The organism is Photobacterium alginatilyticum, from assembly GCF_009910675.1.
GTDB classification, from domain to species: domain Bacteria; phylum Pseudomonadota; class Gammaproteobacteria; order Enterobacterales; family Vibrionaceae; genus Photobacterium; species Photobacterium alginatilyticum.
Map to the genome: position 1 here is coordinate 1 of NZ_RSEJ01000034.1, position 57,000 is coordinate 57,000.

Below are 57,000 nucleotides of genomic sequence, written 5' to 3' on the forward strand. Positions count from 1 at the left end.
CAATCAGAGTTACATCAGCTCGTCATGGCTGAATAAATGCGGAAGTGGCGGAATTGGTAGACGCACCAGATTTAGGTTCTGGCGCCGCAAGGTGTGAGAGTTCAAGTCTCTCCTTCCGCACCATTCTCTGATTAACTCTCTTCGAGAGCGCTCTAACGAGCAAGCTGAAGGGCTATCGCCAAGCGGTAAGGCAACGGGTTTTGATCCCGTCATCCCCTGGTTCGAATCCAGGTAGCCCTGCCATCTTTTACTTAGCGTGTTGATACTTGATGCTATGATCAAGATAAGACGATAAGTATTGCGGAAGTGGCGGAATTGGTAGACGCACCAGATTTAGGTTCTGGCGCCGCAAGGTGTGAGAGTTCAAGTCTCTCCTTCCGCACCATATTGAAAAACCCACCTTTTGGTGGGTTTTCTTATGTCTGCAGTAAAGCTAACTGCTGATAGTACTGTTTTTACAACCTACAAAATGATCGTATCTCTCTGGTTGTTAAGCCGAATGTATTGATAACATTCGGCTTTTTCTTTATCTGCAGGACTCGCTAAGCTTCCTACATTCCCATTGCGTATTTCAATACCTGCTTTTTAACCGGACCGGTATGCTCGGCCAGCTTCAACCCCGCGTTACGCAGCAGCTTGATCGGCAGCAGAGAATTGCTGAAGGTAGTATAGAAAAAATCCATACCGCTCTGCATCAGCAGGTTGTCCGGCCGGCGACGGAACTCGTAGGCTTTCAGTACCGTCGGCTCTGCCCACGCCTTTCCTGCCTTCTCGATCTCGTGCAGCAATACATCGACATCCTTGAAGCCGAGATTGACACCCTGACCGGCGAGCGGATTAATGGTATGGGCCGCATCGCCGAGCAATACCACTCCTGGCTGGTAATAGTGCTGCGCATGACGGCGGGTCAGCGGGAAACTGCCATGGTTGAGCACCTTGAACTCCCCGAGCTCTGCCGGGAAATGTGCGGCAATCTGCTCATGAAGCTGCTCTGCCGTCATCGCACTGAGCTGCTTGATCCGCTTGGGGCTGTCGTACCACACTAATGAGCCCTGATGGCCCGGCAACGGAAGAAACGAGCGCGGACCACGGGGCGTAAACATCTGCCAGGTAATATCTTGCTGCGGCAGCGCCGTCTCGACATTGATCAGCATGCAGTGCTGACGATAGTCCCAGGCCGTGATCCCGATCCCGGCCTGCTGACGCACCTGCGAGTTGGCGCCATCGGCCCCGACCAGCAATTTGGCTTGCAGCTGACGTCCGTTATCAAGCTCGATGCAATAGCCTTCGCCAGCCTGTGTTGCCGTTGTCATACGGGCAGGACAAAGCAGCGATAAATTGGGATAGTCGTCAAACTGCTGCCACAGGCTTAGCTGAATAATACGGTTTTCCACGATATAGCCCAGGCGATCCAGGTTCATTTCATCGGCGCTGAACCGGGTACGGCACTCCGGGTGCTCCCAGGTTTCCAGACGCTTGAAGGGACAGAGCCGCATCTGCAAAATGCTATCCCAGGCACCCAGGCGCATCAGCAGGGCTACCGAGTTGGGGGAAATTGCAGACACCCGCAGATCCATTGGCTGCTCCGGGTGATAAGGCTGTGGCGCCATACCTTCAATCACGGCGACAGTCAGCCCTTGCTGTGCCAGCCCCAGTGCCGTCGCGGCACCAACCATCCCGCCACCTGCAACGACTACATCATATTGTTCCATATCTGGTCTCATCTCAGTGCTATACCAAACGGTGTAAACAGATTAACTATCTGGATCTGACATTCCGTAACGGAGTCAAATAATTACCCCCATGTTACCTGATTCCCCTTTCGCCATCAGCGATAATCCTTCGGAAATTCCTCTGAACTCTGCCCCTTCGCATATTTCTTTACTATGATAGGACACCAAACTTAGCTAGAAGGTGACATCACCGGTGATCGCTCGACTCAAACGCTGGTTATTCCGACTTGTACTGTTAGCGCTTGGCCTGCCAGTCGTGCTGGTCGCAACGTTAAAATACATTGACCCACCCATCTGGGGCTGGAAGATCCACCGCAGTCTGTTTCCGCCGGCAGGCTATCCGGAACAGACGACACACCTCTGGACCGAGCTTCGGGATATCTCGCCCAATGCCCAGCTGGCCGTCATCGCCTCCGAGGATCAGCGTTTTCCCAGTCATCACGGCATCGATGTCAATGCTGTACTTGGCATACTCAAAAAGACCGGTGCCGATGGGCCCAACCGAGGAGGCAGCACCATCACCCAGCAAACGGCGAAAAACCTCTTTCTCTTCCCCGCCCGCTCGTTTCTCCGAAAAGGAGTTGAGCTGTACTTTGCCCTGCTGATGGAGCTCATCTGGGACAAACAGCGCATTCTCGAGGTCTACCTCAATATCATCGAGTTTGGTCCGGGTCTCTATGGGATAGAAGCTGCCAGCCAGAACTATTTTGCGATCCCGTCAAGTCGGCTGTCGGCCCAGCAGGCCGCCCAGCTCGCCGCCGTATTGCCCAACCCCTATAAGATCAAGGCCAACCCAATGAGTGCCTACGTCAGCAAGCGCAGCCGGTGGATCACCCGGCAAATGCGCCAGTTGGGCAAGGGGGCGCTGAACCAGCTATAGCGCCGTGCCCGCACTTTCGCCCGCTATCCGCGACCCGGCAAACGGCAGTAAATACAATAAGTAGTCCCTAATTCCAAAAACCATACTTTAATCGGGGTGGTGATGTTCTGGTCAGGCCGGGTTTAAAGCAGTACAATACGCGGCTTGCTACAGCGAACAGCTCGTTTAACGTACTGTTGGCCGAATGAAGCAATGTTGAATGCAATGAATAAACACTACGAGTGAAGAGTTAGACATGGCTAAGAAACTGCTTATTAAAACCTGGGGCTGCCAGATGAACGAATACGATTCATCAAAAATGGCCGATCTTCTAAATGCAGCCAATGGCTTCGAGTTAACGGAAGAACCAGAAGAAGCAGACGTTCTGCTACTGAACACCTGCTCAATCCGTGAAAAGGCACAAGAAAAAGTTTTCCACCAGCTAGGCCGCTGGAAGACACTGAAAGACAAGAAGCCGAACCTAGTGATTGGTGTGGGCGGTTGTGTAGCAACTCAAGAAGGCGACTCAATTCGTCAGCGCGCCCCTTACGTGGATGTTATCTTTGGCCCGCAGACCCTGCACCGCCTGCCAGAGATGATCAAACAGTCGCAGTCTGATCATGCGCCAGTGATGGACATCTCTTTCCCTGAAATCGAAAAATTCGACAGCCTGCCGGAGCCTCGCGCAGATGGCGCGACAGCATTCGTATCCATCATGGAAGGCTGTTCTAAATACTGTACTTACTGCGTGGTGCCTTACACCCGCGGTGAGGAAGTCAGCCGCCCGCTGGATGATGTCCTGTTCGAGGTGGCCCAGCTTGCCGAGCAAGGCGTACGTGAAGTCAACCTGCTAGGCCAGAACGTTAACGCCTACCGCGGTGCGACTCACGACGATGATATCGCCACCTTTGCCGAGCTGTTGCGCCTGGTTGCGGCTATCGATGGTATCGACCGTATCCGCTATACCACCAGCCATCCAATCGAGTTTACCGACGACATCATTGCCGTATACGAAGACACGCCGGAGCTGGTGAGCTTCCTGCATCTTCCGGTACAGAGCGGCTCGGATCGCATCCTGACCATGATGAAGCGTCCGCACACGGCACTGGAGTACAAGTCTAAGATCCGCAAGCTACGTAAGGCTCGCCCGGATATCACTATCAGCTCAGACTTCATTGTCGCCTTCCCGGGCGAGAGTGATCAGGACTTCCAGGACACCATGAAGCTGATCCGCGATATCGATTTCGACATGAGCTTCAGCTTTATCTTCTCGGCCCGCCCGGGCACACCGGCAGCGGACTATCCTTGTGATCTGCCAGAGAATGTTAAAAAAGAGCGCTTGTACGAGCTGCAGCAACAGATCAATACTCAGGCGATGCGCTACTCTCGCCAGATGCTGGACACCGAACAGCGTATTCTGGTTGAAGGCCCGTCGAAGAAGAACATCATGGAGCTGCGTGGCCGTACCGAAAATAACCGAGTGGTCAACTTCGAAGGCTCTGCCGAGCTGATCGGCCAGTTTGTAGACGTGAAGATCACTGACGTATTCACCAACTCACTGCGTGGCGATCTGGTTCGTACCGAGGCCGAAATGGACCTGCGTGTGGCGATGTCACCAACCGAGGTGATGGAGAAAACACGTAAAGAAGATGAATTGGGTGTAGGCGTATATACTCCATAGTATAACGCCTGTCTGAATACCAGTAGGACGCGCCCTGAACAAATGGTCGCCTGGCTCTCCGGGCGACCGCAATGAGAGGCAAATCTTGAGCAAAATTAACACTGTAGAATTCAATCTGGAACCCGCCAACAACCAGCGCCTTTCCAGCCTTTGCGGCCCTTTCGACGACAATATCAAACAACTTGAACGCCGTTTGGGTGTAGAAATCAACCACCGTGGCAACAGCTTCAGCGTTGTCGGCCAGCCCCATACAGCCCAGGCTGCTGCCCATATCATCAAAACTCTGTATGTCGATACGGCACCGGTTCGCAATACGATCCCCGATATCGAACCCGAGCAGATTCATCTGGCAATCAAAGAATGCGGCGTACTTGAGCAAACCACCGAGAGCACCATCCCTTACGGCAAAGAAGCCACCATCAAGACCAAAAAAGGGGTGATCAAACCGCGTACGCCAAATCAGGCCCAGTACATCACCAACATGGTTACCCATGACATTACCTTTGGTGTAGGCCCTGCCGGTACCGGTAAAACCTACCTGGCCGTGGCAGCCGCCGTCGATGCTCTCGAGCGCCAGGAAATTCGCCGTATTCTGCTGACCCGCCCTGCGGTTGAAGCCGGTGAAAAACTGGGCTTCCTGCCAGGTGATCTGAGCCAGAAAGTCGACCCGTACCTGCGTCCGCTCTACGATGCCCTGTTCGAAATGCTGGGCTTCGAGCGTGTCGAGAAGCTCATCGAGCGCAACGTGATTGAAGTTGCCCCGCTGGCTTACATGCGTGGCCGTACCCTGAATGACGCCTTTATCATTCTTGACGAAAGCCAGAACACCACGGTCGAGCAGATGAAAATGTTCCTGACCCGTATCGGTTTCAATTCCCGGGCCGTGATCACCGGTGACGTTACCCAGATCGACCTGCCGCGCGGTGCCCGCTCCGGTCTGCGTCATGCGATCGAGGTCCTGGCGGATGTCGACGAGATCAGCTTTAACTTCTTCCAGGCCGACGATGTTGTTCGCCACCCTGTGGTCGCGCGAATCGTACAAGCCTATGAAGTATGGGAAACCGAAGACCAGAAACAACGCAAGCAGGCCGAACAGCGCCGCCGCGAAGAGCAGCAGGCCCTGCAACAAGCCGCTGCCTCCCTTACCGAACCGGAAAAAAGTAACTAATGGCGATTTATCTCGATCTGCAATATGCCACTGAAAGCCAGGAAGGCATGCCAAACGAAGCTGACTTTCAGCAATGGCTCAATGCGGCCATCTCCCCGTTCCAGGCTGATGCCGAAGTCACGGTCCGTCTTGTCGACGGCGCCGAGAGCCATGCCCTGAACCACGAGTACCGCGGTAAGGACAAACCGACCAACGTATTGTCATTCCCATTTGAAGCGCCACCGGGGGTAGAGTTAGATCTGCTGGGTGACCTGATCATCTGTCGTCAAGTTGTCGAAAAAGAGGCAAAAGAGCAGGATAAACCCCTGAATGCCCACTGGGCACATATGGTTGTACACGGCAGTCTCCATCTGCTAGGTTATGATCATATCGATGATGATGAAGCCGAAGAAATGGAATCTTTGGAAACGGAAATTATGGAAAACATGGGTTTCACCGATCCGTACGCCGAAGAAAAACGGTAACATTATCGGAAAACCGTTGTCGTATAGATACCTCGGCCGGATACACCCGGTGAGGTATCAGATAGCACCCCGTGGCACAGCCACTTAACTGAGAGAATTTTTTCTTAAAGCAATGAACGAAGATAACTCACAAAATTCTGAAGGTCCGAGTAGAAAGTCCTTCTTTGAACGTATCGGCCAACTGTTCCAAGGTGAACCTCAAAACCGCGAGGAACTGGTCGAGGTCTTCCGAGATTCGGAAGTCAACGATTTGATTGACCACGACACCCGCGACATGCTCGAAGGTGTGATGGAAATATCTGAAATGCGTGTTCGTGACATCATGATCCCGCGCTCGCAGATGGTCACCATCGAACGTTCTCAGAAGTTAGAGGACCTGATTGATTTAATTGTAGATACCCAACACTCCCGCTACCCGGTGATCAGTGATGACAAAGATCATGTCGAAGGCATATTGCTGGCCAAAGATCTGCTGCGTTACCTGCTCCCAAATAGCGAGCCATTCGATATGGACAAAGTGCTTCGTCCGGCCGTTGTCGTACCGGAAAGCAAGCGCGTAGACCGCCTGCTGAAGGAGTTCCGCGAGGAGCGCTATCACATGGCGATCGTCGTCGACGAGTTTGGCGGGGTATCAGGTGTTATCACCATCGAGGACATCCTGGAACAGATTGTCGGCGAAATCGAAGACGAATTCGACGATGAGGAAGAAGAGGATATCCGTCAGTTAAGTAAGCACACTTTCGCGGTCAAGGCACTGACGACCATCGAAGACTTCAATGACATGTTCCAGACCCACTTCAGCGATGAAGAGGTCGACACCGTCGGCGGCCTGATCATGACCAGTTTCGGTCATCTGCCGAACCGGGGCGAAGTTGTTGAGCTTGATGGCTACTCATTCAAGGTAACATCTGCCGACAGCCGACGGGTTATTCAGTTGCAAGTGACCGTGCCTCACGAAGCACACCAACCGACAACTACATCATAGATAATGAAAAAAAATTCATTCATTACGTTGGGACAGCTCGCAGCCGCTGTCCCGGCGGGTGCGCTTGCCACCCTTTCGTTTGCTCCCTATAACTACTGGTTTCTCGCACCGGTTTCCCTTTTCTGCTTTTTCTACCTGCTCCAGCACCAGAGTATCAAACGCTCAGCTTTGATCGGCTTCCTGTGGGGGCTAGGCCTGTTTGGCACCGGCATTAGCTGGGTGCATGTCAGTATCGATACCTTTGGCGGCATGCCCAAACTGGCCAGTCTGTTTCTCATGAGCATGCTGATCAGCTACCTGTCGCTGTTTACGGCAGCATTCGGTGCCCTGTTCAACCGCTTCAACCGGGGCCGGCCATTCCACCAGCTGCTGCTGAGCGGTCCGGTGATCTGGCTGTTGCTAGACTGGTTCCGGGGCTGGTTCCTGACTGGCTTTCCGTGGCTGTGGATGGGCTATAGCCAGATTGACAGCCCGCTGTCCGGTATTGCGCCTATTCTCGGGGTCGAAGGGATCACCCTTGCCTTAGTCTTAATCAGCGGCTCCCTGGTTGCCGCCTGGTGTGACCGCAACTGGAAACCTCTGCTAATCCCGCTTCTGATCCTTAGCTTCAGCAGCCTGGCCAACAGCATCCAGTGGGTTGTTCCGGCCCCGGAGAAAAGTGTCGATGTGGCACTGATCCAGGGCAATGTGCCCCAGGAGCTCAAGTGGCTACCGAGCCAGCGCTGGCCGACCCTGATGAAATACACCGATCTGACCCGCGAAAACTGGGATGCCGATCTGATCATCTGGCCTGAGGCCGCCATCCCGGCACTGGAGACACAGGTACCCACCTTCCTGCAGAATCTTGACAGTGCCGCCCGCAACAATGGCAGTACTGTTATAACCGGCGTGCTGGATCAAAAAGACAACGGTGAGTATTTCAATAATATCCTGACGCTGGGCATGAATACCGACGGTCCTTACCAGTATGAAAATGCCACCCGCTACAGCAAGCATCACCTGTTGCCGTTTGGCGAATTTGTGCCGTTTGGTGATTTGCTCCGCCCGTTAGCCCCGCTGTTCAACCTGCCGATGTCTTCGTTTAGCCGCGGCGGCTTTATCCAGCCCAACCTGGAAGCCAGCGGTTACTCGCTGGCACCGGCACTCTGTTACGAAATTGCCTTCAGCGAGCAGGTTCGCCAAAACGTCGGCATCGATACCGAGCTTCTCCTGACCCTCTCCAACGATGCCTGGTTCGGTACCTCTATCGGCCCGTTCCAGCATATGGAGATTGCGCAGATGCGCTCGCTGGAGCTCGGCAAGCCCCTGCTTCGGGCAACCAACAATGGCGTCACCGGTGTTGTCGATCATCGTGGCCAAATTACCAAGCAGCTGCCGCAGTTTGAAACCGCCGTCCTGCGAGCAACGGTTGTGCCGACCGAAGGGCTAACGCCTTATACTTCCCTGGGTAGCTGGCCGCTCTATATCTATATCCTCTGGTCGCTCACTCTCTCGATGATCCTCATCAAGCGCCGGGCGGGACACTTTCGTGATCACCGACCGCAAGAGATTGAATAAGGTAACCTGAACAAAGACTTGCTCGGATAGCGATACTCGCAGGTAAGCTGAATAGGAACTGACAAGGCGAAGGTAAACCCTTCGCCTTTTTATTGATATTGCTACTATGAAAGTAGTTATAAATACCGCCCAGTTCCAACAAGGAAGCAGCCTATGAAAGCCGTCAACCGACTGTTCGCTATGTTGGGTTCACTTGCCCTGCTCTGCATTGCCTCCGGTTCCGTCGCCGAGGAAAATATTGATACCCAGGCCACCTTGAGCCATTTTCAGTCAGCCAGCCAAACCCAACCGTTTTTTGATTCAGCCTATGGCTATGCGGTGTTTCCTTCGGTAGGCAAAGGCGGTTTTTGGATCGGCGGGGCTTACGGTAGCGGCACCGTCTATAAAGCCGGAGCGGTTACTGGCTCGGCCAAACTCTATCAGGTTTCCTTTGGCTTGCAGTTCGGTGGCCAGTCGTACAGTGAAATCATTTTCTTCCAAGACAAACGGGCTTACGAACGCTTTACCAGCGGCAATTTTGAACTCGACGCCCAGGCATCTGCCGTCGCGCTGACCGAGGGGGCGCAGGCCAAGGCCGGAACCGCCGGCCTCAGTGCCAGCTCGGGCCAGCAGTTTATCGATGCCAGCTATACCAACGGCATCGCTATCTTTACCTATGCCAAGGGCGGCATGATGATCGAAGCATCACTTGCCGGACAAACGTTCAGCTTTGAACCGCGAAACTAACCAGACAACATCGGTGGGGCATGAACAACATGTCTCACCGACACCTCTCCTCCAGCCAACTGCCTTCACAATTCTCCCTCACATGGCCACTGCCGCATAGCCACAGTTACATAGCCGCCCGTCCCCAGCGTGCAACACAGCATTTCACCCAGAGTCTGAACCTCAATACCAGAATCATTCACCAGCCAACTAACATCGACCGATATATTTTTCCAGCAAATATCACACCTGCAAACAAGACGGCTGCAATGGACATTTATTTCATTGATATGCATCTAGAGTCTTATTATTTCTTCTGATAATACCCCGAAAACATGAACACTAGAGAGCGAGCAACAAACTTACCCAATAAGAATAACGGAACAAGGAAGAATCATGAGAACATTACTCTCTGCGCTGGCGGTGATGATCGCCAGCAGCCCGGCTTTCGCGCAAAGCAATGAGCCTGTCACCGATCAAATCATCGTCAAATACCGTAGCAGCAGTGCCGCGATGCTTTCCGAGACCACACCGCAACACAGCATTAACCAGCTGCAGCAGGCATTCGGAGCTGATATTCAGTATGTAAGAGCCAGCGCCAATGACACCCATATACTGAAAGTCACCGAGCAGCAAAAGCTCGGGGCGGTTATCGAGCAGCTCAAGCAAGATCCCAATATTGAATATGCCGAGCCCGACCGGATCATGTGGCCGACAGCTATCCCGAATGATCCCGAATACACCAGGCAGTGGCACTACTCGTCATCCGTCAGCGGGCTCAACCTGCCCAAGGCCTGGGATCTCACTACCGGCGGAGCCGACGTGGTGGTGGCCGTTATCGATACCGGTATACTGCCCGACCATCCGGATTTGATGAACAATCTCCTGCCCGGCTACGACTTTATCAAAGATGCCGAAAAGGCCCGTGACGGCAACGGCCGGGATAGCGATGCGACCGACGAAGGTGACTGGCTGGTTGCCGGTCAGTGCGGTCCCAACTATCCGCCGCGAGACCGAACGTCTTCCTGGCATGGTACCCATGTCGCCGGTACCGTAGCGGCCGAAGGCAATAACGGCCAGGGTGTCACCGGGGTCGCCTGGTCAGCCAGTGTCCTGCCGGTTCGTGTGCTCGGAGCCTGCGGCGGCTATACCTCCGATATTACCGACGGCATGCGCTGGGCCGCAGGCCTGCCTGTCGCTGGTGTTCCGGCCAACCCCTACCCTGCCAAAGTACTGAATCTCAGCCTGGGTGGCAAAGGCGCGTGCGGACATACCTACCAGCAGGCCATCAATGATGTCAGGGCCAAAGGGGCGTCAGTGGTTGTTGCGGCGGGTAATAGCAACCAGGATGTCAGCGGGTTCACTCCCGGCAGTTGTCAGGGCGTCATCTCTGTCGCGTCCAACAACAAGGAAGGCAGCCGTGCCTTTTATTCCAACTTCGGCAGATTGATAGACGTGGCAGCACCGGGCGGCGGGCGTTCGGGCGGGATCCTGTCGACCTACAACACAGGCCAGCGGCAAGCCGCACAGCACAGCTATGACTATTCGATGGGAACCAGTATGGCAGCACCACATGTAGCCGGTATCGCCGCGCTGATGTATTCGCTCGATGCCAGCCTGACACCGGATCAAGTCGAGCAGTACATTACCGAGACCTCAAGAGCCTTCCCGGCCGGCAGCAGCTGTAATACCGCCAACTGCGGTACAGGTATTGCCGACACCTTTGCCGCCCTGCAGCGGGTGAAAGGGATCGAGCCAACCCCCAAGCCCAATCCTGGACCGGGTACCGTCGATTGCAGCAATATCCCGCAGTGGGCAGCCAGCCACATCTACCTGGCCGGCGAGCAAGCCCAGCAAAACGGCATTGCCTACCAGGCCAACTGGTGGACCCAGAGCCAGTCACCAGCCGATTTCAGCGCAGCCTGGAGCGTGTGGAACAAGCTAGGTCAGTGTAAATAGGGGTTATCGCGGGCTGTAAAGCCCGCGTTTTTACGGTTTAAAGGGTTAAGGGGACAACGGCCGACGGGTAAACTGGGTGTGGCCGCACTTCAAACAAGGTTCAATTTTCTTCACGTGTGTGATCAGCTCATGGTGCCCACACTTTTCACAGACCAGGTTGCCCAACCCGATGATTTCTCCGGCCTGATAGACACCCTGGTGGTGAAGGTCGTCCATCACCTCGTGCCATTCGATTTGGGTTTTGTCGGTAATTTCAGCCAATCCTTCCCAGATAGTTTCCGACACCACCCGGTAGAACGGGCTTTCCGAGAAAGGCTCGGGGCTTTCTTCGACATTTTTGCCGAATTCCTTGAGATCCCGTTTCAGGTAGGCTGAAATCAGGGCCCATTCATCCTTGGTCATGTCACTGGCTGCCTGGCGGTATTTCGCGGTGGTTTCAGCCCAGTGCTTAAGTTCTTCGGGGCTATGTTTCAGGGTTTCTGTTACCTGTTCGAGCAGCGCTTCATAATCCTTTTTTTGCTTAGGCATAAATCACCTCCCATCTCAGTGCGCTCGTTGCTCTATTAGAGCCAAAATCTCCAACTATCGAGACCAGAACTAACAATTACTCTCCGAATTGGCCTCAGCTATTGTTGACACCTCTACCTTTAGTTATTCTATGTCGATTATATTGAATGTGTTTGTACTCAACTCACAAAATCCTGGATGTCATCGATGCAAGAACAATATCGCCCACAGGACATTGAACAGAAAGTTCAAGAACACTGGGACAACAACAAGACCTTTGTTGTAAGTGAAGACCCAAATAAAGAAAAATTCTACTGTCTCTCCATGTTCCCGTACCCAAGCGGTCGACTGCACATGGGTCACGTTCGTAACTACACCATCGGTGATGTTGTTTCTCGTTACCAGCGTCTGCAAGGCAAAAACGTGATGCAACCAATTGGTTGGGACGCATTTGGCCTGCCGGCAGAAAACGCCGCTGTTAAAAACAACACCGCGCCAGCACCATGGACTTATGAAAACATTGAGTACATGAAAAACCAGCTGAAATCACTGGGCCTGGGCTACGACTGGAGCCGTGAATTCGCGACCTGTACTCCAGAGTACTACCGCTGGGAACAAGAGTTTTTCGCTAAGCTGTACAACAAGGGCTTGGTTTACAAGAAAACCTCGTCTGTAAACTGGTGTCCGAACGACCAGACGGTACTGGCTAACGAGCAGGTAGAAGACGGCTGCTGCTGGCGTTGTGATACCCCGGTAGAGCAAAAAGAGATCCCGCAGTGGTTCATCAAAATCACTGAATACGCCCAAGAGCTACTTGACGATCTGGACAACCTTGACGGTTGGCCTGACATGGTGAAAACCATGCAGCGAAACTGGATTGGCCGCTCTGAAGGTGTCGAGCTGTCTTTCGAGGTAGAAGGCCAGAACACACCGCTGGAAGTGTACACCACACGTCCTGATACCCTGATGGGTGTAACATACGTGGGTATCGCAGCCGGTCACCCACTGGCTGAGCTAGCCGCGAAATCAAACCCTGAACTTGCGGCATTCAACGAAGAATGCAAAAACACCAAAGTTGCCGAAGCAGAGCTGGCAACGATGGAGAAAAAAGGCATGGCAACAGGCCTTTACGCAATTCACCCGCTAAACGGCCGCCGTGTTCCTGTATTCGTCGCAAACTTCGTACTGATGGATTACGGCACAGGTGCGGTAATGGCAGTACCTGCGCACGATCAGCGTGACTTTGAATTCGCGACCAAGTACGGCCTGGATATCGTTCCTGTTATCAAACCAGAAGACGGTAGCGAACTAGACGTGTCAGAAGCGGCATACACCGAGAAAGGTGTCCTGTTTGATTCTGGCGAATTTGACGGCCTTAACTTCCAGGCTGCGTTCGATGCGATTGCTGCGAAGCTTGAAGCCGAAGGCAAAGGTAAGAAGACCGTTAACTTCCGTCTGCGTGACTGGGGTGTATCTCGCCAGCGTTACTGGGGCGCGCCTATCCCGATGGTCACCACTGAAGACGGTGAAGTACACCCGGTACCCGCTGACCAGCTACCGGTGATCCTACCGGAAGACGTGGTAATGGACGGCGTAACCAGCCCAATCAAAGCTGATAAAGAGTGGGCAAAGACCACCTTTAACGGTGAGCCGGCACTGCGCGAAACCGATACCTTTGATACCTTCATGGAGTCGTCTTGGTACTACGCACGTTACTGCTCGCCACAGGCTGACGATATTCTTGATCCGGAAAAAGCCAACTACTGGCTGCCGGTAGACCAGTACATTGGTGGTATCGAGCACGCTTGTATGCACCTGCTGTACTCGCGCTTCTTCCACAAACTGCTACGTGATGCCGGTTACGTAAAATCTGACGAGCCGTTCAAGCAGCTTCTATGTCAGGGTATGGTACTGGCTGATGCCTTCTACTACACCAGCGACAAAGGTGCCAAAGTATGGGTATCACCAAACGATGTCACTATTGAGCGTGACGAGAAGGGCCGTATCGTCAAGGCAACAGACAACGAGGGCAACGATGTCGTTCATACCGGCATGACCAAGATGTCCAAGTCGAAGAACAATGGTATCGATCCGCAGGAAATGATCAACAAGTACGGTGCCGATACCGTGCGTCTGTTCATGATGTTTGCTTCACCGGCGGACATGACCCTTGAGTGGCAGGAATCTGGTGTTGAAGGGGCGAACCGCTTCCTGAAACGTGTCTGGAAACTGGTTAACGAGCACGCCGCGAAAGGTGCCGCTGACGCCGTCGATGTTGCTGCCCTGTCTTCGGACCAGAAAGCACTTCGTCGCGATGTTCACAAGACCATTGCCAAAGTCGGCGATGATATTGGCCGTCGCCAGACGTTCAATACCGCGATTGCAGCCATCATGGAGCTGATGAACAAGCTGGCGAAAGCCTCTCAGGAATCGGCACAAGACCGTGCGCTGCTGGATGAAGCCCTAAAAGCTATCGTCCGCATGCTATACCCAATGACTCCGCACATCTGTTTCGAAATGTGGGAGCTGCTAGGTGAAAGCAACGTCGACCAGGCTGTATGGCCGGAAGCAGATGCCAAGGCATTGGTTGAAGACGAAAAGCTGATCATCGTTCAGGTTAACGGCAAACTACGCGCCAAGCTGACCGTAGCGGCTGACTCAACCAAAGAGCAGGTTGAAGAACTTGCCCTTAACGATGAGAACGTCACTAAGTTCACTGACGACAAGACCATTCGTAAAGTGATCTACGTACCTGGTAAATTGCTGAATATTGTTGCGAACTAAAAAGGTCGCGAACTAAAGCAATTTATTAGTGCCTAATCAGTGGCTCCCGCAAACCGGGAGCCACAAGTGGCACCCAACCGGTCCACCTACTCTCTTTGCCGGTTTACCAATGTTGACCGGTCAGTTTCCACCTATTATTCATGGAGCAGACTCGGTGAAAGCTTTCTTTTCTCTAAAAAGCACAATCCGAACCCTCTTTGTCGCAGTTATGGCTCTTGCCACTGCCTCTTGTGGTTTCCACCTTCGCGGTAACTACATGTTACCCGATGACATCGCCAAACTATCCCTGACCAGTTTCGACCAGTACGGCCAGCTAACCCGTCAGGTTGAATCCCAGTTCAAGCTGCATGGTATCGAATCCGTGCCGCCATCGAGCAAGGTCCCGAACCTGCACCTGATCAGCGAATCGCTCGGCGAGCGTACCCTGTCACTGTACCAAAACAGCCGGGCGGCGGAGTACGAACTGACCTATGTGGTCAGCTATAACATCGTCGTTCCAGAAAAAGGCAGCCAGAGCTATACCACCCGGGTCAACCGCACCTTCCTCGACAACCCGTTAACGGCGCTGGCAAAATCGGTCGAGCGCGACATGATTGAAGACGAGATGCGCCAGCAGGCCTCTCGCCAGATCATGCGCCAGCTAGCCCGCCTGACAGCCGTATTCAACAAGCTGGAAGAAGAAGAGCTGGAAGCGATGCTTGAGGACAATGGCAATGGGTCCTACGACAGCACAATAACCACGGAAGCACTGGAAGACACCCAGGCTGGCAATGCCCTCTTTGCCGACGAGACAAGCCCGAGCAACACAGTACAATGAGAATATATCCGGAACAACTGACGCAGCAGCTGAACAAGGGGCTGCGTCAAGCCTACCTACTGTTCGGCAACGAACCCTTGCTGAAACAAGAGTGCAGCCAGCAAATCCGACAAGCCGCGCAGCAGGCCGGCTTTGACGAACGCCACACCTTTACCATTGATGCCCAGCTAGACTGGAACCAGGTACTCGACTGTACCCAGGCGATGAGCCTGTTTTCTGCTCGCCAAATCATCGAGCTGGAAGTACCGGAAAGCGGCCTCAATGCCAACCAGGCCAAGTCACTGCAAGAAGTAACGGCGACCCTGCATAGCGATATTTTATTGCTGATGCATGGCCCGCGCCTGAACAAGAAGCAGGAAAATGCCAAGTGGTTCAAGGCCGTTGCCGAACAGGGACTGTATGTTCCATGTAATACCCCCGATGCCCGGCATCTGCCACGCTTTATCCAGGCCCGCTGCCAGCAACTGGGACTCAATCCGGATCATGAATCCGTTCTCATGCTGGCACAATGGCATGAGGGAAACCTGCTGGCACTGGCACAAAGCCTGCAAAAACTGACCTTGCTCTATCCGGACGGCGCACTGACTGTTCTCCGCCTGGAGGAAGCCCTGAGCCGCCATAACCATTACACCCCGTTCCAGCTTGTCGATGCCGTCCTGGCCGGACAGAGCAAGCGCAGCCAGCGGGTTCTGCGTCAGTTGGAAGGCGAAGGGATCGAAGCCGTCATTCTGCTACGTACCCTGCAGCGAGAACTGACCCAACTGTATAAAATGCAGGAACTGGGCAGCAAGGGCACCCCGCTGAACATTATTTTCGAGCAGTTCCGCATCTGGCAGAGCCGCCGGGAGGTGTATATCGGCGCGCTTCACCGGCTGCCGCTTAAAACACTGGTACAGCTGCTGCAGCAGCTTGCGGTCATCGAGGTTGAGGTCAAGACCAACTTTGACTATCAGCCATGGCCGGCACTCTCGGCCCTGTGTGCTGAAATGTGTGGCGTCAGAACGCATACCATGACCCAGTCGTTTTAGGAACAAGACCGGGCTGGCGGCTATCTTCCGGCAGCGGATAATTAATTATCCGCTATTTATGTAAAGTTACTGCCAACTTGTTTCGAACGGGGTTGTGCATGGTATACTGCGCCGCTAAATTGTGACTCAGATCGGTCTGAGGCCAACGAAATTACAACAATCACTCAAATGAGGGGATTCCTTTGCAGGTTCAAGAACTACACGATTTTATTGTTGATAAAGTTGACGATATTAAAGCCCAGGACATTGTGACACTTGACGTACGCGGCAAGTCGAGCATCACGGAGTTCATGGTAGTGTGTACGGGTACATCTAATCGCCATGTAGCCTCGATTGCGGATCACGTCAACAAAGAGTCAAAGCTGATCGATTTTCCTCCGTTTGGCATCAGCGGTGAAGACGATGGCGAATGGGTCGTGGTCGACATGGGCAGTGTGATGCTGCACATTATGCAGGAAGACGCACGTAACCTGTATCAACTGGAGAAGCTTTGGGGCTAACTGACAATGAAGCTTCAATTGATTGCTGTGGGCAACAAGATGCCCAAATGGATCGAGGAAGGCTATAAAGAATATAGCCGCCGCTTCCCGAAAGACATGCCGTTGGAACTGATCGAAATTCCGGCCGGCAAACGAGGCAAGAATGCCGATATCGCCCGTATTCTGCAAAAAGAAGGCGAGGCTATGCTGGCTGCGGTACCTAAGGGGAACCGCATTGTTACTCTGGATATTCCGGGCAAGCGCTGGGATACCGAACAGCTGGCAGGCCAGCTGGAAAGCTGGAAACTGGACGGTCGTGATGTCTCGATCCTGATCGGCGGGCCGGAAGGTCTGGCACCTGCGTGCAAAGCCGCGGCAGATCAAAGCTGGTCACTGTCGCCTCTGACGCTTCCCCACCCTCTGGTACGGGTGGTGATGGCTGAAAGCCTCTACCGCGCGTGGAGCATTACCGCTAACCACCCTTACCACAGAGAATAATTGCCAATGAGACAAAAGCGAACCCAGATCCGCGACCATCGGGCTGAGTCGGCGCTCTTTTTCCGCCGGGCTCTTGTCTCATTTATCGGCATTCTCATGCTGGTAGGTCTGCTGCTGACCAACCTGTATCACATCCAGGTCAGCCAACACGAAGACTACCAGACCCGCTCCAACGATAACCGCATTAAAATTGTCCCGGTTTCTCCTAACCGCGGGCTGATCTATGATCGCAACGGGATCCTTCTGGCAGAGAACCGCCCGGTCTATTCGCTGGAGATCACCACGGAAAAAGTCGCCGATCTTGAAGACACCTTTACCCGCCTCAGGGCGCTGATGGCAATCACCGACGAGAATATCGAGCGCTTTCGCAAAGAGCGCCGCCGAACCCGTCGCTTCAAGTCGGTCCCTATTCTAAACCAGCTGTCCGAACAGCAGGTTGCCCTGTTTTCAGTCAACCAGCATAAATTCCCGGGTGTCGAGGTCAAGGCCTACCTCAAGCGGCATTACCCGTATGGCGATGCACTGACCCATGTGCTGGGCTACGTGGCCAAAATCAACGACCGCGATCTCCAGCGCCTCGAGCGCGAGGAGAAGATCAGCAACTACAAGGCCACCCGTGATATGGGTAAGCTCGGGATCGAAAAATATTACGAGGATTTGCTGCACGGCACTTCCGGCTACCAGGAGGTTGAGGTCAACAGCCGCGGCCGGGTTATTCGTACCCTGAAATACGTCCCGCCTATTCCGGGCAAAGATATCCGCCTGAACCTTGATATCGAACTACAGCTGTATGTCAAAGAGCTGCTGACAGAACGCAACCAGGATCCGGATACCGGCGAGGAAATCATCAAATACAAACGAGGTTCGGTGGTGGTTCTCGATCCGCGGGATTCTTCTGTATTGGCCATGGTATCGAGCCCGAGCTACGATCCGAACCTGTTCGTCCACGGTATTTCCGGCAAGAAATACCGCGAGCTCCTGAACGACAAGAACCGCCCGCTGGTTAACCGGGTCACCCTGGGGATATATCCGCCGGCCTCGACCGTGAAACCTATGATTGCGGTTGCCGCGTTAAGCGAGGGGGTGATCACCACCCGTACCACCCGTAATGATCCGGGTTACTGGAAGATCCCGAACTCCAAAAGCCGCCCGTTCCGTGACTGGCTGCGCTGGGGGCACGGCAAGGTCAACATCAGCAAGGCCATCGAGGAGTCCGTCGATACCTTCTTTTATCAGGTTGCCTATGATCTCGGTATCGACCGCATTTCTGAATGGATGAGCCGCTTTGGCTACGGTGACTATACCGGCATCGATATTCACGAAGAGAGCAAGGCCAACATGCCGACCCGGGAATGGAAACAGGCGCGATTCCGCCAGCCTTGGTACCAGGGCGATACCATTCCGGTCGGGATCGGCCAGGGTTACTGGACGGCAACCCCGCTGCAGATTGCCAAGGCAACGACGGTACTGGTCAACAACGGTCTGGTCCATGCGCCGCACCTGCTCAAAGATGTGATCGACAGCGAGGTTAGCGTACCGGCCAAGTTTGACGACTATCCGCCGATTACCAATGTCGACCAGAAGTACTGGGACATCGCCAAAGACGGTATGTACCGGGTATTGTTCGGGACACGCGGTACGGCACGCCGCGCGTTTTACGGCTCCGAATACAAGGCCGGGGGCAAGTCCGGTTCAGCGCAGGTCTTTGGCCTCGCCGAGGATCAGGAATACAACGCCGAAGAGCTGGAAGAGCACCTGCGCGATCACGCTTTGTTTACCGCCTTCGCCCCGTATGAAAAACCCGAAGTTGTCGTGTCCATGGTACTTGAAAATGCGGGTGGCGGCTCGTCCAACGGCGGCCCGGTCGCCCGGAAGATCTTTGACCATATGCTGCTCAAACCCAAGCAGCCGGAACAATCACAACCAGCAACTGGTGCCAAACTAACTGAGGTAAGCCGATGAGTGTCATGGCCGCGACGGGAAACAAACGAACTCTCAGTGATCGCCTGCATCTCGATATGCCGCTGCTGCTGGGTATTCTGGCACTGATGGCTTTCGCCCTGATGGTAATGTACAGCGCCAGTGGTCAGAGCCTGCCGATGATGGAACGCCAGGCTGTGCGCATGTGCCTGTCACTGGGCGTGATGTTTATCCTCGCCCAGATTGCCCCGCGCCACTATGAAACCTGGGCCCCCTACCTGTTCGGGGTCGGATTGCTGTTGTTGCTCGGTGTCCTGTTCTTTGGCGAAGCATCTAAAGGGGCGCAGCGCTGGCTGAACTTCGGCTTCGTCCGCTTCCAGCCCTCGGAGCTGATCAAGCTGGCTGTGCCACTGATGGTCGCGCGGTTCATCGGTAACCAACCGCTGCCACCAAGTTTTCGTAATATCGTCATTGCCCTTGTCATGATATTCGTTCCGACCGTGCTGATCGCCAAGCAACCCGATCTGGGCACATCGATTCTGATTGCCGCCTCAGGGGTATTCGTCCTGTTCCTGTCCGGGATCAGCTGGCGGATCATCGGTGCTGCAGGAGTGCTGCTCGGGGCCTTTATCCCGGTGTTATGGCTGTTCCTGATGCGCGACTACCAGCGTACCCGGGTCCTGACCCTGTTTAACCCGGAATCCGACCCGCTCGGTGCCGGCTACCATATCATCCAGTCAAAAATAGCCATCGGCTCGGGCGGCATGACCGGCAAGGGGTGGATGCAGGGCACCCAGTCCCAGCTGGAGTTTCTGCCTGAACGTCATACCGACTTTATCTTCGCTGTGATTGCCGAGGAATGGGGTCTGATCGGGGTGATCTGCCTGCTCGCCATCTATCTGTTCATTATTGGCCGGGGGCTGATGCTAGCCAGCCGTGCCCAGACGGCATTTGGCCGCATGATGGCCGGCAGTATCGTACTGAGCTTCTTTGTCTATATTTTTGTTAACATCGGCATGGTCAGCGGACTATTGCCGGTGGTAGGGGTTCCCCTGCCTCTGGTCAGCTATGGCGGAACCTCCATGGTTACCCTGATGGCGGGCTTCGGGATCCTGATGTCGATTCACACCCACAGAAAAATGTTGTCTAAGGCGACCTAAATGCGCGCGTATCCAATTATATTATTACTCCTACTGGCAGGCTGTAGCTCGGCACCAAGCAATGAGCGCTACGATATTGCCGATGATGTCGCTCCTGAGTCGTCACCGACTCTGGATCATATCGAAGATGCCCAGCCACGCTATGAAGCAAGGAGTCTTGCAGGCAACAAGGACTACACGCTACGTGGCCAGGACTACCAAATCGTTGATACCAGTACACCGTTTAGCGAGGAAGGCTATGCCTCGTGGTACGGCAAGAAGTTCCATGGCCATAAAACCTCGAACGGCGAGATTTATGACATGTACTCGATGACAGCAGCGCACAAAACCCTGCCCCTGCCAAGTTATGTCAGGGTCACCAATACCGATAACGGCAAAACAGCGATTGTCCGGGTCAATGACCGCGGTCCTTTTCATGAAGGGAGAATCATCGATTTGAGTATGGCAGCGGCGGTAAAGCTCGATGTCGTCAAGCACGGCACCGCCCCGGTAAAGATTGAGCTGATCCAGATCTCCAAACCGGCATCTACCGACGAATGGCAAAGTGCCAACCCGCACTTTTATTTTGTCCAACTGGCTGCCGTCACCGACGAGGCCAAAGCCAAGCAGATGGCCACACAGCTAGAACAGGACTTTGCTACCCAGGTCGACCTGAAGAAAGCCGACTCGGCTGAAGTTTATCGCCTGCGCCTCGGTCCCTATCTGGATCGTGACGAGGCCGTACTTCAGCGAGACAAGGCCAAAACCAGCCAGTTCCCGCAGGCTTTTATCATAACGTCGCAACGCGAACTGGAACAAAAACAATAATCTCGACTCTATCTACAACGGTCTTACACCAACTAATGTCAGAGAACCGTAAGAATGCCAAACTTGCAGCCTTCGTAGGCGGCAAAACTGGTTCTAAGTTTTCAATCTGATATAGTGTGTAAAGTTTTTTTGCAATCGACAAATTAAGTTACAACTATCATGAAGAAATCTGCTGCACTTATTCGTTCTGTAGCTGTATCGGCGACTCTGCTAGCTTCAGCTTCTGTCGCAGCTGCACCAGCTGTAGTACCTGAAGCCCCTCAGATTGCGGCTAAGGGCTATGTCCTGATGGACTACCATTCCGGCAAGATTCTGGCCGGAAACAAGGAAAATGTTCAGATACCACCAGCCAGCCTGACCAAAATGATGACCAGCTACGTCATCGGCCAAGAAGTCAATCGAGGCAACATCTCGATGGACGATACCGTAGTGATCAGCAAAAACGCCTGGGCCAAAAACTTTCCGGGCTCGTCAAAGATGTTTATCGAAGTGGGCAGCGAAGTCAAAGTTGCCGACCTTAACCGCGGTATCATTATCCAGTCGGGCAATGATGCCTGTGTCGCAATGGCTGAACATGTGGCTGGCTCTGAAGAGTCGTTTGTCGATTTAATGAATGCCTGGGCCAAGACGCTGGGCATGGACAACACCAATTTTGCCAATGTTCACGGCCTGGACAACCCGAGACTCCTTACCACGCCGTACGATATGGCGCTGCTGGCACAAGGCCTGATCCGTGATGTACCGGAAGAGTTTGCGATCTATAAAGAAAAGTCATTCACTTATAACGGTATAACCCAGTACAACCGCAACAGCCTGCTGTGGGATAAAAGCCTCAATGTTGACGGCCTGAAGACCGGCCACACCAACAATGCCGGTTACAGCCTGGTCAGCACGGCAACCGAAGGTAAGATGCGCCTTATCTCGGTCGTGATGGGCACCAAGAGTCCGAACGCCCGTAAAGCTGAAAGCAAGAAACTGCTGAATTACGGTTTCCGTTTCTTCGAGACGGTTTCACCGCACAAAGCCAACGAAACCTTCGTCACCGAAAAAGTCTGGATGGGCGATACGGATGAAGTGTCTCTGGGTGTAAGCCAGGATACCTTTGTTACCCTGCCTCGCGGCCAGACCAAAGATCTGAAAGCCAGCTTCGTACTGGAAAAAGAGCTGAAGGCCCCGATTTCCAAGGGTGACGTTGTCGGCAAACTTTACTACCGCGTCGGCGAAGAAGATATTGCCGAGTACCCGCTGCTGGCGTTAAATGATGTTAACGAAGGTGGTCTGTTCAGTCGCCTAATTGATTATATTATGTTGCTGTTCAAAGGTTGGCTTAGCTAATCCAGCTTACTGAAAAGCAATAGAAAGAGGCAACGGATGTTGCCTCTTTTTGTATCTATCCCCCACCACCGCCACAGTCAGATGCTTGTTTTATAGCGGTTGAGCCATTAATATGCTCTGCTAAAACACAGTAATACCGAATGCAAAACCCTGGAGTTCAGAATGCAACAGCAAGAACAACCAAAACTAAAAGACCTACTCGAGTTTCCTTGTAAGTTTTCCTACAAGGTAATGGGTTACAACAAACCTGAACTACCGGATCTGGTTGTTGAAGTCATTCAGCGCCATGCACCTGGCGATTATAGCCCGACGGTAAAACCTAGCGGCAAGGGTACCTACAGCGCCGTTTCAGTTTCGATCACCGCAACATCGATCGAGCAGGTTGAGACGCTTTACAAAGAACTGGGCGAGATTGATATTGTCCGTGTGGTACTGTAATACCGCAGAAAGTCCCTACAATTTGGCGGCTGTATAACTGTCCGCCAAGTTTTATAATGCACCCATGTGGTGTCATTAACCCAGGTGTAACCTGGTGACAATATGGGTGTTAAATTGCAAAAAACTATTATTATTCGGAACCTTGGTCGCCGAGACTACGAAGCAACTTGGCAGGCCATGCACGAATTCACAGATCAACGCGGTTCGGATACAACAGACGAAGTCTGGCTGGTTGAACACAATCCGGTATTCACCCAGGGTCAGGCGGGAAAAGCCGAGCACTTGCTCGATACAGGCGATATCCCAGTCGTCCAAAGCGATCGTGGCGGCCAGGTAACCTATCACGGTCCGGGTCAGCAGGTCGCTTATATTCTGATTGATCTGCGACGTATTAAACTTGGCGTGCGCGACCTCGTCACTCACATCGAGAATACGGTAATAAACACTCTTTCCCGTTTTGGGGTTGAGTCCAATGCCCGCCCGGATGCCCCTGGTGTGTATGTCGACGGCAAGAAGATATGCTCACTTGGACTTCGTATCAGGCGAGGTTGCTCTTTTCATGGTCTGGCACTCAATATTAACATGGACCTGGCGCCATTTTTACGCATTAACCCGTGCGGCTATCAGGGGATGGAAATGACCCAGCTAGCAACAATGAATGGCCCATCTGAACTGGCAGAAGTTCAGCCTGTACTTATAGAAGAGCTAGTCAAACTGCTCGATTACCAGAGCGTTGAGTGGAAAACGGAAAGCAATTCATATGAGCAAACCAATTAAAATCGAACAAGGTGTCAAATACCGTGATGCCGATAAAATGGCGCTGATCCCTGTCCGCAGTATGACAGAGGAAGCACCGAAAGAAATGCTGCGCAAGCCGGAGTGGATGAAGATCAAACTTCCGTCTGACAGCCAGCGTATTCAGGACATCAAGTCAGCGATGCGCAAGAACAACCTTCACTCAGTGTGTGAAGAAGCCTCTTGCCCGAACCTGGCGGAATGTTTTAACCACGGTACTGCAACCTTTATGATTCTGGGTGCAATCTGTACCCGTCGTTGCCCATTCTGCGACGTTGCACACGGCCGTCCGCTACCGCCTAATGCAGAAGAGCCAACCCAGCTAGCACAGACAATTGCTGATATGAAGCTGCGTTATGTTGTTGTCACCTCGGTTGACCGTGATGACCTGCGTGACGGTGGTGCCCAGCACTTTGCTGACTGTACCCGTGAAATCCGTGCCAAGAGCCCGGAGATTAAGATTGAAACACTGGTACCGGACTTCCGTGGCCGCATGGATCGCGCTCTGGATATTCTGCGTGATAGTCCGCCTGATGTTTTCAACCACAACCTAGAGACGGCTCCTCGCCTGTACCGTAAGGCACGACCTGGCGCCAACTATCAGTGGTCATTGGATCTTCTGAAAAAATTCAAGGAAATGCACCCGGACGTACCGACCAAGTCGGGACTGATGATGGGATTGGGTGAAACCAAAGAAGAGATTGTCGAGGTACTGAAAGACCTGCGCGCCCACGGCGTGACTATGCTGACGCTGGGTCAGTACCTGGCACCTAGCCGCCATCACCTGCCTGTTGAGCGCTACGTACCACCGTCAGAGTTTGACGAGCTGAAAGAAATCGCCCTGGAGCTGGGCTTTACCCACGCAGCCTGTGGCCCGTTTGTTCGCTCTTCATACCATGCTGATATGCAGGCGAAAGGCGAAGAAGTGAAATAACAAACACCTCCAGTGTTTGATAAAAGTGATTGATAAAAAAAACCGCTACGGCATTGCCGAAGCGGTTTTTTTATCTTTAATCGTTGTCAAACAGCAGACTAGCTATTGTTGGCACGATCAATCGCAGCAGCGAAGACCGGGGCCAGACTCTTCAGGGCTTCCTCGGTAACAGGCTTACCGTCGCTGTCTGTCACATTCACCGATGTCCGGTTACCCAAATCACCTAGCTGGAGGTTGTAGGAACGGTCATCAAGCTGAATCGGCTTGGTTCCAAGTTCAGTCCAGAATGCATCGTCCGGGGAACGGAACTTCACTTCGACCACACCCTGAGAACGGTTACGCCCTTCAACAGTAAAACCAAGTTGTCCCAGTAGATCCGGCAGACGCTCCCAGAACACATTATATGGTGCGCGGGCAATAATGACCGGCAGACCGCTGCGGTCCTGACCCATCGAGATAGGGATCTGCTTGACCAGTTCCTGGGCACGCAGTCTGGCCAACTCACGTTCCTGCTGATCATAGCGAGACGTAACCAGGTTGGTCATCAGAATGCTATAGCGTTCTTTGTTAATCGCTGACACTGGTTTTTCAACACTGCCTTCACGCCAGTCAACCAAAGTGATCTTGTAGCTATTGTTTGCTGAACCGGAGGATTTCTCAATCCGGTATCGGCTGCCAACCGGGTTTTCCTCGTCCTCGTTAACCCAGTTCACCCAGTCTGTTTCCATCACATTGGCCGACTGGCTAAGTAGCTGGATATTCCGCTCGGCGATCAAACGCTGTGTCAGCGTCCATACCTTGGTCAGCTCTTCAGGCTTTGCCAACAGCAGTGTGACGCCGTCTGCATCCTTGACGGTGCGCGCACCGGGGATCAACGCAAGTACCTGCTGAGGCGGACGGATATCAACCGCGGAACCTAGCTCGCCGGGAAAGCGCTGGACCGGAATCGCATAATCATTCACCTGGGAGGCCTGAGCTCCGCTCGGCAACGTCCACGATTCCAGCGGCTTTGTCTCAAGATAGGTAAAATCTTGATTTGCCTGGCGACGACGTTCTGCTCCACCAGAGCATCCCGCCAATGTGGCAACCATTACAGCAGTTACCGCCAGCCTGTATTTATAATTCATTAAGCTTCTGCGCTCCTACGCTCTAGCAAATTACGGCAGCACTTTGGCGTCCTTAAGCGCCGCAGTGACAGCAGGTTGTGCTGATTCGCTCAACTCAGTAAGTGGCAAACGCAACTGCCCGTGCTTAATCAAACCAAGTTGGTGAGCTGCCCATTTAACCGGAATTGGGTTAGATTCGACAAACAATGTCTTGTGCAGTGGCATCAAGCGCTCGTTAATCTCTCGTGCGGCATCAATCTGACCAGAAAGCGCCAACTTAAACATGGTTGCCATATCGTCGGCAGCCACATTCGCCGTGACCGAAATCACCCCGTGACCACCCGCGGCAACAAAATCCAACCCGGTGGCATCATCGCCGCTTAGTTGGATGAAGTCTTCGCCACAAAGTTCCCGAGTTTTTTGCACTCGCGCTAAATCGCCGGTTGCATCTTTAATCCCGACAATATTATCGATCCTGGCGAGACGGGCGACCGTTTCAGGTAGCATATCAACGGCAGTACGTCCTGGCACATTATACAGGATCTGAGGCAATTCAGTGGCTTCTGCAATCGCTTTATAATGCTGGTACAGGCCTTCCTGGGTCGGCTTGTTGTAATAAGGCGTCACGCTCAGACAAGCGGCGACCCCAGTGCCCGAAAAGAGTTTACTGAAGGTGATGGCTTCGTGGGTTGCATTTGCACCGGTGCCGGCAATGACCGGAATGCGGCCATTCGCAAATTCTAATGTTTTCAAAACCACCTTTACATGCTCATCAACCGTTAATGTGGCTGATTCGCCCGTGGTCCCGACTGCCACAATTGCATCTGTCCCTGCTGCAATGTGGTATTCCACCAGTGAAGCCAGACCTGCGTAATCAACTTCGCCGGCTTCATCCAATGGTGTAACTAGCGCTACCATGCTTCCTGAAAACATGTCCATCTCCCCTTAAAAATGAATACCAAGCAGCATAACTATCTACACTGATAGCGATGCTGCCTGGTGTATCCATGGTACTTTTCAGTTACAGTAAACTCAAGACAGGAGTATGTAAATCAGTGAAGTAAAACCAATCAGAGAGTTAATATAAAAGTGCGCTGCTTTCCACTTTTTACAGAATATCACTCTAGGGAATGCGGCTATCGCCAATTTGCGACCGATCCCTCCCTGCCCTCAAATAGCTTGATTTACAATGACTGTGCTACCATGCATATGATAATCAAAACACGATGTGTATAAATATGGAACATTACCTAGTAATCACGGCTATTGGTACGGACCGCCCGGGCATCTCAGATGAAGTCACCCGACTGATCACCCACTGCGGCTGCAATATCGTCGATAGCCGACTTGCCATCTTCGGCAGTGAGTTTACCCTTATCATGCTCGTTGCCGGCAATGGCAACGCAATTTCCCGTGTCGAGTCGACCCTGCCTCTCAAAGCGCACGAACATGACCTGTTGACGGTGATGAAACGAACCACCAAACACGAGTGCCGCTTTTTTCCCTATACGGCTGACTTCCATATCGAAGCCGACGACTCCCCGGGAATCATCGAACAGTTCACCCATTTTTTTGCCACCCGGGAGATCGATATTGCCTCGTTAAGTGCCCATACCCATGAAGCCAGCGAGGGAGACAGCCCGAACCGTTTTCAGTTGCAGATCAGCACCAATTTGCCTGAAGGCTGTAACTTAATGTCTTTACAAGAAGAATATGAAGCGCTTTGCCAGGACTTGCTCGTCTCAGGCAACGTGACATTCATCGGCCACAATCAATAAGGAAAATATATATGAAGACTTTGACCGCCGGTACGCCTGCGCCAGCCTTCACACTGCTCAACCAAGATAACCAGCCTGTCAGCCTGGCAGACTTCAAAGGTAAGAAAGTACTTGCTTACTTTTATCCCAAGGCCATGACCCCGGGCTGTACGGTTCAGGCCTGCGGCTTGCGCGACAGCAAGGCGGAGCTGGACGCACTAAACGTTGTGGTACTGGGGATCAGTATTGACCCTGTCAAACGACTGCCGAAGTTTATCGAGCGCGATAACCTGAACTTCACCCTGCTATCTGACGAAGACCACGCTGTGGCAGATCAGTTTGGTGTCTGGGGCGAAAAGAAATTCATGGGGAAGGTGTATGACGGCCTGCACCGCATCAGCTTTCTGATCAACGAAGACGGTGTCATTGAACATGTCTTCAACAAGTTCAAGACCAAAGATCACCACGAAGTCGTGCTTAACTACTTTAGCGACAACGCGTAACTTTTTGATAGACAAATTATTAAACAAGCTCCCTCAGGGTAACCCTGGGGAGCTTGAAGCTAGAAGGCGATTAAGTCTGCTGGGATAAACTTACAATTCCTGAGCATTCACCCAGATAACCGCATCCTGAGAAAGTTCCTTGCCATTGTGCTCTGTCGCTGGGCCTGAACCCAAACATGCAAAGCCCCAAACGCCGGCTTTCGGAATACCAAACGTAAATTCGCCGTCCTGGTCTGTGATCGCAACAATCGCGGTTTCCGGCGCTTCACGGTAGTTCTCTTTACCGAATGCATTGCCCTTCATGTCGATATCTGTGTTGATAAACTCAATCTCACACTCGACACCCGGTGCTGGTTTGCCTTCGCTCAGCAGCTGACCGGTAAAGGTACCACCAGCGAAAACCTGGTAAGGCTTGTTCAGCGGAACAATCTCGGTAGCCAGCTCCAGTGGCTGCTCCCAACCTGTTGGCAGGCCGCCTTTGTTCACGTATGACTTGGTGATTTGCTGGATGTAGATGTCTTCGCCTTTCTCATAGTAAGGTGCCGGAACAACCGCAAAGACGTAATCACCGTTACGCTTCACTTTAAAGTCAGCCTGGTAAGCTGCTGCCTTATTTTCAGGGCCTGTCCAGCTGATAGACTTCAGCTTGTCCATCAAATCAATACGCTTGTCTTTAAACTGAACGAAAAACTGCTCCGGTTTGTCCATGTCCATAACATGGCCGTTTTCCATCGGGTGACCGAATACAAGCTTCATATCCAGGTTCGTCGGCTTTTCAACAATCACATCCGGCGTGTACACCAGCTGGAAGTGAGCATTTGCCGCACCAGAAACAGCCAAAGCGGCAACACCAAGTGAAGTAAGAAGTGTCTTTTTCATTTTTTTATTCCTATTGATACTTAGAGGCCAAGCCTCATGACTGCGTATTATTCGGTAATATCTTCGCTTGAAATTTCAACCAGATGGCCCGGTCCAGCATTAAACTGTACCTTGTAATCGCCTGCAGGCTTGTCGAACTCAAACTCGCTGTCCTCGTTCATCGCGCCGTCTAGCAGCTTGTTACCATCGGCATCGACGACAGCAAGCTCAACACCCGCAGCGGAAGACCCGTCAGAAAAGCCCCCTTCACATAGCACTGTGCCATCACCATTGTCGTAGCAGGAACACAATGGGGTATGCGCCATACTGGCCAGCGGCATCATGGATAACATGAGCGCGAACGATAGTTGTTTTCTATTCATGTAATGACCTGATCTTTATTGTTACCGATGCCTATTGCGACTTATTGATACGGCGCAAATGAGCAGCGAACGGAATACGCAAAGAAAGATAACAGCAACCGAAATAAGAATCTCTCGTATTGACACTTTTATTGAGCCAAATCAAAAACAGTGATAACTATTCTCATTTAACTTGAAAGTTGTTGATTTATATAAATAATATTTACGAACATTTTTAAAATATTATTCCTTTTTAACAATTTGCGAGCAATAGTTATGACACTGAACGATACCCTACCGAGCCAAACCGTTGTTGTTCTCCGTCATCACGCAACGGGAGTGATAAGACAACGTCTGATGGATTTAGGCATCATGCCGCAGGCCCGCGTCACCATGGTCAGAAGTGCCCCGTTGGGCGATCCTATCGAGATCAAAATTGATAACACCCACGTCTCTCTGCGCCGTGCAGAAGCCGCCGGTATTGAGGTTACCTCTATCACACCGTCAAACACCCTTTAATGCCGGCACAAGGAACCCAATAATGACAAACAGAACTCCGCTGGTTGCCCTGTCCGGCCAACAAAATGCAGGTAAATCAACCCTGTTCAACCTCCTTACCGGTGCCAGACAGCACATAGCGAACTACCCCGGCGTCACCGTCGACAAAAAGTACGGCTACTTCAACCATAACAACCAGTCCTATCAGGCAGTTGACCTGCCCGGTACCTACAGCTTGTCGTCATTCTCTCTTGAGGAGCGGGTAGCCCGGGATTTTCTCTGTGACGAAAACCCGGATCTGGTGATCAACGTGGTCGATGCGGCCAACCTTAAACGATCACTGCATCTCACCGTTCAACTACTTGAAATGGAATGCCCGACCGTACTCGCCCTGAACATGATGGATGTTGCCGACCGGGAAGGGATCACAATAGATACGGATACCCTGAGCCAGCGACTTGCCGTTCCGGTCGTAACGACGATCGGACGCAAAGGGGAAGGCCGCTCGGCGCTGTGCGAGCTGATCCAGGCCCGCACATCCTCCGGGATGCATTCCGGCTCTGTAGAGAATGCAGACAACACCAGACACGAAAACCAGCCCTACTACCCGGCATTGACTGCCGCGATGGCTGAGCTGGATCGCGCACTTGCCCCGCTAACCGCCCAAGTAGCCCAGCTGCCATACCGCTGGTTGAAACTAAAGTTGCTGGAAAATGATGCCCAGCTTATCGGCCGGCTGGCTGCCAGGCTATCTGAAGAACAACTGGGATTACTGCAAAGCCTGCTTGATGAGCAGCGCGCCCTGTTCGAACAGCAGCACAACACCAGCATCAACGACTATATCGCCGCCCAGCGAGAGGCTTTTGTCCAGTCGCTCATCATGGCAACGGTTACCGTCATCCCTAACCAGGGGCCGACTCTGTCGCAGAAGATTGACAAACTGGTGCTCAATCGCTTCCTGGCACCTGTGTTTCTGATCATGACAGTATTTCTGATCTACCAGTTGGCGATCGTGCAGGGTTACGAGCTGACCAATTATACCTGGCCGTATCTTGCCGCTATGAGGGAATGGGTAGCCGCCCTGTTGCCGGAAGCCGGGTTCCTGTTTGATCCCTATACCCGCTCACTGGGCTTGTGGATCGTCGACTCAGCCAATACGCTGCTGAACTATGTGCCTATCTTTATCATTCTGTTCGCCCTGATCGCGATCCTGGAAGATTCCGGCTATATGGCGCGTATTGCCTTTGTCGTCGACAAGATCCTGCACCGTTTCGGTCTCCATGGTCAGAGCACGCTACCACTGATCCTAAGTGGTGTTTTCGCCGGCGGCTGTGCCGTACCGGGTATCATGGCGACCAAGGGCATTCCTGATCACCGGGCAAGAATGGCAACGATCCTGACAGTGCCATTTATGAACTGTCTGGCCAAAGTCCCGCTATATGCCCTGCTGGTCGGGATATTCTTCGAGCAGGACAAGGCGTTGATGATGTTCTACATCTCGACCATGACCATCATTGCGGCGCTGCTGGTTGCCAAGCTGCTTTCGGTGACGGTGCTGCGCGGCGAAGAGAGTGCGCCATTTGTTATCGAGCTTCCTCGCTATAACTTGCCAACCGTCCGGTCCGTCCTGACCCGATCTGTCGAGCGTACCTGGATCTATATCAAGAAGGTCGGCACCATTGTCGTTGCGGTATCAGTCGTGATCTTCACCCTGCTGCAATACCCTGGCCTCCCGGAAGACCGGAGCGCCTTCTATCAGCAACGCTCCGAACAAGCCATCAGCCGCTTTAACAAAGCCATGAACAATAACCCTTACCTGGAACTGGCCCAGGGCGAACAATTGGTTTCGCTGATGAATTACTACAATGACTTCAAGCGTGCCAAGCTCAACGCCAAAGGAGCGACAGCTTCAAGAGCTGTCAACGAGACATTCAAGCAGCGCAGCCCGGAATTTTTCCCCTTTGTCAAAGCACCGAAAGGCGACAAGCTGGCGAAGAAAGCCAACCGGGCACTACGCAAATTGGCCAAAGCACGTAAATCAATCCGCCGAGAAATCAAAGAAGAGCGCCTGAGCCACTCACTGCTGGGTTCAATCGGCCGCTCTCTGGAGCCCGTCACCCGCTTTGCGGGTTTCGACTGGAAGATTAATGTTGCCCTACTGTCCTCTTTTGCTGCCCGCGAGAGCAGTGTGGCCACGCTAGGAGTGCTGTTCCAGCAGGAGGATGATCAAAACACCACGCTAGAAGAGCGCATGGGCGATCAGGGCAATAACCTGACATCGCTGACTGCCGTTTCGATGATCCTGTTCTTTGCCCTGTACCCGCCATGCCTTGCCACTATGATTATGGTTCGCGTTCAGACCGGACAATACCGCTGGATGTTGCTGGCCCTGCTGTTCCCGACGGCACTGGGACTCGGCGTGTCAAGTACCACCTATAGCCTGGGTATGGCGCTGGGCATTTCCGGTATCACCATGATGAGCGGCGTCTACTTTAGCGGCCTTGCCCTGCTGCTGCTGGTCGGGCTGTATCCGGTCTTTCGGCGCAAGCAAGCACCTGACCTTCCCACTACGCCACAAGATAGCCATGGAGTGATCTAATGACGACAAACACAACGTCCACTGCACCGATATTGCCAGATCTCGCCGCCTCTTCCGGATGGGGCGATCTCGCCTTCGTTGGCCTGGTGATCATCGCCGCACTGTTTTACCTCTATATCCGGCTGTGGAAAAACAAGGGACGTTGTGACGGGTGCAATCGCTGCGGCAAACCAGCCCGGCAGCCTCAATGCCGCCAGATAGGCACTATCGCAACGATTCGCCCTATGGACGAGGACAGTGATAAGCCCACCGGCTCTTCCGCGCCGTAAAACCGTTAGCCCCAGCCGCACGGCAAAGCTGCGGGCTGTTACAGCTCCTGGGGTAACCACTTGGCGCTCTTCACAAAAAAGCCAGTCGACTATATCGACTGGCTTTTTTTAAACACGCAATTTGTAGGCAGAGAGCTGGGCTACTCCGTGATTTCCTCATCCTCGAGGCTCGTCGACGGCAAGGCGTTCCACACGGCCTTGACGAGAGTGGCCAAAGGAATCGCAAAGAAAACGCCCCAGAACCCCCACAAGCCACCAAATACCAGTACGGCAACAATGATGGCGACCGGATGCAAATTGACGGCTTCTGAGAACAGGATGGGTACCAAAACGTTGCCGTCGAGCGCCTGAATAATGCCGTACGCCACTAACAACCACCAGAAATCCGGGCTGATCCCCCACTGGAACAGTCCGACCATGGCAACCGGCAAAGTCACGGCTGCTGCCCCGATATACGGGATCAATACCGAGAAGCCTACCAGTACGCCCAACAGCACGGCATAACGCAAATCCATGATCGCAAAAGTGATATAGCTGACAATACCGACAATGAATATTTCCGTCACCTTGCCGCGAATATAGTTCGAGATTTGCTGGTTCATCTCAACGCCCACCTTACTGGCCAGACGACGGTTCTTCGGCAACAGGCCACTCAGAGTTTCCAGCATTTCTTCTTTATCTTTCAGCAAGAAGAAAACCAGCAGGGGTACCAGGATCAGATATACAGCCAGGGTAGCAAGGCTCACCAGAGAGGACAGAGAGCCCTTGACCACGCTTTCGCCCATGCCCAGCACATTCTCGCGCAGTGTGTTCATAAAGGTACCGACCTGATGCGGCTGGACAAAATCAGGATAACGCTCGGGCAGGCTGGAAACATACTGCTGCAGGCCATTGAACATGTTCGGCACGTCGGCAATCAGATTGCCAACCTGATGCCAGATCGTCGGCACTAGACCGAAAACAGCCATTACCATCAACCCGACAAAGAGCAGCAATACCACCATCACGGCGATTGAGCGCGGCAGCCCTAACCGGGTCAGCCGCATAACGGGCCACTCCAGCAAATATGCCAGGACGATAGCCACCAGCAGAGGGGCGATCAGGTTGCCAAAAAAGTATATGGTCAAAAAGCCAGCTAACAGAATGGCAACGAGGCTCACGGCGTGGGGGTCTGAAAATCTCCGCTTATACCAGCGGTTTAGCATGTCCAGCATAAAATCTTTACTGCCTTTTGGTGACGATAATTACAAGCTCTTGCGGACAAGCAGCCTGCTGTTCAATGTCAAACCCGTGGTTTAACAGGTAACGGGGAATATCTTGTCTGGCACCCTGATCAGAAATATGAATTTTCAGGCGCTGGCCGCAACAGAGCACCTTGGTTGCTCGCTTAGCCAATAAAAGTGCCATAGGGCAACGTTCTGAAGTCAAATTGAGCGATGGGGTTTCCATTCCGGTATGCTGACAGTTATTATCCATCGGAGTATTGTAAATGACATCGGTGCGACAAAAAAGAAACCAGTTGCAGCTTTCGTTGTCATATTCTTTGTAAGTTATACCTGTTCAGGAATGATTTAGCTATTTTGATAGTTACAAGTTATCGGCCAAACAGGAAAGGAACCTATTTTCACAAAGGCGGTTGTATTATTAACATGTTTCGATTTGCCAAAGCTCCAACCTATCTCTTAGTCAGCGCCCTGCTGAGCTCGAGCTTTACTGCTCAGGCCGATAACTTTAATGCACTGCCGGAAATTGGAACCACGGCAGCCTCTACGCTGACCATCGAGAAAGAAATGGAATACGGTGACGCTTATATGCGGATGCTGCGTGCCAGCATGCCGGTGATCAGCGACCCGTTGCTATCGGAATACATCCAGGATCTCGGCCATCGCCTGGTCGCCAATGCCAATGACGTGCGCACACCGTTTAACTTTTTCATGATCCAGAATCGTGAAATCAACGCCTTTGCTTTCTTTGGCGGTCATGTCGCTATCCATAGCGGTCTGTTCTTACATGCTCAATCTGAAAGTGAACTTGCCTCGGTCGTCGCCCACGAAATCGCCCATATTACCCAACGCCACCTTGCACGAAGCATGGAAGATCAGGCCAAGAAGTCGCCGGCCACCATGGCCGCGCTCATAGGCTCCCTGATGCTGGCTATTGCCTCGCCCGAAGCCGGGATCGCCGCCATACATGCCACGACGGCGGCATCAGCCCAGGGGCAGATCAACTATACCCGCAGCAACGAAAAAGAAGCCGACCGTATCGGTATTGCTACTCTGGCAAAATCCGGCTTCAACGTTCAGGCCATGCCCCGTTTCTTTGGCCGCCTGGCCGATCAATACCGCTATGCCAGTACGCCTCCTGCGATGCTGCTGACTCACCCATTGCCTGAATCTCGTATCTCGGACTCCCGTAGCCGGGCCAACCAGTTCCCGGCCAAGCGAGTCAGTACCTCCGAACGCTACCAGCATGCGCGGGCACGAATTGTCGCTCGCTATGCGGGGATCGATAGCGAAGCGGCTCTGGACTGGTTCAACCGTCAGCTGATAAAAGCCAATGCGCAGCAGAAGAACGCCCTCAATTACGGCAAGGCGCTGGTATATATCGATTCTGGCAAATACCAGCAGGCCCATGAGCTGCTGGATCCTCTGCTGGCAGCCGAGCCGAGCAACCGCTTCTATATCGATTCGGCGACCGATCTTGATCTCTACGAGAAAAAATACGACCAGGCCATTACGCGCCTCGAAAAAGCGCTGAAAGGTAATCCCAACAATAAGGTACTTCGCCTCAATCTCGCCCATGCCCTTCAGAAGGCTGGCCGCAGTACCGAGAGCATTTCAATCCTGACACGATACACCTACGACAATACCGATGACACCAACGGCTGGCACATGCTGGCGCAGGCCTATGCCGACAACGGTCGCCGTGATGCCGAGCTGGCGTCCCGTGCCGAGCTAATGGCACTGCGCGGTCAATGGGACAAGGCGATTCAGCATTATATTCAGGCCAGTCAGCTGGTCGAGGTTGACTCGCTGGATCAGGCGCGTTACGACGCACGGATTGATCAGCTGCGCCTTGCCCGCGCTCGCGTCGCAAATCTCTGATCCTGTTAGTCTCTTTGCTTTTCTTCCGGGTTGCAGTTCCTCTACAATAGGACTGCAACATAAATTCTCCATTCTGCTAACCTGACAGCTCACTCAGGCGACAGCAAATGGCAAAATATCAATTGGGAGAAACCATGTCAGTTACTATCTATCACAACCCTCGCTGCTCGAAAAGCCGCCAGACTCTGGCACTGCTTGAAGAAAACGGGATCACTCCGGACGTGGTCAAATACCTTGAGCAGACTCCGAGTGTCGACCAGCTTAAAGTCCTGCTAAGCCAGCTGGGCTATAGCTCGGCGCGCGACATGATGCGTACCAAGGAAGCCATCTACAAAGAGCTGGCCCTCGGCGAAGAGAGTGTTACCGAACAACAACTGTTTGAAGCGATGGCCGAGAATCCGAAGCTTATCGAGCGTCCGATTGTCGTCAAAGGCGACAAGGCAGCAATGGGCCGCCCGCCAGAGCAAGTGCTGAGCATTCTGTAATGCATAAAATCCTGGTGCTCTACTACAGCCGCCACGGAGGCACCCAGCAGCTGGCACGGCATATTGGCCGCGGGATCGAGCAGGTTGACAGTTGCGAGGCCATCTTGAGAACGGTGACAGATATTGATAGCCAGGGAGCACTCGTCGGCGCCCCGGCAAAGGGCGATCCTGTTGTCACCCTGGATGACCTCAAGGCCTGCTCGGGACTGGCTATGGGCAGCCCTGTTCGGTTTGGCAATATGGCCGCGCCGCTAAAACACTTTATCGACAGTACCAGCAGCCACTGGCTTTCCGGAACCCTGATAGGTAAACCGGGCTGTGTCTTTACCTCATCCTCATCCATGCACGGAGGCCAGGAGACCACGCTGCAGTCAATGATGCTGCCGCTGCTGCATCACGGTATGTTGATTGTCGGCCTCCCGTACTCTGAACCACAACTGCATACGACCCGCTCGGGAGGGACGCCTTACGGGGCCTCGCACCTTAGCCATGGCCGGCAGAAGGTTCTGGACAACGACGAGTCGGCCCTAGCCCAGGCACTGGGCAAGCGCCTTGCCGAGGCGGCAATCAAGCTTGCATGACTAAGTGAAGGACAGCCGTATGACAGCAATGAGCAAATCGACTCAGAATTTGCGCTATTCCGCCTTAATCGCCAACCTCTCTCTCATTTTGTGGGTGGGTGTATGGCAAAGCACTCTTTCCCCCCATCCGCACCTGAACAGCTTTGTTCTGGCCGGCATGTGGGTATTGCCCATGCTGTTCCCGCTAAAGGGGATCCTTGAGGGCAGGCCCTATACCCATGCATGGGCAAATTTCATTCTGATGCTCTACTTCCTTCATGCCCTGACCATTCTTTGGATCGACGGCGGTGAGCGCCTGCTGGCACTTGTCGAGCTGGGGATCACCTCCTGGGCATTCGTTTCCAATATTCTTTTTGCCCGTCATAGAGGCAGAGAACTGGGTATCAAGCTGAAGAAGCTGTCGCAGGTTGAAAGGGAAGAAAGAGAGAACCACGGCGATAAGAAATAGCCTCTCGGGGAACGAACCCTACACAAACAAAAATGCGGTGGAACCCCACCGCATTTCATCAACTAGCTACATCAAGAGATACGCCTAACGCATCTTAAGGCTGCCAGTAATATTGGTTAACCTGGCTAAGTGTTGGCATCATGGTTGCCGTTACATCGACAGCCTGTGGATCCTGGGGCACATCAGCTGTTGGCTCGGCGCTAAGCGGCACTTCTTCAGCAATACTCTCCCCAACAACGTCTTCTCCAACAACAGCGTCTTGCGGCTCAGTCGTCTCAACCAATCCGGTCTCAGACTCGGCAGCAACCGTATAGCCGTTATCGGCAGGCTGCGAAGTCAAACGGCGATCCTGGCTTAGCTCGCGTTGAAATGCCATTTCAGAACTCAGCAGGTTCACCCCAAAGATCACAGTATCCCCTTTAAGCTTGCTGGCATTGACCGACGCCACCGAGGTCATATTGGTCAGCATACGCTCCAGGGCAAAGAAATCTTCTGTCGACTGAATGTTGGCAACCTGAATCGCATACTCGCCGTCGCTGGCACCGCCTAGCTGCACGGCATATTTGCCTGCCAGCTGATCGGCAACCTGATTCATCATCTCTGTCAGCGCGTCGGCTGATGTGCCTGCCGCCCGACCTTCTGCCGGTGCAACTTGCGATGACACCAGATACTCTGGCTTGTCGGCAAACAGCTGCCAGCCCAGTTGGACATTATTATCTGCCTGCTGGCGCACTCGGACAACCAATACAGCATCAGGCTGATAGCGGGCACTTGCTCCGGCAATCGGCTGAACAAAGCCGCCCCAGATATCCGGGATATTGATTGCCGTTACGTCTTCAAAATCTCCGATCGGCATCATCACCGGGACGCCTCGGTTATCCGCAGCTTTCTTCAGTTGCGGCTCGAAACTGTTTCCGGACTGATCCCAGATAATGTCACGGCTACGGTTCGCATCATTCACCATCCAGACCAGTACACTCGGACGCTGCTCGCTCCATAGCGTGGCATTGGCCTGAGTCAGCAGGTTGCGGATCCGGGATTGGTCGAAGGTCAGCTCCAGCGTCTGCTGTCCATCCTGGCTACCGTAGCCAAACTGGCTCACATACGGGCTGCTGTTCGACAGCGCCTTGCGAATAATTTCATTCTGAGTAATTGTGCTCTGGCCTGACACTTTAATCAGAACCTGCTCCAGCGCTTCCTCTCGGGCTTTTTGTTCAGACTGTTTATCCGTGTCAGGCAAAGCAACCTCGGCCTGATATAAATTGGTTACAGTTGCCGCTTTAAGCGGCAGGGCCATTAAAGCAAACAGGAGTAGAGCAAAACGCAACATAGAAAACTCATTAATCACTTAGTTATTCCCCGATCATAAAATGAACGAGCCAGTATCGGCAACTGCAACTGCCACAAAATCCCAGACTATCTGATATTTATTGGATTGACTATCGCTTCCGCTTGCCCTGTACCGTTCTAGCGACTTATTTAGGCGATACCTCAGTACCAAGGCGCGATATAAATACGCTTTTAGTCATCATTAAATGTAATCATTACAAAAAAACCAACTCAAGATCACAAAAACCACAAGACTTTATTGCAAATGATAATTTCAACAAAAAGCAGATAGGCAAACGATTACACCCGTGCTAGCATTGCGCGATTTTTTTTCAGACAGGGTGGAAAAGTATAATGATGCAGGTACTACAAGGTGCACAGATGCTATTCGTTGCATTTGGTGCGTTGGTTCTGGTTCCGTTGCTTACGGGGTTAGATCCTAGTGTTGCGCTCTTCGGCGCAGGTATTGGTACCCTCCTCTTTCAAGTCATCACCAAACGTTCCGTTCCTATCTTTCTTGCTTCCTCTTTTGCTTTTATTGCTCCTATTATGTACGGCGTCCAGACCTGGGGTGTTCCCGGTACGATGGGCGGCCTGATGATGGCTGGGGTTATCTATGTCTGCATGGGTGCGGTCATCAAAGTCCGCGGGGTAGGTATTATTCATAAACTCCTTCCGCCTGTTGTTGTCGGGCCTGTGATTATGGTTATCGGCCTGGGTCTGGCACCTGTGGCTGTCAACATGGCTTTGGGCAAAACCGGAGACGGTGCCGTTCAGCTCATTGACGGTAATGCAGCACTGTGGATTTCAAGTATCTCTCTGCTGGTAACCATCGCACTAAGCGTATTTGCCAAAGGATTCCTGAAGCTGATCCCTATCATGGGAGGGATTGTCGCCGGTTACTGCGTGAGCCTTGGATTTGGTGTGGTCGATTTTACCCCGGTTGCCCAGGCAAGCTGGCTGGCTCTGCCAAACTTCACTTTCCCGGAGTTCAATATCAACGCCATTCTCTTTATGATCCCGGTCGCCATCGCCCCGGCGGTAGAGCACGTCGGTGATATGCTGGCTATCTCCAACGTAACCGGCAAGGACTACCTGAAAAAGCCCGGCCTGCACCGCACTATGGCTGGTGACGGGGTTGCAACCATTGCTGCGTCTATGTTTGGCGCGCCACCGAATACCACCTACTCAGAAGTGACCGGTGCGGTGATGCTGACCAAGGCATTTAACCCTGTGATTATGACCTGGGCTGCGGTAACTGCACTGGTACTGGCATTCGTTGGCAAGCTGGGTTCTGCACTGCAGACAATCCCGGTTCCTGTCATGGGCGGTATCATGATCCTGCTGTTCGGTTCCATTGCCACAGTCGGCCTGAACACACTGATCAAAAACAATGTTGACCTGCACAAAGCCCGCAACCTGGTGATCGTCGCTGTCACGCTGGTCTTCGGCATTGGTGGTATGGCATTTGGCATCGGCGAGTTCAGCCTGCAGGGAGTCAGCCTGTGCGGCATCGTAGCTATCTTGCTGAACCTAGTCCTGCCAGACGACTTGGGGGAAAACCATGTGGTCGACAATGCTCAGATAGAAGACACAGCCAACTAACTTGCGCTGCTGACAATATCCAATCATGAAAAAGCGCCGATGGTTATCAACCATCGGCGCTTTTTTACAGCAGTTGCTTACTGCCCGGCAGGTACAAAAAAACCGGACATCTGTCCGGTTTTCAGCGTTAGGGCATAAAATTATTTGGTGCCGAAGATTTTGTCACCCGCATCGCCCAGACCAGGAACGATGTAGCCCTTATCATTCAGCTTCTCATCGATTGCAGCGGTGAACAGCTCAACGTCTGGGTGAGCTTTTTCCAGTGCTTCAATACCTTCAGGAGCAGCTACCAGAACCAGTACTTTGAACTGCTTACAGCCCTGCTCTTTCAGCAGATCCAGTGTGGCAATCATTGAGCCACCAGTAGCCAGCATAGGATCGACAACCAGTGCAATACGCTCATCAATGTTTGATGCCAGCTTGTTGAAGTAAGGAACCGGCTCAAGGGTTTCTTCATCACGGTAAATACCGACCACGCTGATACGTGCGCTAGGTACATGCTCAAGAACACCGTCCATCATACCCAGGCCAGCACGCAGAATTGGCACAACAGTTACCTTTTTACCTTTAATTTGGTCAATTTCAACTGGACCATTCCAGCCTTCAATGGTAACTTTTTCTGTTTCGAAGTCTGAAGTCGCTTCATACGTCAGCAAGCTGCCTACTTCCGTTGCTAGCTCACGAAAACGCTTAGTGCTGATGTCGCCTTCGCGCATAAGACCGATCTTATGTTTTACCAGTGGGTGTTTAACCTCAACGACTTTCATTTCTGACTCCTAAGCAAACAAAATTTAAAAAAATCGCATTATTATACACTAGACCATGAGTGCTCTGATAGGGGTTGATGTTTCGTTTGCTTAGGAAATAGCCACTGAGATTTATTGACGCAAACGTTTCCCTTTCCGCCCTGACTGCTGTTATCATACCCCCGCTTTTTTACTTTAATGCGGTGAGGGATCTCTTGTGAGCGGCAATAACTCTTCTCTTAGTTACAAAGATGCAGGTGTTGATATCGATGCGGGAAATGCATTGGTTGATCGTATTAAAGGGGTGGTAAAACGCACCCACCGTCCCGAGGTCATGGGCGGTATTGGTGGCTTCGGCGCGCTCTGCTCGCTACCGACCAAGTATAAAGAGCCGGTATTGGTTTCAGGAACCGACGGTGTGGGCACCAAGCTTCGCTTGGCGATGGATCTGAACAAGCATGACACAATCGGTATCGATTTGGTGGCCATGTGCGTCAACGATCTGATTGTGCAAGGGGGAGAGCCGCTGTTCTTCCTGGACTATTATGCGACTGGCAAGCTTGAGGTCGATACCGCAGCAGCCGTTGTCGCGGGGATCGGCGAAGGTTGTATCCAGTCTGGCTGTGCCCTAATTGGTGGTGAAACCGCGGAAATGCCGGGGATGTACCACGGCGAAGACTATGATGTCGCGGGCTTCTGTGTCGGTGTCGTCGAAAAGGCCGATATCATTGACGGCAGCAAAGTCAAAGCCGGCGATGCACTTATCGCTGTGGGCTCAAGCGGTCCGCACTCTAACGGCTTCTCCCTGATCCGCAAGATCATTGAAGTCTCTCAAGCCGACCTAAGCAAAGAGCTTAATGGCAAACCACTGGCCGATCACTTGCTTGAGCCAACAAAGATCTACGTTAAATCCACGCTGAAGATGATGGAAAGCTGTGATGTTCACGCTATTTCTCATATCACAGGTGGTGGTTTCTGGGAAAATATCCCTCGCGTATTGCCAGCAGGCACGAAAGCCGTTGTTGACGGCAAGAGCTGGGAATGGCCAGCCATCTTCAACTGGCTGCAAGAAGCAGGCAACGTTGAAACCTACGAAATGTACCGTACCTTCAACTGTGGCGTCGGCCTGGTTATTGCCCTGCCACAGGCACAGGCCGAGCAGGCTATCGACATCCTGAAAGCCGAAGGCGAAAACGCCTGGCTTCTGGGTGAAATTGCTGATGCCGAAGCCGGTGAAGAGCAGGTGGAGATTAAATAAGACGATGAAAAGCATCGTAGTTCTGATTTCCGGGAGCGGCTCGAATCTTCAGGCGATGATTGATGCCTGTGACAGCGGCATCATTCAAAATGCACGCATTGCCGCAGTGGTATCAAACAAGGCTGATGCCTATGGCCTGGAACGGGCCCGTCAGGCGGGTATTGATATCGTACACCTCGCTGCCAGTGACTACAGTGACCGTGAAACGTATGACCGGGTTCTGGCAGAGCGCATTGATGCTTTCCAGCCAGATTTGGTCATACTGGCCGGGTTCATGCGTATTTTGAGCCATGAGTTTGTCCGTCACTACCAGGGCCGGATGCTCAATGTACACCCTTCGCTGCTACCGAAGTACACCGGCTTGCATACCCATCAGCGGGCCATTGATGCAGGTGACAAGGAGCACGGCACCAGTGTGCATTTTGTTACCGAAGAGTTAGACGGTGGCCCGGTGATCCTTCAGGCCAAAGTGCCTATCTTTGACACTGATACTGCTGAAGAGGTCATGGCTCGGGTCCAGGAGCAGGAGCACCGTATATATCCGCTGGTAGCCAACTGGTTCTTGCAAGGCAGGGTCTGTATGGCTGAAGGCAAAGCAGTTTTTGACGGACTCCCTCTGCCGCCACATGGCTATGCCGCAGAAGAGTAGTCGATACAGCATAAAACCATAGCGATAAAAAACGCGACCTTGTGGTCGCGTTTTTTATTTAGCAAACAGATGACTAAAACAACAATGTCTACAACGTTCGGTTATGGATCAACTCACCGTAGTGGAATACGCTAAATTCACCCGGTTGCATTTTGTGCCAGCTCTCGTCATTGGTCAGCGGTTGAGTGGCAATCACCGTAACCACATCGTTTGGCGTAGTTTCCATCTGAAAGTCGATAGTGACATCTTCGTCAATCAAAGATGCCTGGCCAAACGGTGCCCTGCGCGTGATCCAATGCAGATTATTGGTGCAGTATGTCAGTACGCACTCGCCATTGCTAAGCAGCATATTATAGACACCCAGCTCCCTGAGGCGATCACAACACACTGCGACATAGTCGTAAACTGCAACCATATCTTCCGGAAGATCAGGAAACTTGGCCTCCAGCTGGTTGAGCAGCCAGCAGAAGGCTATCTCACTGTCGGTATCGCCAACAGGCCTGAAGCGTCCGGTATCTAGCTTTTCATAGCCTGTTAGCTGGCCATTGTGAGCAAATGTCCAATAGCGCCCCCATAGCTCCCGGGTAAACGGGTGAGTATTTTCGAGGCTGACACCACCACGGTTGGCCTGACGGATATGGCTAACAACGGCACAGCTTTTTATCGGATACTCCTGCACCAGTTCAGCAATTCGCGACCGGCAGCTCGGGTTGGGATCTTTAAAGGTACGAAATCCCCGCCCTTCATAGAAGGTGATCCCCCAGCCGTCCCTGTGAGGGCCGGTCTTTCCGCCTCGCTGCATCAGGCCGGTAAAGCTAAAACAAATATCGGTTGGCACATTGGCACTCATGCCAAGCAATTCACACATAGTCCTTTATGCCCTCTCTGCAGGATTGAGACATGTCTAACAATAACTGAAATTAGCTCGAAGCCATCTCTTTCTCAACCAGCATAATTAAAATGTGGATAATTTTAATATGCACTTCCTGAATTCGGTCAGCAAAACCGAAATGCGGCACACGGATCTCCACATCAGCCAGGCCAGCCATCTTGCCGCCGTCTTTACCGGTCAGGGCAATGGTTTTCATGCCTTTGGCCTTGGCGGCATCAATCGCTTTAAGAATATTGCCAGAATTGCCCGAGGTCGACAGACCAAACAGGACATCGCCCTTCGCACCGACAGCTTCCAGGTAGCGAGAGAACACATAGTCGTAGCCGAAATCATTGCTCACGCAAGAAAGGTGGCTAGGATCTGAAATCGCAATACCCGGGTAACCCGGACGGTTTTCACGGTAGCGTCCTGTCAGTTCCTCGGCAAAGTGCATCGCATCACAGTGTGAGCCACCGTTACCGCAAGACAGTACCTTGCCGCCCTGCTTAAAGGACTCGGCCAGTACTTTGGCAGCAGCTTCGATATCTGCAATGTTTTTTTCATCGCTTAAAAAGCGGTTCAATACTTCAGCAGCTTCATTGAGTTCTGCACGGATCAAATCTTGGTACATAGACTAATCTCGGGTTATTCATACAATATTATCGCCTAGCCGGAGCCCTCCGGCTAAGCACTTATACGCCTTAGCTTGCAGTGTACAAAGAAACGGTCGAAGGTGTCGACTCCTGAGACAGCACATTGTGACGGTTTATGGCCAAATGCTCACGTAATAGCTGCGCAGATGGGTAAAGCGAGATGTTATCGGCCATCAGCACGCCGGCCGTCATCAACTTTCTCTCGACATGATCTGCAACCCCGAGCAGATACACCGGATACTGACGGATTCTGTCCAGCGCATTTTCAAAGGCATGGATAGCCGTAATATCTATTGTCGTGACATCGCTGAAATCAAGCACCACGGCCCGGGTCTCCACTTGCGAATGATCAATAACATTGAATGCTTTTTCGCTAGCCGCAAAGAAAAGCGGGCCATTGATGTCATATACCACTACATCATCACCAAACTCCTGATGCTGGTGCTCCCCGTTTACTTCCGTCACACTGGTCAGCGTCGCGATACGCTGAATAAACAGCACTCCGGCCAGCAGCAGACCAACGACGACGGCAATAACCATGTCAAATACCACTGTCAGGGTAAAACAGGTCACCAGTACGGCAACATCACGGCGTGGGGCCACCTTCAGGGTATGAACAAAGTGCGGCGCTTCCGACATATTCCAGGCGACCATGATCAGCAAGCCTGCCAGAGCGCTCATCGGGATAAACGACAACATCGGCGCCAGTACTATCATCGCCGCCAGCACAAACAGCGCGTGGGTAATGGCCGACACCGGCGAAAACGCACCGGCTCGAATGTTGGTGGCAGTACGGGCGATGGCAGCCGTTGCCGGGATCCCGCCAAAAAATGGCACCACCATATTGGCCAGCCCCTGCCCCACCAACTCGGCGTTCGGATTATGCTTGCTGCCGGTCATGCCATCAGCTACCACCGCGCAAAGCAGCGATTCAATACAGCCGAGCATCGCAATGGTAAAAGCGGCCGGCAACAGCTCAACCACCAGCCCCCAGCCGAACTGGGCATCTTGCCACGGCATCACCAATTGCGGTAATACCTGCGGGATCCCCTGGCCAACCAAATCGCCGATTTGATAGTGGAACTTTTCACCGAGCAAACCAACATGCGAGCTGCCCCACTGGTTCATCAGCAAGGCCAACACCGTACCTGTCGCAAGAGCAACTACATGTGGAGGGATCCGGTTCTTAAGCTTGGCCCATAGAATAAATGTCGCAATCGTACCAAATCCGACCATCGCATCGGCATAGTTAATACTTGGCAGGGCACTCGTATACGCCATGACTTTCTCGGGAAAGTGCACCGGGTTACCTTCAACCGCCAGTCCGAGCAAATCCTTTAGCTGGAGAAAGGCAATAACCAGTCCAATTCCAGCGGTAAACCCTGTCGTTACAGGATACGGTACGTAGGCAACCAACTGGCCAAGGCGCAGTACCCCCATCAATAACAGGATCACTCCGGACATCAGGGTGGCCAGCATCAGGCCGGACAGGCCGTATTGCTGAGTAATCGGCAGCAAAATCACGACGAATGCGGCCGTCGGGCCAGTAATATTAAATCGCGAGCCACCAAACAAGGCCGCCAGCAAACCGGCAACAACCACCGTATACAAACCATGCTGTGGCGGAACACCAACGGCAATCGCCAGCGCCATCCCCAGCGGAATGGCCACAACACCCACAGTAATACCTGCAACAATATCGGCACGAAGCGTAGAGAAAGAATAACCTTTTCGCCACGCTTGTTTTAAAGCATGAAATAACAACACGACAAACCCCTGCACTTGCGTACAAAAGAAAATTTAAGAAAAGCTGTCATCCCGAGTGAGGGATCCGGCGGGCATGTGTCAGTCGGAGTTCGGGAAAGGCAACAAATGATGCCATGAGTCATCCACAGCCTAGATTGACACTGGTGTCAACTTGGTAAATAGCGTGAACGGCATCACAATACGGTCCATATTAATTGTATGACTTATTTTCGCAAGCACATTTTTCCAACTCGCTGATCTTGATCAAGCCCTTATGTAACAAGGGATGACAGGACATCTTTACATAACGCCATCCTTTCAGAACAGAAAATTATTTTACATTTCATTAAAGATCGCCTTACACTTATCACAAGTGGTAAGACCTCTTACCTTGCATAAAACGTACCCAATAATAATAAATCAACGCCCACCGATAAGGAGAATCATCATGGTTACACTTGTGTACCTACTAGGGCTAATTGGTATAACCGGTGTACTCGCCTACCACCGTGCCAACCTCAGAACCTTTACCGCTATGTTTGTGGCAGCACTGGCTGTAGGCTCGGTACTCGACATCGTCGGCCAGTACAGCTGGTTAGTTTTCCTGCTGATTGCAATACCATTAAACGTGATTTCATTACGCAAAAACCTATTGAGTAAACCCGCTCTCAAAGCGTTTAAAAGCGTTATGCCCGAGATGTCCCGTACCGAAAAGGAAGCCATTGATGCCGGTACCGTCTGGTGGGAAGCTGATCTGTTCCGCGGCGCACCTAACTGGAACAAACTGCATGATATTCCGGCCCCGCGCCTGAGCGCAGAAGAAAAAGCCTTTCTCGACGGCCCTGTCAATGAAGTCTGCCGAATGGTCAACGACTTCCAGGTAACACATGAACTGGCCGATCTGCCCCCCGAAGTCTGGCAGTACCTCAAGGATCATAAATTCTTCGCCATGATCATCAAAAAAGAATACGGCGGTCTGGAATTTTCAGCTTATGCCCAATCTCTGGTGCTACAAAAGCTGACTGGTGTCTCTGCCGTCCTTTCCTCGACCGTCGGCGTGCCGAACTCACTCGGCCCGGGTGAACTATTGCAGCACTACGGCACCAAAGCGCAAAAAGACCACTACCTGCCTCGTCTGGCAGAAGGTAAGGAAATTCCTTGTTTCGCCCTGACTAGCCCAGAAGCCGGCTCTGATGCAGGCTCAATTCCTGATTTTGGCATCGTCAAAAAAGGGATGTGGCAAGGTGAAGAAGTCTTGGGGATGGAACTGACCTGGAATAAGCGCTACATCACGTTGGCCCCAATCGCGACTGTGTTAGGTATGGCCTTTAAGCTGTTCGATCCCGATCACCTGCTGGGTAATGAGGAAGATCTCGGCATTACCTGCGCCTTGATCCCAACCGATATCGACGGGGTCCAAATTGGCCGTCGTCACTTCCCGTTAAACGTGCCATTCCAGAATGGTCCGACTCAGGGTGACAAAGTCTTCGTGCCCATCAGTTTTATCATCGGTGGCCAGGAAATGGCCGGTCAGGGATGGCGTATGCTGGTTGAATGCTTGTCTGTCGGCCGTGGTATCACTTTGCCATCGAACTCCACAGGCGGCCTGAAAACCGCAGCCATGGCAACCGGTGCCTATGCCCGTATTCGCCGCCAGTTCAAGTTACCGATCGGTAAAATGGAAGGTATTGAAGAACCATTGGCCCGTATAGCAGGCAATGCCTACGTCCTGGACTCAGCCAGTAACCTGACGGTCTCCGGTATTGATTTAGGCGAGAAACCTTCGGTCATCTCAGCCATCGTCAAATACCACTGTACCCACCGCAGCCAGCGTAGTGTTATTGATGCCATGGACGTAGTCGGTGGTAAGGGGATCTCCATGGGGCCAAGCAACTTCCTGGCACGTGGCTATCAGGGCGCGCCTATTGCGATTACCGTGGAAGGCGCAAACATCCTCACCCGCTCAATGATAATCTTCGGCCAAGGGGCAATACGCTGTCACCCTTATGTGCTGGAAGAGATGGATGCGGCTTACAATGATGATGCAGAAAAAGCACTGAATGGTTTTGATAGTGCCCTGTTCGGCCACGTTGGCTTTGTGATCAGCAACATGGTCCGTTCATTCTGGTTCGGCCTGACTGACGGCAGGGGGTCCTCGGCACCACGCAAGGATGCCACGGCCCGTTACTACCAGCAACTGAATCGCTACAGTGCCAACCTTGCCCTGCTCGCCGATATTTCAATGGCAGTGCTCGGCGGTTCGCTGAAGCGCAAAGAGCGCCTGTCTGCCCGTTTGGGTGACGTACTCAGTCAGCTCTACCTCTCGTCAGCAACCCTCAAGCGTTATGCGGACGACGGCTGCAAGCAAGATGACCTGCCACTGGTTCACTGGGGCTTGCAGGACTCGCTATACCAGGCTCAGGAAGCACTGGATGAGTTCCTGCGTAATTTCCCGAACCGTCCGATTGCCGCGATCATGCGCACCATGATCTTCCCTCTTGGGCTGGGGCGTGTAAAACCGACGGACAAGTTGGATCATAAAGTTGCCCGTATTATTCAGACACCGAGTGAAACCCGTAACCGTATCGGTCGCGGTCAGTTCCTGGAAGCATGCGAGAACAATGCGGTTGGTATGATTGAAGAGACACTGAAAGATATTTTGGCCGCCGAGCCAATCTATGATCGTGTCTGTCAGGCTGCCGGCAAGAAGTTCCCGTTCATGCAGCTGGATAATGTGGCGACGGTTGGCCTGGAGCTTAATGCTATCAACGAGAGTGAAGCCGAGCTGTTGCGCCGAGCTGAAGAAGGTCGCTTACGCACGATCAATGTCGATGATTTTGAACCCGAAGAACTGGCAGCCAAACCCTACCAGCCATCGGAAAAAGACATTGCAGCCTGATAACACTTAGATTACTCAAGCTAACAAAAAGGGAAGCCACAGTGGCTTCCCTTTCTTTTTGAGCTAATCACCAAGCAAGCTGGATGCCTTGACTTACCCTATGTTGTTTACTGCTATCAGGACGCCGGAACAACCAGTGAATCTTCTTCCAGCACTTTCTTCATTTTGCGCTTGCGCCATAGGAAGGCAATCACAACCACCAGCACCACTACCAGTACGTTGGCACCCAGGATAATTTTCATCACCTTGGAGCGCTCAGCCTGCTTCTCCGCTTCAATTCGCAGCATCTCTTCCCGTTTGGCTTTGGCTTCCTGCTGGGCCCTGAACTCTTCCAGGTTACGATCCAGCTGCAGCTCGGCCATCACCGCAAAATGATTTTCCGGTAGCTTGAAGATCAGCTCCCGGTTATTGAAGTTATCAGTCGCATATAACCAGCCATACCAGCCATAACGACCCGGCGCCTCGCCATTGGGCAGGCGTACCTTCAATCCGTCTTCGTCAGACAGGGCATGTTGCTGGCTGATGGTCTCATCGCCGTCAGGGTTTATCTGCACAATGTGGGCAGCAAGGGAGCCGGGCAGTAATGCTCCCTCTTCCGTTTCTACCACGACCTGGTGGGGCTCACTGCGTCCGCGTCCCTGAATAAAGCTCGCCCGCAGTGGCGGCGGATACACGAGTACCTCCTGCTCGACGGTACGCAGGAAAACGCCATTGCCCGAGGTGATCCTGACCCGATACTTGCCTGGCTGGACAGTCACGGGCAGGGCGACCGTAAAGACACCGTCTCCCGGTACCTCATCAAAGGACAGTCCGTCATCGGCAAACTCGCCCAGGACGATTGGGCTCGGCTGTGCTTCTTTCGGAAGGTTATCGGCATCTTCAATGTATTCGTAAAAAACGACTGACATCTTTACCCGATCAAGAAAATCGCGCATGGTCAGCAGCTTTTCCTCCTGGGTCAGGCGGGCGGTAAACTTAATTGTCTCGGACTGATAGAGCCGCGAAGGCAGATCCTCCACCGTCAGTTGGAGGTTGGACAAGACAACGATCCGGTTCTTCGGGGTGACCTTGCCGACGGCCTGCCAGGGGCCCGGCATCGGGTTTTCGATAGAAATGATGTCCATCCCAGGCTCGTCATACCAAGCAACATTCTTCGGATGACGAAAGGAATAGTATTTCTTGCCATCAGGACGCACCAGGACAATCGCCCGGCTGTTGTCTCCCCGCTTGACGACAAACGAGACCTGTTCGACCGTCGGATCAACACGGAAACGGTTATCCAGCCACGACATAGCCGTACTGTCTTTTGCCCAAGACAGTACCGGTATCAGCATCACTAGCAATAATAACCGCCGCATAGCACCTCTATTGACGCCACAGCGAGACGTCACCTTTTTTCTCGATAAGATCCAAGCGCGATTCATGCGCTTGTATTTCATCGGCCGATGCCTTGATGATCTTTAATGATTTTCTTCCTGATGCCAGACGGCGGATGGCACTTTCTGTACCAGTGTCACTTTCTTCGCTGCCGGCGCTGAGTGCCAGCGATGTCTGGCCACCTGTCATCATCAGGTATACGTCAGCCAGGATCTCGGCATCGAGCAATGCCCCGTGGAGAGTACGGTGCGAGTTATCTATACCGTATCGCGAACACAGTACATCAAGGTTGTTTCTTTTTCCCGGGAACAGCCGCTTGGCCATCTCCAGGGTATCGGTGACCTTGCAAAAGTCCTCGGTCTTGCCGATTGACGAACCCATTTTCCTGAATTCGTAATCCATGAAGCCGATATCGAAGGGCGCGTTGTGAGCCACCAGCTCTGCCCCACGGATAAACTCCATAAACTCTTCATGGATTTCCCGGTATGTCGGCTTATCAAGCAAGAACTCATCGGTAATACCGTGAACATCAACCGCTTCCGCATCGATCTCCCGATCCGGTTTGATATAGACATGGAAACTATTACCCGTCAGCTTACGGTTGATAATTTCAACTGCACCGATCTCGATAATACAGTGGCCTTCATAGTGAGGGCCGGTCATATTCATACCGGTTGTTTCGGTATCGAATACGATAATACGTTCGTTAGTAGCTTTCATAGTAGCGATTGTGTCAGACTAAAGTTTTTCCTAAAGCGAATACTACCAAATATGTCCAAGCAGGTAGAAATTTTCACCGATGGTTCTTGCCTCGGCAACCCGGGGCCAGGTGGTTATGGTACCGTCATGCGTTACAAGCAGCACGAAAAAGAGCTCAGTGGCGGCTTTTACCTGACAACAAATAACAGAATGGAACTGCTGGCAGCCATTATCGGCCTGTCAAGCCTCAAAGAGTCCTGCCAGGTTGATCTCACCACCGACAGTCAATATGTCCGCCAGGGGATCACCCAGTGGATCCATAACTGGAAGAAACGCGGCTGGAAGACTGCCGATAAAAAACCGGTTAAAAATGCCGATCTCTGGCAGCGTCTTGATACAGAAACACAGCGCCATCAAGTATCGTGGCACTGGGTAAAAGGCCACGCTGGCCATCCGGAGAATGAACGCTGTGACGATTTGGCCCGTGCTGCCGCCGAGTCCCCGACCCAGGATGATACCGGCTACAAGGCGTAACGACTTCAACTCGCTGCAACAATGTTACGCCCCTTTTATTTTCTGGCTTACCTTGGTCCGGCAGTTGAGTCCCAGCGGCGTTAGCTGACGCCGCAACTTCCAGGTTGGTTTTATCGGCTTGAGGGGGACCGTCCGCTTACGGGCGACAATCAAGTACATGCTGCCAACCGACGAACACGTTTCAGACAACACGCTTTCTGCCCAGGCCGAGCAGGCCTGATGCTTTGTCGCCGGCAGTACCGCAAAATTCTCGTGAAAGACCACCTCGTAATTCAGTACTCCCAGCCAGTCTTTCACCCGCATCGGCATAAACATCCGCCCTTTCCACGGAAAGCGCTTGCGATTCCAAGGCAGCAAACCCCGCATACCGAGAATACTTACCGGGTTATAGCCGCTTAACAGGATATAGCCGTCATCCACCATCACCCGGTCGATCTCCCGCAGCAAGCGGTGGGGGTCTGAACAATAATCTAATTGATGGGTGATCACACAGGCATCAAACGACTTTTCCACAAAAGGCAGGGAAAAGTGGTCGGCTATGACCGTATGCAGCGGATTGAACTTATCAATGCAAATCTGATGCTGGATGTTACAATGGCCACTGGCGAGCTCACAACTTAGCCCACCAAGCTTTAACATATGATAGCCGAATAGCTTTGGCCACCATTCATCAAGCTGGGCCTGGAGCAGCTCCGCCGCCCATTCGCCATTGACGACTTGTGACCAGGTATGTGGTGATTCAATATCTGTTAACGTGCGGGCTGGCTTCATAAGTTATTGCTCAACACCTAAAGGCTGGAGACAAATTACATGCTTACAGTAAAAAGCATACCTGCATTTAATGACAATTACATCTGGCTTATTCACAGTCCGGACAAACGTTGCGTCGTCGTTGATCCTGGTGATGCAACGCCAGTAATCAAGGTGTTACAAGAAGAAGAGCTCACTCTTGATGCCATTCTGGTCACTCATCACCATCATGACCATATTGGCGGGATCAGCGAGCTCAAGCGCGCGTTTCCTCATGTCAATATAGTTGCCCCTTCTGCCGAGCCCATTCCCGGCGTCTCGCAGTCTGTCGACGATGGCGACCAAGTAGAAATATTCGGCGAACGCTTTATGGTACTGAGCGTTCCCGGACACACCGCAGGCCATGTTGCCTATGTCGGGGACGAAAAGCTGTTTTGTGGCGATACCCTGTTCTCCGGTGGTTGTGGCCGCTTGTTCGAGGGTACTCCGGCTCAAATGTACAGCTCGCTACAGAAAATTGCAGCGCTACCAGACGAAACTGAAGTCTACTGCGCCCATGAATATACAAGCAGTAATATTGCCTTTGCCTTAGTCGCCGAACAGGACAACCCTCACCTGCAACGTTACCGCGAAGATGTCAGCCGACTGCGGGCACAGGGTATCAGCACGATCCCGTCGACATTACGACAAGAAAAATTAATAAATCCGTTTTTACGCTGTGATCAAGCCAGTATCAAAAAATCCGTTGCAGATAAGGCATTTGACGACAGTGATCTGGAGACCTTCGCTGCACTGCGTCGTTGGAAAGACGAATTTTGACCTGGGTCACTTGTCTCCAAGGTAGTTGGCCAAGTATCATCTCCAACTATTTTGGCTTTAGGCAGGTTCCATGAAATCCCGATTTTTTTTAGCGAGCGCGCTATTACTGGCTGGTTGCCAAATTACGAATACGACAAATACAGTAGAAGAACAAACGAATACAACCAATAAGAACGAAGAAGCCTCTGTACAAGTGCCAGCGGCTTCTGCACAGGAAGAAACAACCAAGCCTGTCGCCATTGAAAAGGTCATCGTAGCAACGCCTCAGGACCAAGACGATGTATGGAAGCGCATTACCATGCAGCTGACCGCCGATATTCCTGAAAACAAACGCGTCAAATACTACCGTAACTGGTACCTGCGCTATCCGGGCCATCTTAAAACCGTTGCCGGGCGCGCCGAACCCTTTCTATATTACATCACCGAAGAAATCGAAAAACGTAACCTACCACTGGAACTCGCCCTGCTTCCTATTGTTGAAAGCTCTTTTGATCAGTTTGCCTACTCCCACGGCAGAGCAGCAGGTCTATGGCAAATTATTCCAGATACCGGTCGTCGTTTCGGATTAGAGCAAAACTGGTGGTATGACGGTCGCCGCGATGTTGTCGAATCGACCCAGGCAGCATTGGACTTGCTGGAGTACCTGAACCGAAAGTTTGATGGCGACTGGCTTCATGCCCTCGCAGCTTACAACACCGGTGAAGGACGTGTATTCCGGGCAATTCGCAAGAATAAGGCTGCCGGCAAACCGACTGACTTCTGGTCACTGGATCTTCCGAAAGAAACCAGCGGTTATGTACCTAAGCTTTTGGCTGTTGCCGACGTGATCAAAAACCAAAAGAAATACGGTATAACCATCCCGGCGATTCCTAATGAACCTGCGGTTGAGCTCGTCAAGCCGGATACCCAGATGGATCTAGCCATGGCCGCCAGCTATGCCGGCATGAAGCTCAAAGATCTGCAAAACCTCAACCCTGCCTACAACCACTGGGCGACCTCACCGGATGGCCCTAACCACCTACTCTTGCCAATCGACAAAGTTGACCACTTCAATAGCCAGTTTGCCAGTAATGGCCGCCAGGGAATGAAAGTGGTTCGCTACAAAGTGAAATCTGGCGATACATTGAGTGTACTTGCACAGAAACATAAGACCACTACCAAACAGATCCAGCGGGCTAACAATATGTCCGGCAGCAATATTCGTGTTGGCCGCCATATTCTGATCCCAGTCGCGATGCAAGATGGCGAGAGTATATCGGCTCAGCTTGCCGCCCGAACCCAGAAAAGCCATGGCAGCGGCTATCGTACAACCTACGTAGTGAAGTCTGGCGACAGTCTGTGGACTATTGCCCGCAGTGAGAAAGTCTCTATTGACCAAATCACCAAGTGGAATGGCCTAAGCAAGAATAAGCCGCTACGTATCGGACAGAAGCTGACCCTTTGGAAGAACAGTGCAACGGGTGGCGTCATCCGTACTGTCTACTACAAGGTCCGCTCCGGTGATAACCTCAGCGCCATAGCCCAGCGGTACAAAGTCAAAGTTTCAGACCTTGTAAAATGGAATCAGATTAGCGGCCAGAAGTATCTAAAACCCGGCCAAAAATTAAAACTCTATGTTGATGTAACTAAGGTCAGTGTATGACACCGTCTAAAAACCCATTCATTGCGGTATTCGATGCATTCCGCTCCCCAATTGACTGCTTTGCGGCCGTATACGATCGTCCTAGATGGGCCTTTCTGCCCTACCTGATCGTTATCTTGGGACCCATTTTCTTCTGGAGCAGCTATTTCAGCAATGTGGACATGGCCTGGCTACAGCAGGAGCTAATGGTTCAGTTTACAAATCTGAACCAGCAGATGGAGCCGTCATTGCTGACCCAAGAAGCTTTGCATGCTAGCGAAGTCGTCGCTGATATTGCCGGACGCACGTTATGTATATTTGTTCTGGCACTTTGGCTGCACCTAGCCACCAAGAGTAATCAGTACAAGCACAGCTATGGCAAATGGCTGGCCGCATCATGCTTTATCATGCTACCAACTCTGATCGGCGATTTTGCCAGCTACACCAACATCATGTTCAACAGCAACAATATCATGCCGAATGCAGCCGATCTCAATAGCTTGAACGGCCTGATAAAATTGCCGATGAGCAATCCATGGGCGTCTTTTGCGGCAACAATCCCGCTACTGGCACCGTGGTATATCACACTGACTTATGCTGTTGTGACAGCATGGACTGACTTTGATCGGGCCAAATCAATTGTCGTCGCCATTCTTCCGTGGCTGCTCGCACTGATTATTTGGCCAATCATGATCATTGCAGTCTGAAGCTGGCAATAATGGGATTATGATCTGAGGCATCGGTTTTCGGTGCCTCTGCACTGACAAGCTGGAGATCGCGGTAATACAAATGATCCAGCGGCTTGCCAAACACCTTGATCCGCTGATCTTCTCTCAAATGGACATCACGAAGCCCCAGACTTTCGGCAAACGTATTAACAACATCGATCCGAGCCTGGCGCCAGGTGTTAAAGTCACCGGCCAAAATAATTGGCCCGGAATGAACAGCCAATACCGTCCGCAGGCTATCGAGCTGCTCCTGATATTCATCAAGCCCTACCGCAAAGTTCACACCATGCAAATTCACAACGATCAGTGTATTGCCGTCTGAAAGCGCAAACTCAGACAATAGCGCTGATTTGGGCAACCGGAGCCAAGGCTCCATCGTCAGGTAGGCACAGGTACTTTTGGCGTTGACGCTCGATAAGTTCATCACTCCCGCCGGCGTATTCATAAACTTAAACGCATTAGCCATCCGCACTTTCCAGTTGCTGTCATCCAGGTAATCACGTAAGTCGGTATTCAAGCTTGCTTCCTGTAACAGGACCAATTCACTATCTAGTGAAAATGACTCCAGGGCTGAGCGCCAGTTTTCTTTTTGTTGCTTATAGATGTTCCATACCGACACAGTAAACTCACCGTCGGTGTCCAAAGGATGTGCGATAGCATTTTCAATACAGCGGTAGGAAAACTGCGGAGCCAGTACATTCGCGCTGACTTCTGGCGTGTCGGCAACATCAAATGACCAATTAAAAGCACTGACACCTAATACTCCGGCTACTACACCAAGCCCTGCCGCTACTTTTGCATACCGCGTCATTTACATCCCCTTTTTTGAAACGAAACCAGCCCTGACAACAGAGCTGCCATTGAAAACCTAGAAAAGATAGTTAATCAGTAATGTTTGCCGTTATCGTAATAAGCCGTTGGAGTCAGCGCGGTAAAAATAACAGCAACATCTTGCTCTGGCTCTTCCAGAGCATTACGGACAGCTTCTGTGATATGTTGCGCGACCTGATCCTGGATCTCTTGGCCACGGTCGAACCAAAGCACCTCAACGAATGGATACGCAAACGACACCTCACCATCAAAAATGAAGGTTGTCGAAATATGCTCTAGAGTGAAATCTTCGCGAGGACAGGCCATCAAAGGCTGGAGATCATCTACCAATGCCGTCGACAGTGACTTTACGGTATCAAATTCTACATCACGGAAACGAAGATGCGGCATACTTACTCCCAAATCGCTCACTGCAAAAGCCAACAAGATACCATTGAATTCGTGCGCTGCGCACCAATTTCTGCACTCTTGATGACAATTAACGCCAATATATAAGAGTCAATTTTAGCAGCTCTGACGCTAATCGGTTGAAGGTAAAATAGAATAACCCACTTGAACCAAGATCACATTTCTAGGATTTAAACGTCAACTATTCTCGATTCCACTAAGCAAGAACCCGCTAGAGCATAGTCAGAAAAACAAGCTTGCTGCTGAAATAATTGGCTACCGGCTACATATTTGATACCCTTCCACACAAATAAA

At 52.3% G+C, this 57,000-nt stretch carries 55 protein-coding genes and 3 tRNA genes; 39 read left to right on the forward strand and 19 right to left on the reverse strand.

All coding sequences use genetic code 11. From position 1 onward, the window contains the following. Window positions 1-38: 38 nt before the first annotated feature. From EIZ48_RS24210 to EIZ48_RS24220, 3 genes are all read left to right on the forward strand, one after another. Window positions 39-123 (forward strand) — tRNA-Leu (locus EIZ48_RS24210). A gap of 45 nt (window positions 124-168) precedes the next feature. Next, window positions 169-243: transfer RNA gene (locus EIZ48_RS24215), tRNA-Gln, on the forward strand. Between the two features lie 57 nt (window positions 244-300). Then, window positions 301-385, forward strand: a tRNA-Leu gene (locus EIZ48_RS24220). 166 nt (window positions 386-551) lie between these two features. Here the strand turns inward: EIZ48_RS24220 and EIZ48_RS24225 are convergent. Then, window positions 552-1,712 carry a 2-octaprenyl-3-methyl-6-methoxy-1,4-benzoquinol hydroxylase gene (locus EIZ48_RS24225; protein ID WP_160657457.1) on the reverse strand — a complete coding sequence of 387 codons (1,161 nt, stop codon included), beginning with the start codon at window positions 1,710-1,712 and terminating at the stop codon, window positions 552-554. Between the two features lie 214 nt (window positions 1,713-1,926). On the opposite strand from EIZ48_RS24225, the gene mtgA reads away from it, so the two are divergent. The 8 genes from mtgA (at window position 1,927) to EIZ48_RS24265 (ending at window position 11,111) form a co-directional block, all read left to right on the forward strand. Further along, window positions 1,927-2,613, forward strand: coding sequence for a monofunctional biosynthetic peptidoglycan transglycosylase (gene mtgA / locus EIZ48_RS24230; RefSeq protein ID WP_160657459.1), 687 nt, complete (start codon window positions 1,927-1,929; stop codon window positions 2,611-2,613). Window positions 2,614-2,848: 235 nt separating this feature from the next. Then, a complete protein-coding gene (gene miaB / locus EIZ48_RS24235) occupies window positions 2,849-4,273 on the forward strand; it encodes a tRNA (N6-isopentenyl adenosine(37)-C2)-methylthiotransferase MiaB (RefSeq protein WP_160657461.1) in 1,425 nt (474 codons plus the stop codon). Between the two features lie 82 nt (window positions 4,274-4,355). Then, on the forward strand, window positions 4,356-5,441 hold the full coding sequence (locus EIZ48_RS24240; protein WP_160657551.1) for a PhoH family protein: 1,086 nt from the start codon (window positions 4,356-4,358) through the stop codon (window positions 5,439-5,441). Next, complete coding sequence (gene ybeY, locus EIZ48_RS24245) at window positions 5,441-5,905, forward strand: rRNA maturation RNase YbeY (RefSeq protein ID WP_160657463.1); 465 nt, start codon at window positions 5,441-5,443, stop codon at window positions 5,903-5,905. The genes EIZ48_RS24240 and ybeY overlap by 1 nt, the downstream gene beginning before the upstream one ends. Window positions 5,906-6,017: 112 nt before the next feature. Then, window positions 6,018-6,890, forward strand: a complete 873-nt coding sequence (gene corC, locus EIZ48_RS24250) for a CNNM family magnesium/cobalt transport protein CorC (protein WP_160657465.1) — start codon at window positions 6,018-6,020, stop codon at window positions 6,888-6,890. A 3-nt stretch (window positions 6,891-6,893) separates the two neighbouring features. Continuing rightward, entirely contained in the window at window positions 6,894-8,447 is a 1,554-nt protein-coding gene (gene lnt / locus EIZ48_RS24255; RefSeq protein WP_160657467.1) for an apolipoprotein N-acyltransferase, read from the forward strand. 153 nt (window positions 8,448-8,600) lie between these two features. Continuing rightward, the gene (locus EIZ48_RS24260; RefSeq protein WP_160657468.1) at window positions 8,601-9,173 is read left to right on the forward strand and encodes a lipid-binding SYLF domain-containing protein; all 573 of its coding nucleotides are present in this window, start codon (window positions 8,601-8,603) and stop codon (window positions 9,171-9,173) included. Between the two features lie 375 nt (window positions 9,174-9,548). After that, window positions 9,549-11,111: a S8 family serine peptidase gene (locus tag EIZ48_RS24265; RefSeq protein ID WP_160657471.1), complete on the forward strand. Its 1,563-nt coding sequence runs from the start codon at window positions 9,549-9,551 to the stop codon at window positions 11,109-11,111. A gap of 45 nt (window positions 11,112-11,156) precedes the next feature. Here EIZ48_RS24265 and EIZ48_RS24270 read toward each other — a convergent pair whose 3' ends face one another. Then, window positions 11,157-11,639, reverse strand: coding sequence for a zinc ribbon-containing protein (locus EIZ48_RS24270; protein WP_160657473.1), 483 nt, complete (start codon window positions 11,637-11,639; stop codon window positions 11,157-11,159). Window positions 11,640-11,825: 186 nt separating this feature from the next. Here EIZ48_RS24270 and leuS point away from each other — a divergent pair, with 186 nt between their 5' ends. The 12 genes from leuS to lipA all read left to right on the forward strand — a co-directional run bounded on the left by leuS (window position 11,826) and on the right by lipA (window position 24,613). Further along, window positions 11,826-14,402 carry a leucine--tRNA ligase gene (gene leuS / locus EIZ48_RS24275; protein ID WP_160657474.1) on the forward strand — a complete coding sequence of 859 codons (2,577 nt, stop codon included), beginning with the start codon at window positions 11,826-11,828 and terminating at the stop codon, window positions 14,400-14,402. A gap of 154 nt (window positions 14,403-14,556) precedes the next feature. Next, window positions 14,557-15,219: an LPS assembly lipoprotein LptE gene (locus EIZ48_RS24280; RefSeq protein WP_160657476.1), complete on the forward strand. Its 663-nt coding sequence runs from the start codon at window positions 14,557-14,559 to the stop codon at window positions 15,217-15,219. After that, the gene (holA, locus tag EIZ48_RS24285) at window positions 15,216-16,247 is read left to right on the forward strand and encodes a DNA polymerase III subunit delta (RefSeq protein ID WP_160657478.1); all 1,032 of its coding nucleotides are present in this window, start codon (window positions 15,216-15,218) and stop codon (window positions 16,245-16,247) included. The genes EIZ48_RS24280 and holA overlap by 4 nt, the downstream gene beginning before the upstream one ends. A gap of 182 nt (window positions 16,248-16,429) precedes the next feature. Next, window positions 16,430-16,747, forward strand: coding sequence for a ribosome silencing factor (gene rsfS / locus EIZ48_RS24290; RefSeq protein WP_160657480.1), 318 nt, complete (start codon window positions 16,430-16,432; stop codon window positions 16,745-16,747). A 6-nt stretch (window positions 16,748-16,753) separates the two neighbouring features. Next, a complete protein-coding gene (rlmH, locus tag EIZ48_RS24295; RefSeq protein ID WP_075764963.1) occupies window positions 16,754-17,224 on the forward strand; it encodes a 23S rRNA (pseudouridine(1915)-N(3))-methyltransferase RlmH in 471 nt (156 codons plus the stop codon). 6 nt (window positions 17,225-17,230) lie between these two features. Beyond that, window positions 17,231-19,186, forward strand: a complete 1,956-nt coding sequence (mrdA, locus tag EIZ48_RS24300) for a penicillin-binding protein 2 (RefSeq protein WP_160657482.1) — start codon at window positions 17,231-17,233, stop codon at window positions 19,184-19,186. After that, complete coding sequence (gene rodA / locus EIZ48_RS24305; RefSeq protein WP_160657484.1) at window positions 19,183-20,304, forward strand: rod shape-determining protein RodA; 1,122 nt, start codon at window positions 19,183-19,185, stop codon at window positions 20,302-20,304. Before mrdA ends, rodA begins: the two co-directional genes overlap by 4 nt. Next, window positions 20,305-21,111: a septal ring lytic transglycosylase RlpA family protein gene (locus EIZ48_RS24310; RefSeq protein ID WP_160657486.1), complete on the forward strand. Its 807-nt coding sequence runs from the start codon at window positions 20,305-20,307 to the stop codon at window positions 21,109-21,111. A 159-nt stretch (window positions 21,112-21,270) separates the two neighbouring features. Next, window positions 21,271-22,446, forward strand: coding sequence for a serine hydrolase (locus EIZ48_RS24315; RefSeq protein WP_160657488.1), 1,176 nt, complete (start codon window positions 21,271-21,273; stop codon window positions 22,444-22,446). A 162-nt stretch (window positions 22,447-22,608) separates the two neighbouring features. After that, window positions 22,609-22,884 carry a DUF493 family protein YbeD gene (gene ybeD / locus EIZ48_RS24320; protein WP_075764973.1) on the forward strand — a complete coding sequence of 92 codons (276 nt, stop codon included), beginning with the start codon at window positions 22,609-22,611 and terminating at the stop codon, window positions 22,882-22,884. 102 nt (window positions 22,885-22,986) lie between these two features. Continuing rightward, window positions 22,987-23,661: a lipoyl(octanoyl) transferase LipB gene (lipB, locus tag EIZ48_RS24325; protein WP_439126595.1), complete on the forward strand. Its 675-nt coding sequence runs from the start codon at window positions 22,987-22,989 to the stop codon at window positions 23,659-23,661. Next, the gene (gene lipA / locus EIZ48_RS24330; RefSeq protein ID WP_160657490.1) at window positions 23,645-24,613 is read left to right on the forward strand and encodes a lipoyl synthase; all 969 of its coding nucleotides are present in this window, start codon (window positions 23,645-23,647) and stop codon (window positions 24,611-24,613) included. The genes lipB and lipA overlap by 17 nt, the downstream gene beginning before the upstream one ends. A gap of 98 nt (window positions 24,614-24,711) precedes the next feature. Here lipA and bamC read toward each other — a convergent pair whose 3' ends face one another. Next, window positions 24,712-25,740, reverse strand: a complete 1,029-nt coding sequence (gene bamC / locus EIZ48_RS24335) for an outer membrane protein assembly factor BamC (RefSeq protein WP_160657492.1) — start codon at window positions 25,738-25,740, stop codon at window positions 24,712-24,714. 30 nt (window positions 25,741-25,770) lie between these two features. Then, complete coding sequence (dapA, locus tag EIZ48_RS24340) at window positions 25,771-26,652, reverse strand: 4-hydroxy-tetrahydrodipicolinate synthase (protein WP_160657494.1); 882 nt, start codon at window positions 26,650-26,652, stop codon at window positions 25,771-25,773. 305 nt (window positions 26,653-26,957) lie between these two features. On the opposite strand from dapA, the gene EIZ48_RS24345 reads away from it, so the two are divergent. After that, window positions 26,958-27,497 carry an ACT domain-containing protein gene (locus EIZ48_RS24345; protein WP_160657496.1) on the forward strand — a complete coding sequence of 180 codons (540 nt, stop codon included), beginning with the start codon at window positions 26,958-26,960 and terminating at the stop codon, window positions 27,495-27,497. A gap of 11 nt (window positions 27,498-27,508) precedes the next feature. Next, on the forward strand, window positions 27,509-27,979 hold the full coding sequence (gene bcp / locus EIZ48_RS24350) for a thioredoxin-dependent thiol peroxidase (RefSeq protein ID WP_075764983.1): 471 nt from the start codon (window positions 27,509-27,511) through the stop codon (window positions 27,977-27,979). Between the two features lie 90 nt (window positions 27,980-28,069). On the opposite strand, the gene EIZ48_RS24355 is transcribed toward bcp, so the two are convergent. Both EIZ48_RS24355 and EIZ48_RS24360 read right to left on the reverse strand, forming a co-directional pair. Further along, complete coding sequence (locus EIZ48_RS24355) at window positions 28,070-28,858, reverse strand: DUF4198 domain-containing protein (protein WP_160657498.1); 789 nt, start codon at window positions 28,856-28,858, stop codon at window positions 28,070-28,072. 47 nt (window positions 28,859-28,905) lie between these two features. Next, window positions 28,906-29,220: a hypothetical protein gene (locus tag EIZ48_RS24360; RefSeq protein WP_160657500.1), complete on the reverse strand. Its 315-nt coding sequence runs from the start codon at window positions 29,218-29,220 to the stop codon at window positions 28,906-28,908. Window positions 29,221-29,475: 255 nt separating this feature from the next. On the opposite strand from EIZ48_RS24360, the gene EIZ48_RS24365 reads away from it, so the two are divergent. Both EIZ48_RS24365 and feoB read left to right on the forward strand, forming a co-directional pair. Next, a complete protein-coding gene (locus EIZ48_RS24365; RefSeq protein ID WP_160657502.1) occupies window positions 29,476-29,718 on the forward strand; it encodes a FeoA family protein in 243 nt (80 codons plus the stop codon). A 22-nt stretch (window positions 29,719-29,740) separates the two neighbouring features. Continuing rightward, window positions 29,741-32,296: a ferrous iron transport protein B gene (gene feoB, locus EIZ48_RS24370; RefSeq protein WP_160657504.1), complete on the forward strand. Its 2,556-nt coding sequence runs from the start codon at window positions 29,741-29,743 to the stop codon at window positions 32,294-32,296. Here the strand turns inward: feoB and EIZ48_RS29530 are convergent. The 3 genes from EIZ48_RS29530 to EIZ48_RS24385 all read right to left on the reverse strand — a co-directional run bounded on the left by EIZ48_RS29530 (window position 32,293) and on the right by EIZ48_RS24385 (window position 34,041). Next, complete coding sequence (locus tag EIZ48_RS29530; RefSeq protein WP_240153083.1) at window positions 32,293-32,625, reverse strand: hypothetical protein; 333 nt, start codon at window positions 32,623-32,625, stop codon at window positions 32,293-32,295. The two genes, feoB and EIZ48_RS29530, sit on opposite strands and share 4 nt — an antisense overlap. Before the next feature lie 80 nt (window positions 32,626-32,705). Then, window positions 32,706-33,779 (reverse strand): AI-2E family transporter, encoded by a 1,074-nt coding sequence (locus EIZ48_RS24380; protein WP_075764995.1) that lies wholly within the window; start codon window positions 33,777-33,779, stop codon window positions 32,706-32,708. 7 nt (window positions 33,780-33,786) lie between these two features. Next, complete coding sequence (locus tag EIZ48_RS24385; protein WP_338046946.1) at window positions 33,787-34,041, reverse strand: sulfurtransferase TusA family protein; 255 nt, start codon at window positions 34,039-34,041, stop codon at window positions 33,787-33,789. Between the two features lie 173 nt (window positions 34,042-34,214). Here EIZ48_RS24385 and bepA point away from each other — a divergent pair, with 173 nt between their 5' ends. The 4 genes from bepA to EIZ48_RS24405 all read left to right on the forward strand — a co-directional run bounded on the left by bepA (window position 34,215) and on the right by EIZ48_RS24405 (window position 37,183). Continuing rightward, window positions 34,215-35,669, forward strand: a complete 1,455-nt coding sequence (gene bepA / locus EIZ48_RS24390) for a beta-barrel assembly-enhancing protease (RefSeq protein WP_160657511.1) — start codon at window positions 34,215-34,217, stop codon at window positions 35,667-35,669. A gap of 134 nt (window positions 35,670-35,803) precedes the next feature. Then, window positions 35,804-36,154 carry an arsenate reductase (glutaredoxin) gene (gene arsC / locus EIZ48_RS24395; protein ID WP_160657553.1) on the forward strand — a complete coding sequence of 117 codons (351 nt, stop codon included), beginning with the start codon at window positions 35,804-35,806 and terminating at the stop codon, window positions 36,152-36,154. Further along, on the forward strand, window positions 36,154-36,735 hold the full coding sequence (wrbA, locus tag EIZ48_RS24400; RefSeq protein ID WP_160657513.1) for an NAD(P)H:quinone oxidoreductase: 582 nt from the start codon (window positions 36,154-36,156) through the stop codon (window positions 36,733-36,735). The genes arsC and wrbA overlap by 1 nt, the downstream gene beginning before the upstream one ends. Before the next feature lie 19 nt (window positions 36,736-36,754). Next, on the forward strand, window positions 36,755-37,183 hold the full coding sequence (locus EIZ48_RS24405; protein ID WP_160657516.1) for a DUF2069 domain-containing protein: 429 nt from the start codon (window positions 36,755-36,757) through the stop codon (window positions 37,181-37,183). A gap of 94 nt (window positions 37,184-37,277) precedes the next feature. Here EIZ48_RS24405 and EIZ48_RS24410 read toward each other — a convergent pair whose 3' ends face one another. Continuing rightward, a complete protein-coding gene (locus EIZ48_RS24410; protein ID WP_160657518.1) occupies window positions 37,278-38,513 on the reverse strand; it encodes a DUF2066 domain-containing protein in 1,236 nt (411 codons plus the stop codon). A 353-nt stretch (window positions 38,514-38,866) separates the two neighbouring features. Here EIZ48_RS24410 and EIZ48_RS24415 point away from each other — a divergent pair, with 353 nt between their 5' ends. Continuing rightward, complete coding sequence (locus EIZ48_RS24415) at window positions 38,867-40,117, forward strand: uracil-xanthine permease family protein (RefSeq protein ID WP_160657520.1); 1,251 nt, start codon at window positions 38,867-38,869, stop codon at window positions 40,115-40,117. 140 nt (window positions 40,118-40,257) lie between these two features. Here the strand turns inward: EIZ48_RS24415 and upp are convergent, their stop codons facing one another. Further along, complete coding sequence (upp, locus tag EIZ48_RS24420; protein ID WP_075765008.1) at window positions 40,258-40,884, reverse strand: uracil phosphoribosyltransferase; 627 nt, start codon at window positions 40,882-40,884, stop codon at window positions 40,258-40,260. Between the two features lie 196 nt (window positions 40,885-41,080). Here upp and purM point away from each other — a divergent pair, with 196 nt between their 5' ends. Both purM and purN read left to right on the forward strand, forming a co-directional pair. Then, on the forward strand, window positions 41,081-42,121 hold the full coding sequence (gene purM / locus EIZ48_RS24425; protein WP_160657522.1) for a phosphoribosylformylglycinamidine cyclo-ligase: 1,041 nt from the start codon (window positions 41,081-41,083) through the stop codon (window positions 42,119-42,121). 4 nt (window positions 42,122-42,125) lie between these two features. Continuing rightward, window positions 42,126-42,770, forward strand: coding sequence for a phosphoribosylglycinamide formyltransferase (purN, locus tag EIZ48_RS24430; protein ID WP_160657526.1), 645 nt, complete (start codon window positions 42,126-42,128; stop codon window positions 42,768-42,770). A gap of 88 nt (window positions 42,771-42,858) precedes the next feature. Here purN and EIZ48_RS24435 read toward each other — a convergent pair whose 3' ends face one another. The 3 genes from EIZ48_RS24435 to dauA form a co-directional block, all read right to left on the reverse strand. Next, entirely contained in the window at window positions 42,859-43,638 is a 780-nt protein-coding gene (locus tag EIZ48_RS24435; RefSeq protein ID WP_160657528.1) for a class II glutamine amidotransferase, read from the reverse strand. A 52-nt stretch (window positions 43,639-43,690) separates the two neighbouring features. Then, entirely contained in the window at window positions 43,691-44,272 is a 582-nt protein-coding gene (gene lpcA / locus EIZ48_RS24440; protein WP_075765016.1) for a D-sedoheptulose 7-phosphate isomerase, read from the reverse strand. A gap of 70 nt (window positions 44,273-44,342) precedes the next feature. Then, window positions 44,343-46,061 carry a C4-dicarboxylic acid transporter DauA gene (dauA, locus tag EIZ48_RS24445; protein ID WP_160657531.1) on the reverse strand — a complete coding sequence of 573 codons (1,719 nt, stop codon included), beginning with the start codon at window positions 46,059-46,061 and terminating at the stop codon, window positions 44,343-44,345. A 427-nt stretch (window positions 46,062-46,488) separates the two neighbouring features. On the opposite strand from dauA, the gene fadE reads away from it, so the two are divergent. Beyond that, entirely contained in the window at window positions 46,489-48,939 is a 2,451-nt protein-coding gene (gene fadE / locus EIZ48_RS24450) for an acyl-CoA dehydrogenase FadE (RefSeq protein ID WP_160657533.1), read from the forward strand. Window positions 48,940-49,055: 116 nt separating this feature from the next. Here the strand turns inward: fadE and EIZ48_RS24455 are convergent, their stop codons facing one another. Both EIZ48_RS24455 and dnaQ read right to left on the reverse strand, forming a co-directional pair. After that, entirely contained in the window at window positions 49,056-50,297 is a 1,242-nt protein-coding gene (locus tag EIZ48_RS24455) for a TIGR03503 family protein (protein WP_160657536.1), read from the reverse strand. Window positions 50,298-50,304: 7 nt separating this feature from the next. Next, window positions 50,305-51,036 (reverse strand): DNA polymerase III subunit epsilon, encoded by a 732-nt coding sequence (dnaQ, locus tag EIZ48_RS24460; RefSeq protein ID WP_160657538.1) that lies wholly within the window; start codon window positions 51,034-51,036, stop codon window positions 50,305-50,307. Window positions 51,037-51,087: 51 nt separating this feature from the next. Between dnaQ and rnhA the strand changes: the two genes are divergently transcribed. Continuing rightward, window positions 51,088-51,549 (forward strand): ribonuclease HI, encoded by a 462-nt coding sequence (gene rnhA / locus EIZ48_RS24465; protein ID WP_160657540.1) that lies wholly within the window; start codon window positions 51,088-51,090, stop codon window positions 51,547-51,549. Between the two features lie 24 nt (window positions 51,550-51,573). Here the strand turns inward: rnhA and EIZ48_RS24470 are convergent, their stop codons facing one another. Next, on the reverse strand, window positions 51,574-52,320 hold the full coding sequence (locus EIZ48_RS24470) for a methyltransferase domain-containing protein (RefSeq protein ID WP_160657542.1): 747 nt from the start codon (window positions 52,318-52,320) through the stop codon (window positions 51,574-51,576). Between the two features lie 39 nt (window positions 52,321-52,359). On the opposite strand from EIZ48_RS24470, the gene gloB reads away from it, so the two are divergent. From gloB to EIZ48_RS24485, 3 genes are all read left to right on the forward strand, one after another. Beyond that, window positions 52,360-53,118, forward strand: a complete 759-nt coding sequence (gene gloB, locus EIZ48_RS24475; RefSeq protein WP_160657543.1) for a hydroxyacylglutathione hydrolase — start codon at window positions 52,360-52,362, stop codon at window positions 53,116-53,118. Between the two features lie 70 nt (window positions 53,119-53,188). Further along, window positions 53,189-54,760, forward strand: coding sequence for a lytic transglycosylase (locus EIZ48_RS24480; RefSeq protein WP_160657545.1), 1,572 nt, complete (start codon window positions 53,189-53,191; stop codon window positions 54,758-54,760). Beyond that, a complete protein-coding gene (locus EIZ48_RS24485; protein WP_160657546.1) occupies window positions 54,757-55,446 on the forward strand; it encodes a Yip1 family protein in 690 nt (229 codons plus the stop codon). The genes EIZ48_RS24480 and EIZ48_RS24485 overlap by 4 nt, the downstream gene beginning before the upstream one ends. Here the strand turns inward: EIZ48_RS24485 and EIZ48_RS24490 are convergent. Next, the gene (locus tag EIZ48_RS24490; protein WP_160657549.1) at window positions 55,433-56,278 is read right to left on the reverse strand and encodes an endonuclease/exonuclease/phosphatase family protein; all 846 of its coding nucleotides are present in this window, start codon (window positions 56,276-56,278) and stop codon (window positions 55,433-55,435) included. The genes EIZ48_RS24485 and EIZ48_RS24490 overlap by 14 nt on opposite strands. A gap of 74 nt (window positions 56,279-56,352) precedes the next feature. Next, window positions 56,353-56,688: a DUF1904 domain-containing protein gene (locus EIZ48_RS24495; protein ID WP_075765037.1), complete on the reverse strand. Its 336-nt coding sequence runs from the start codon at window positions 56,686-56,688 to the stop codon at window positions 56,353-56,355. Window positions 56,689-57,000: the final 312 nt, after the last annotated feature.

What these genes read in the sequence shown, in the direction of transcription:
- EIZ48_RS24225 (WP_160657457.1), bottom strand. Translation starts at nt 1,712, where the DNA reads ATGGAACAATATGATGTAGTCGTTGCAGGTGGCGGGATGGTTGGTGCC.
- miaB (WP_160657461.1), top strand. Translation starts at nt 2,849, where the DNA reads ATGGCTAAGAAACTGCTTATTAAAACCTGGGGCTGCCAGATGAACGAA.
- ybeY (WP_160657463.1), top strand. Translation starts at nt 5,441, where the DNA reads ATGGCGATTTATCTCGATCTGCAATATGCCACTGAAAGCCAGGAAGGC.
- corC (WP_160657465.1), top strand. Translation starts at nt 6,018, where the DNA reads ATGAACGAAGATAACTCACAAAATTCTGAAGGTCCGAGTAGAAAGTCC.
- lnt (WP_160657467.1), top strand. Translation starts at nt 6,894, where the DNA reads ATGAAAAAAAATTCATTCATTACGTTGGGACAGCTCGCAGCCGCTGTC.
- EIZ48_RS24260 (WP_160657468.1), top strand. Translation starts at nt 8,601, where the DNA reads ATGAAAGCCGTCAACCGACTGTTCGCTATGTTGGGTTCACTTGCCCTG.
- EIZ48_RS24265 (WP_160657471.1), top strand. Translation starts at nt 9,549, where the DNA reads ATGAGAACATTACTCTCTGCGCTGGCGGTGATGATCGCCAGCAGCCCG.
- EIZ48_RS24270 (WP_160657473.1), bottom strand. Translation starts at nt 11,639, where the DNA reads ATGCCTAAGCAAAAAAAGGATTATGAAGCGCTGCTCGAACAGGTAACA.
- leuS (WP_160657474.1), top strand. Translation starts at nt 11,826, where the DNA reads ATGCAAGAACAATATCGCCCACAGGACATTGAACAGAAAGTTCAAGAA.
- holA (WP_160657478.1), top strand. Translation starts at nt 15,216, where the DNA reads ATGAGAATATATCCGGAACAACTGACGCAGCAGCTGAACAAGGGGCTG.
- rlmH (WP_075764963.1), top strand. Translation starts at nt 16,754, where the DNA reads ATGAAGCTTCAATTGATTGCTGTGGGCAACAAGATGCCCAAATGGATC.
- mrdA (WP_160657482.1), top strand. Translation starts at nt 17,231, where the DNA reads ATGAGACAAAAGCGAACCCAGATCCGCGACCATCGGGCTGAGTCGGCG.
- rodA (WP_160657484.1), top strand. Translation starts at nt 19,183, where the DNA reads ATGAGTGTCATGGCCGCGACGGGAAACAAACGAACTCTCAGTGATCGC.
- EIZ48_RS24310 (WP_160657486.1), top strand. Translation starts at nt 20,305, where the DNA reads ATGCGCGCGTATCCAATTATATTATTACTCCTACTGGCAGGCTGTAGC.
- EIZ48_RS24315 (WP_160657488.1), top strand. Translation starts at nt 21,271, where the DNA reads ATGAAGAAATCTGCTGCACTTATTCGTTCTGTAGCTGTATCGGCGACT.
- ybeD (WP_075764973.1), top strand. Translation starts at nt 22,609, where the DNA reads ATGCAACAGCAAGAACAACCAAAACTAAAAGACCTACTCGAGTTTCCT.
- lipB (WP_439126595.1), top strand. Translation starts at nt 22,987, where the DNA reads ATGGGTGTTAAATTGCAAAAAACTATTATTATTCGGAACCTTGGTCGC.
- lipA (WP_160657490.1), top strand. Translation starts at nt 23,645, where the DNA reads ATGAGCAAACCAATTAAAATCGAACAAGGTGTCAAATACCGTGATGCC.
- bamC (WP_160657492.1), bottom strand. Translation starts at nt 25,740, where the DNA reads ATGAATTATAAATACAGGCTGGCGGTAACTGCTGTAATGGTTGCCACA.
- dapA (WP_160657494.1), bottom strand. Translation starts at nt 26,652, where the DNA reads ATGTTTTCAGGAAGCATGGTAGCGCTAGTTACACCATTGGATGAAGCC.
- EIZ48_RS24345 (WP_160657496.1), top strand. Translation starts at nt 26,958, where the DNA reads ATGGAACATTACCTAGTAATCACGGCTATTGGTACGGACCGCCCGGGC.
- bcp (WP_075764983.1), top strand. Translation starts at nt 27,509, where the DNA reads ATGAAGACTTTGACCGCCGGTACGCCTGCGCCAGCCTTCACACTGCTC.
- EIZ48_RS24355 (WP_160657498.1), bottom strand. Translation starts at nt 28,858, where the DNA reads ATGAAAAAGACACTTCTTACTTCACTTGGTGTTGCCGCTTTGGCTGTT.
- EIZ48_RS24360 (WP_160657500.1), bottom strand. Translation starts at nt 29,220, where the DNA reads ATGAATAGAAAACAACTATCGTTCGCGCTCATGTTATCCATGATGCCG.
- EIZ48_RS24365 (WP_160657502.1), top strand. Translation starts at nt 29,476, where the DNA reads ATGACACTGAACGATACCCTACCGAGCCAAACCGTTGTTGTTCTCCGT.
- feoB (WP_160657504.1), top strand. Translation starts at nt 29,741, where the DNA reads ATGACAAACAGAACTCCGCTGGTTGCCCTGTCCGGCCAACAAAATGCA.
- EIZ48_RS24380 (WP_075764995.1), bottom strand. Translation starts at nt 33,779, where the DNA reads ATGCTGGACATGCTAAACCGCTGGTATAAGCGGAGATTTTCAGACCCC.
- EIZ48_RS24385 (WP_338046946.1), bottom strand. Translation starts at nt 34,041, where the DNA reads ATGGATAATAACTGTCAGCATACCGGAATGGAAACCCCATCGCTCAAT.
- bepA (WP_160657511.1), top strand. Translation starts at nt 34,215, where the DNA reads ATGTTTCGATTTGCCAAAGCTCCAACCTATCTCTTAGTCAGCGCCCTG.
- arsC (WP_160657553.1), top strand. Translation starts at nt 35,804, where the DNA reads ATGTCAGTTACTATCTATCACAACCCTCGCTGCTCGAAAAGCCGCCAG.
- wrbA (WP_160657513.1), top strand. Translation starts at nt 36,154, where the DNA reads ATGCATAAAATCCTGGTGCTCTACTACAGCCGCCACGGAGGCACCCAG.
- EIZ48_RS24405 (WP_160657516.1), top strand. Translation starts at nt 36,755, where the DNA reads ATGACAGCAATGAGCAAATCGACTCAGAATTTGCGCTATTCCGCCTTA.
- EIZ48_RS24410 (WP_160657518.1), bottom strand. Translation starts at nt 38,513, where the DNA reads ATGTTGCGTTTTGCTCTACTCCTGTTTGCTTTAATGGCCCTGCCGCTT.
- EIZ48_RS24415 (WP_160657520.1), top strand. Translation starts at nt 38,867, where the DNA reads ATGATGCAGGTACTACAAGGTGCACAGATGCTATTCGTTGCATTTGGT.
- upp (WP_075765008.1), bottom strand. Translation starts at nt 40,884, where the DNA reads ATGAAAGTCGTTGAGGTTAAACACCCACTGGTAAAACATAAGATCGGT.
- purN (WP_160657526.1), top strand. Translation starts at nt 42,126, where the DNA reads ATGAAAAGCATCGTAGTTCTGATTTCCGGGAGCGGCTCGAATCTTCAG.
- EIZ48_RS24435 (WP_160657528.1), bottom strand. Translation starts at nt 43,638, where the DNA reads ATGTGTGAATTGCTTGGCATGAGTGCCAATGTGCCAACCGATATTTGT.
- lpcA (WP_075765016.1), bottom strand. Translation starts at nt 44,272, where the DNA reads ATGTACCAAGATTTGATCCGTGCAGAACTCAATGAAGCTGCTGAAGTA.
- fadE (WP_160657533.1), top strand. Translation starts at nt 46,489, where the DNA reads ATGGTTACACTTGTGTACCTACTAGGGCTAATTGGTATAACCGGTGTA.
- EIZ48_RS24455 (WP_160657536.1), bottom strand. Translation starts at nt 50,297, where the DNA reads ATGCGGCGGTTATTATTGCTAGTGATGCTGATACCGGTACTGTCTTGG.
- dnaQ (WP_160657538.1), bottom strand. Translation starts at nt 51,036, where the DNA reads ATGAAAGCTACTAACGAACGTATTATCGTATTCGATACCGAAACAACC.
- rnhA (WP_160657540.1), top strand. Translation starts at nt 51,088, where the DNA reads ATGTCCAAGCAGGTAGAAATTTTCACCGATGGTTCTTGCCTCGGCAAC.
- EIZ48_RS24470 (WP_160657542.1), bottom strand. Translation starts at nt 52,320, where the DNA reads ATGAAGCCAGCCCGCACGTTAACAGATATTGAATCACCACATACCTGG.
- gloB (WP_160657543.1), top strand. Translation starts at nt 52,360, where the DNA reads ATGCTTACAGTAAAAAGCATACCTGCATTTAATGACAATTACATCTGG.
- EIZ48_RS24480 (WP_160657545.1), top strand. Translation starts at nt 53,189, where the DNA reads ATGAAATCCCGATTTTTTTTAGCGAGCGCGCTATTACTGGCTGGTTGC.
- EIZ48_RS24485 (WP_160657546.1), top strand. Translation starts at nt 54,757, where the DNA reads ATGACACCGTCTAAAAACCCATTCATTGCGGTATTCGATGCATTCCGC.
- EIZ48_RS24490 (WP_160657549.1), bottom strand. Translation starts at nt 56,278, where the DNA reads ATGACGCGGTATGCAAAAGTAGCGGCAGGGCTTGGTGTAGTAGCCGGA.
- EIZ48_RS24495 (WP_075765037.1), bottom strand. Translation starts at nt 56,688, where the DNA reads ATGCCGCATCTTCGTTTCCGTGATGTAGAATTTGATACCGTAAAGTCA.